This is a genomic window from Sphingomonas sp. P3_C5, from assembly GCF_056402635.1.
In genome coordinates, this window is record NZ_JBFUHA010000012.1 from 1 (window position 1) to 55,797 (window position 55,797).

The 55,797-nt window shown below is 64.4% G+C and carries 50 protein-coding genes and 1 tRNA gene; 17 read left to right on the forward strand and 34 right to left on the reverse strand.

The window, feature by feature from the left end:
- Positions 1 to 46 precede the first annotated feature (46 nt).
- The 5 genes from AC1DVS_RS22805 to recJ form a co-directional block, all read right to left on the reverse strand.
- A complete protein-coding gene (locus AC1DVS_RS22805) occupies positions 47 to 3,061 on the reverse strand; it encodes a beta strand repeat-containing protein (RefSeq protein WP_478026655.1) in 3,015 nt (1,004 codons plus the stop codon).
- A 576-nt stretch (positions 3,062 to 3,637) separates the two neighbouring features.
- Positions 3,638 to 4,516: a hypothetical protein gene (locus AC1DVS_RS22810; RefSeq protein WP_478026657.1), complete on the reverse strand. Its 879-nt coding sequence runs from the start codon at positions 4,514 to 4,516 to the stop codon at positions 3,638 to 3,640.
- Between the two features lie 203 nt (positions 4,517 to 4,719).
- Positions 4,720 to 4,794: transfer RNA gene (locus AC1DVS_RS22815), tRNA-Glu, on the reverse strand.
- Positions 4,795 to 4,849: 55 nt separating this feature from the next.
- Positions 4,850 to 5,245 (reverse strand): VOC family protein, encoded by a 396-nt coding sequence (locus AC1DVS_RS22820; RefSeq protein ID WP_478026658.1) that lies wholly within the window; start codon positions 5,243 to 5,245, stop codon positions 4,850 to 4,852.
- A 146-nt stretch (positions 5,246 to 5,391) separates the two neighbouring features.
- Positions 5,392 to 7,155: a single-stranded-DNA-specific exonuclease RecJ gene (gene recJ / locus AC1DVS_RS22825; RefSeq protein WP_478026660.1), complete on the reverse strand. Its 1,764-nt coding sequence runs from the start codon at positions 7,153 to 7,155 to the stop codon at positions 5,392 to 5,394.
- 305 nt (positions 7,156 to 7,460) lie between these two features.
- Between recJ and AC1DVS_RS22830 the strand changes: the two genes are divergently transcribed.
- On the forward strand, positions 7,461 to 9,767 hold the full coding sequence (locus tag AC1DVS_RS22830; RefSeq protein WP_478026662.1) for a TonB-dependent receptor: 2,307 nt from the start codon (positions 7,461 to 7,463) through the stop codon (positions 9,765 to 9,767).
- Between the two features lie 65 nt (positions 9,768 to 9,832).
- On the opposite strand, the gene AC1DVS_RS22835 is transcribed toward AC1DVS_RS22830, so the two are convergent.
- The 4 genes from AC1DVS_RS22835 to AC1DVS_RS22850 all read right to left on the reverse strand — a co-directional run bounded on the left by AC1DVS_RS22835 (position 9,833) and on the right by AC1DVS_RS22850 (position 13,543).
- Positions 9,833 to 11,119, reverse strand: a complete 1,287-nt coding sequence (locus AC1DVS_RS22835) for a glycosyltransferase (protein WP_478026663.1) — start codon at positions 11,117 to 11,119, stop codon at positions 9,833 to 9,835.
- Between the two features lie 31 nt (positions 11,120 to 11,150).
- On the reverse strand, positions 11,151 to 11,831 hold the full coding sequence (locus tag AC1DVS_RS22840) for a prolyl hydroxylase family protein (RefSeq protein WP_478026664.1): 681 nt from the start codon (positions 11,829 to 11,831) through the stop codon (positions 11,151 to 11,153).
- A gap of 86 nt (positions 11,832 to 11,917) precedes the next feature.
- The gene (locus AC1DVS_RS22845; RefSeq protein ID WP_478026666.1) at positions 11,918 to 12,883 is read right to left on the reverse strand and encodes an RcnB family protein; all 966 of its coding nucleotides are present in this window, start codon (positions 12,881 to 12,883) and stop codon (positions 11,918 to 11,920) included.
- Between the two features lie 108 nt (positions 12,884 to 12,991).
- Positions 12,992 to 13,543: a (2Fe-2S)-binding protein gene (locus tag AC1DVS_RS22850; protein WP_478026667.1), complete on the reverse strand. Its 552-nt coding sequence runs from the start codon at positions 13,541 to 13,543 to the stop codon at positions 12,992 to 12,994.
- A gap of 92 nt (positions 13,544 to 13,635) precedes the next feature.
- On the opposite strand from AC1DVS_RS22850, the gene AC1DVS_RS22855 reads away from it, so the two are divergent.
- Positions 13,636 to 14,436, forward strand: coding sequence for a DODA-type extradiol aromatic ring-opening family dioxygenase (locus tag AC1DVS_RS22855; RefSeq protein ID WP_478026669.1), 801 nt, complete (start codon positions 13,636 to 13,638; stop codon positions 14,434 to 14,436).
- Here AC1DVS_RS22855 and AC1DVS_RS22860 read toward each other — a convergent pair.
- The 4 genes from AC1DVS_RS22860 to AC1DVS_RS22875 form a co-directional block, all read right to left on the reverse strand.
- Positions 14,433 to 15,197, reverse strand: coding sequence for a class II aldolase/adducin family protein (locus tag AC1DVS_RS22860; protein WP_478026671.1), 765 nt, complete (start codon positions 15,195 to 15,197; stop codon positions 14,433 to 14,435). The two genes, AC1DVS_RS22855 and AC1DVS_RS22860, sit on opposite strands and share 4 nt — an antisense overlap.
- Positions 15,198 to 15,265: 68 nt before the next feature.
- On the reverse strand, positions 15,266 to 16,405 hold the full coding sequence (locus tag AC1DVS_RS22865; protein WP_478026672.1) for a CaiB/BaiF CoA transferase family protein: 1,140 nt from the start codon (positions 16,403 to 16,405) through the stop codon (positions 15,266 to 15,268).
- On the reverse strand, positions 16,406 to 17,590 hold the full coding sequence (locus AC1DVS_RS22870) for an acyl-CoA dehydrogenase (protein WP_478026673.1): 1,185 nt from the start codon (positions 17,588 to 17,590) through the stop codon (positions 16,406 to 16,408).
- Between the two features lie 114 nt (positions 17,591 to 17,704).
- Positions 17,705 to 18,952 carry a TetR/AcrR family transcriptional regulator gene (locus AC1DVS_RS22875; RefSeq protein WP_478026674.1) on the reverse strand — a complete coding sequence of 416 codons (1,248 nt, stop codon included), beginning with the start codon at positions 18,950 to 18,952 and terminating at the stop codon, positions 17,705 to 17,707.
- Positions 18,953 to 19,097: 145 nt separating this feature from the next.
- Here AC1DVS_RS22875 and AC1DVS_RS22880 point away from each other — a divergent pair, with 145 nt between their 5' ends.
- From AC1DVS_RS22880 to AC1DVS_RS22900, 5 genes are all read left to right on the forward strand, one after another.
- Positions 19,098 to 20,375, forward strand: coding sequence for an acyl-CoA dehydrogenase family protein (locus AC1DVS_RS22880; protein WP_478026676.1), 1,278 nt, complete (start codon positions 19,098 to 19,100; stop codon positions 20,373 to 20,375).
- A 99-nt stretch (positions 20,376 to 20,474) separates the two neighbouring features.
- Positions 20,475 to 21,557: a Zn-dependent alcohol dehydrogenase gene (locus AC1DVS_RS22885; RefSeq protein ID WP_478026677.1), complete on the forward strand. Its 1,083-nt coding sequence runs from the start codon at positions 20,475 to 20,477 to the stop codon at positions 21,555 to 21,557.
- On the forward strand, positions 21,557 to 22,636 hold the full coding sequence (locus AC1DVS_RS22890; RefSeq protein WP_478026679.1) for a phosphotransferase family protein: 1,080 nt from the start codon (positions 21,557 to 21,559) through the stop codon (positions 22,634 to 22,636). Before AC1DVS_RS22885 ends, AC1DVS_RS22890 begins: the two co-directional genes overlap by 1 nt.
- A 30-nt stretch (positions 22,637 to 22,666) precedes the next feature.
- Positions 22,667 to 23,431, forward strand: a complete 765-nt coding sequence (locus tag AC1DVS_RS22895; protein WP_478026680.1) for an SDR family NAD(P)-dependent oxidoreductase — start codon at positions 22,667 to 22,669, stop codon at positions 23,429 to 23,431.
- Positions 23,432 to 23,553: 122 nt separating this feature from the next.
- Complete coding sequence (locus tag AC1DVS_RS22900) at positions 23,554 to 24,354, forward strand: SDR family NAD(P)-dependent oxidoreductase (protein WP_478026682.1); 801 nt, start codon at positions 23,554 to 23,556, stop codon at positions 24,352 to 24,354.
- A 27-nt stretch (positions 24,355 to 24,381) separates the two neighbouring features.
- Here AC1DVS_RS22900 and AC1DVS_RS22905 read toward each other — a convergent pair whose 3' ends face one another.
- The 7 genes from AC1DVS_RS22905 to AC1DVS_RS22935 form a co-directional block, all read right to left on the reverse strand.
- Complete coding sequence (locus tag AC1DVS_RS22905) at positions 24,382 to 24,684, reverse strand: hypothetical protein (protein WP_478026684.1); 303 nt, start codon at positions 24,682 to 24,684, stop codon at positions 24,382 to 24,384.
- A 423-nt stretch (positions 24,685 to 25,107) separates the two neighbouring features.
- Entirely contained in the window at positions 25,108 to 25,998 is an 891-nt protein-coding gene (locus AC1DVS_RS22910) for an acyl-CoA thioesterase (RefSeq protein ID WP_478026686.1), read from the reverse strand.
- A complete protein-coding gene (locus AC1DVS_RS22915; protein ID WP_478026688.1) occupies positions 25,998 to 27,125 on the reverse strand; it encodes an acyl-CoA dehydrogenase family protein in 1,128 nt (375 codons plus the stop codon). Before AC1DVS_RS22915 ends, AC1DVS_RS22910 begins: the two co-directional genes overlap by 1 nt.
- A gap of 81 nt (positions 27,126 to 27,206) precedes the next feature.
- Positions 27,207 to 28,391, reverse strand: coding sequence for an acyl-CoA dehydrogenase family protein (locus AC1DVS_RS22920; RefSeq protein WP_478026689.1), 1,185 nt, complete (start codon positions 28,389 to 28,391; stop codon positions 27,207 to 27,209).
- A complete protein-coding gene (locus AC1DVS_RS22925; protein ID WP_478026690.1) occupies positions 28,388 to 29,710 on the reverse strand; it encodes an amidase family protein in 1,323 nt (440 codons plus the stop codon). Before AC1DVS_RS22925 ends, AC1DVS_RS22920 begins: the two co-directional genes overlap by 4 nt.
- Positions 29,710 to 31,740, reverse strand: a complete 2,031-nt coding sequence (locus AC1DVS_RS22930; protein WP_478026692.1) for a 3-hydroxyacyl-CoA dehydrogenase NAD-binding domain-containing protein — start codon at positions 31,738 to 31,740, stop codon at positions 29,710 to 29,712. Before AC1DVS_RS22930 ends, AC1DVS_RS22925 begins: the two co-directional genes overlap by 1 nt.
- A gap of 60 nt (positions 31,741 to 31,800) precedes the next feature.
- Positions 31,801 to 33,033, reverse strand: coding sequence for a serine hydrolase domain-containing protein (locus AC1DVS_RS22935; protein WP_478026693.1), 1,233 nt, complete (start codon positions 33,031 to 33,033; stop codon positions 31,801 to 31,803).
- Positions 33,034 to 33,222: 189 nt separating this feature from the next.
- Here AC1DVS_RS22935 and AC1DVS_RS22940 point away from each other — a divergent pair, with 189 nt between their 5' ends.
- Complete coding sequence (locus AC1DVS_RS22940; protein ID WP_478026867.1) at positions 33,223 to 34,929, forward strand: class I adenylate-forming enzyme family protein; 1,707 nt, start codon at positions 33,223 to 33,225, stop codon at positions 34,927 to 34,929.
- 99 nt (positions 34,930 to 35,028) lie between these two features.
- Positions 35,029 to 35,853, forward strand: coding sequence for a class I SAM-dependent methyltransferase (locus tag AC1DVS_RS22945; protein WP_478026695.1), 825 nt, complete (start codon positions 35,029 to 35,031; stop codon positions 35,851 to 35,853).
- Between the two features lie 6 nt (positions 35,854 to 35,859).
- Here AC1DVS_RS22945 and AC1DVS_RS22950 read toward each other — a convergent pair whose 3' ends face one another.
- Complete coding sequence (locus AC1DVS_RS22950) at positions 35,860 to 36,585, reverse strand: SIMPL domain-containing protein (protein ID WP_478026696.1); 726 nt, start codon at positions 36,583 to 36,585, stop codon at positions 35,860 to 35,862.
- Positions 36,586 to 36,609: 24 nt separating this feature from the next.
- Entirely contained in the window at positions 36,610 to 38,076 is a 1,467-nt protein-coding gene (locus AC1DVS_RS22955) for an FGGY family carbohydrate kinase (RefSeq protein ID WP_478026698.1), read from the reverse strand.
- Between the two features lie 182 nt (positions 38,077 to 38,258).
- Between AC1DVS_RS22955 and AC1DVS_RS22960 the strand changes: the two genes are divergently transcribed.
- The 3 genes from AC1DVS_RS22960 (at position 38,259) to AC1DVS_RS22970 (ending at position 41,043) form a co-directional block, all read left to right on the forward strand.
- Entirely contained in the window at positions 38,259 to 39,389 is a 1,131-nt protein-coding gene (locus tag AC1DVS_RS22960) for an AI-2E family transporter (protein WP_478026869.1), read from the forward strand.
- Between the two features lie 434 nt (positions 39,390 to 39,823).
- Positions 39,824 to 40,588: a hypothetical protein gene (locus AC1DVS_RS22965; RefSeq protein WP_478026699.1), complete on the forward strand. Its 765-nt coding sequence runs from the start codon at positions 39,824 to 39,826 to the stop codon at positions 40,586 to 40,588.
- Between the two features lie 122 nt (positions 40,589 to 40,710).
- Positions 40,711 to 41,043 carry a GFA family protein gene (locus AC1DVS_RS22970; RefSeq protein WP_478026701.1) on the forward strand — a complete coding sequence of 111 codons (333 nt, stop codon included), beginning with the start codon at positions 40,711 to 40,713 and terminating at the stop codon, positions 41,041 to 41,043.
- A gap of 13 nt (positions 41,044 to 41,056) precedes the next feature.
- On the opposite strand, the gene AC1DVS_RS22975 is transcribed toward AC1DVS_RS22970, so the two are convergent.
- Positions 41,057 to 41,422 (reverse strand): VOC family protein, encoded by a 366-nt coding sequence (locus AC1DVS_RS22975; RefSeq protein WP_478026702.1) that lies wholly within the window; start codon positions 41,420 to 41,422, stop codon positions 41,057 to 41,059.
- Between the two features lie 72 nt (positions 41,423 to 41,494).
- On the opposite strand from AC1DVS_RS22975, the gene AC1DVS_RS22980 reads away from it, so the two are divergent.
- Positions 41,495 to 41,773, forward strand: a complete 279-nt coding sequence (locus tag AC1DVS_RS22980) for a helix-turn-helix domain-containing protein (RefSeq protein WP_478026704.1) — start codon at positions 41,495 to 41,497, stop codon at positions 41,771 to 41,773.
- On the opposite strand, the gene AC1DVS_RS22985 is transcribed toward AC1DVS_RS22980, so the two are convergent.
- Both AC1DVS_RS22985 and AC1DVS_RS22990 read right to left on the reverse strand, forming a co-directional pair.
- Positions 41,770 to 42,615, reverse strand: coding sequence for an ATP-grasp domain-containing protein (locus AC1DVS_RS22985; protein ID WP_478026705.1), 846 nt, complete (start codon positions 42,613 to 42,615; stop codon positions 41,770 to 41,772). The two genes, AC1DVS_RS22980 and AC1DVS_RS22985, sit on opposite strands and share 4 nt — an antisense overlap.
- A 5-nt stretch (positions 42,616 to 42,620) precedes the next feature.
- Positions 42,621 to 44,045 (reverse strand): aldehyde dehydrogenase family protein, encoded by a 1,425-nt coding sequence (locus tag AC1DVS_RS22990; RefSeq protein WP_478026706.1) that lies wholly within the window; start codon positions 44,043 to 44,045, stop codon positions 42,621 to 42,623.
- A 121-nt stretch (positions 44,046 to 44,166) separates the two neighbouring features.
- On the opposite strand from AC1DVS_RS22990, the gene AC1DVS_RS22995 reads away from it, so the two are divergent.
- Positions 44,167 to 45,141 (forward strand): quinone oxidoreductase family protein, encoded by a 975-nt coding sequence (locus tag AC1DVS_RS22995; RefSeq protein WP_478026708.1) that lies wholly within the window; start codon positions 44,167 to 44,169, stop codon positions 45,139 to 45,141.
- Between the two features lie 238 nt (positions 45,142 to 45,379).
- Positions 45,380 to 45,862, forward strand: a complete 483-nt coding sequence (locus tag AC1DVS_RS23000; RefSeq protein WP_478026709.1) for an N-acetyltransferase family protein — start codon at positions 45,380 to 45,382, stop codon at positions 45,860 to 45,862.
- An 11-nt stretch (positions 45,863 to 45,873) separates the two neighbouring features.
- On the opposite strand, the gene AC1DVS_RS23005 is transcribed toward AC1DVS_RS23000, so the two are convergent.
- The 6 genes from AC1DVS_RS23005 to AC1DVS_RS23030 are packed head-to-tail and all read right to left on the reverse strand — an operon-like array spanning position 45,874 to position 49,040.
- Positions 45,874 to 46,101 (reverse strand): hypothetical protein, encoded by a 228-nt coding sequence (locus AC1DVS_RS23005; protein WP_478026711.1) that lies wholly within the window; start codon positions 46,099 to 46,101, stop codon positions 45,874 to 45,876.
- Complete coding sequence (locus AC1DVS_RS23010) at positions 46,098 to 46,385, reverse strand: hypothetical protein (RefSeq protein WP_478026713.1); 288 nt, start codon at positions 46,383 to 46,385, stop codon at positions 46,098 to 46,100. The genes AC1DVS_RS23005 and AC1DVS_RS23010 overlap by 4 nt, the downstream gene beginning before the upstream one ends.
- Positions 46,382 to 46,615 (reverse strand): hypothetical protein, encoded by a 234-nt coding sequence (locus AC1DVS_RS23015; RefSeq protein WP_478026715.1) that lies wholly within the window; start codon positions 46,613 to 46,615, stop codon positions 46,382 to 46,384. Before AC1DVS_RS23015 ends, AC1DVS_RS23010 begins: the two co-directional genes overlap by 4 nt.
- A gap of 34 nt (positions 46,616 to 46,649) precedes the next feature.
- Entirely contained in the window at positions 46,650 to 46,904 is a 255-nt protein-coding gene (locus tag AC1DVS_RS23020; RefSeq protein ID WP_478026716.1) for a hypothetical protein, read from the reverse strand.
- A complete protein-coding gene (locus tag AC1DVS_RS23025) occupies positions 46,904 to 48,367 on the reverse strand; it encodes a radical SAM protein (RefSeq protein ID WP_478026717.1) in 1,464 nt (487 codons plus the stop codon). Before AC1DVS_RS23025 ends, AC1DVS_RS23020 begins: the two co-directional genes overlap by 1 nt.
- Positions 48,300 to 49,040, reverse strand: coding sequence for a prolipoprotein diacylglyceryl transferase family protein (locus AC1DVS_RS23030; protein ID WP_478026719.1), 741 nt, complete (start codon positions 49,038 to 49,040; stop codon positions 48,300 to 48,302). Before AC1DVS_RS23030 ends, AC1DVS_RS23025 begins: the two co-directional genes overlap by 68 nt.
- Positions 49,041 to 49,152: 112 nt before the next feature.
- Here AC1DVS_RS23030 and AC1DVS_RS23035 point away from each other — a divergent pair, with 112 nt between their 5' ends.
- The gene (locus AC1DVS_RS23035; RefSeq protein ID WP_478026720.1) at positions 49,153 to 49,944 is read left to right on the forward strand and encodes a hypothetical protein; all 792 of its coding nucleotides are present in this window, start codon (positions 49,153 to 49,155) and stop codon (positions 49,942 to 49,944) included.
- 40 nt (positions 49,945 to 49,984) lie between these two features.
- On the opposite strand, the gene AC1DVS_RS23040 is transcribed toward AC1DVS_RS23035, so the two are convergent.
- The 3 genes from AC1DVS_RS23040 to AC1DVS_RS23050 form a co-directional block, all read right to left on the reverse strand.
- Complete coding sequence (locus tag AC1DVS_RS23040) at positions 49,985 to 51,775, reverse strand: vWA domain-containing protein (RefSeq protein ID WP_478026721.1); 1,791 nt, start codon at positions 51,773 to 51,775, stop codon at positions 49,985 to 49,987.
- Positions 51,776 to 51,904: 129 nt separating this feature from the next.
- Positions 51,905 to 52,675 carry an SPFH domain-containing protein gene (locus tag AC1DVS_RS23045; protein WP_478026723.1) on the reverse strand — a complete coding sequence of 257 codons (771 nt, stop codon included), beginning with the start codon at positions 52,673 to 52,675 and terminating at the stop codon, positions 51,905 to 51,907.
- Positions 52,676 to 52,938: 263 nt separating this feature from the next.
- Positions 52,939 to 54,795: an AsmA family protein gene (locus AC1DVS_RS23050; protein ID WP_478026725.1), complete on the reverse strand. Its 1,857-nt coding sequence runs from the start codon at positions 54,793 to 54,795 to the stop codon at positions 52,939 to 52,941.
- A 296-nt stretch (positions 54,796 to 55,091) separates the two neighbouring features.
- Here AC1DVS_RS23050 and AC1DVS_RS23055 point away from each other — a divergent pair, with 296 nt between their 5' ends.
- Entirely contained in the window at positions 55,092 to 55,472 is a 381-nt protein-coding gene (locus AC1DVS_RS23055; RefSeq protein ID WP_478026727.1) for a VOC family protein, read from the forward strand.
- Positions 55,473 to 55,797 lie beyond the last annotated feature (325 nt).

The window sequence follows — 55,797 nt, forward strand, 5'->3', positions numbered from 1 at the left end:
GATGATCACGTCATTGCCGCCGTCGCCGAGCAGGATATTCGCACCCTCATTGCCCTGGATCGATGATCACGTCATTGCCGCCGTCGCCGAGCAGGATGTTCGCACCCTCATTGCCCTGGATCTTCTGACCGAACTCATTGCCGGTAAGGTTGATCGGATCGGTGCCCGGGCCTGCGCGCAAGCGCTCGACTTCCTGTCCTGCGCCCAGCACCCAGCTGACCGTGGCCACCACGGTGTCGTAATCGACGCCGCCGGTATTCGCTTCGAACACCGTGTCGGCGGCATCGTCCACGAAATAGCTGTCGCTGCCCGTGCCGCCCTGCATCTGATCCGCACCGGTACCGCCGTCGAGAATGTCGTTACCACCGGCGCCCGCCAGCTTGTCGTTGCCGCCACCGCCGTTCAGCGTGTTCGCACCGTCATTGCCCGCGAGCTTGTTGGCGAACTCGTTGCCAGTCAGGTTTACCGCATTGGTGCTGGCCATGTTGGCGACCGTGAGCTGTTCGATCTCCTGGCCCGCGGCCATCGCCCAGCTGACGGTGGTGGCAACCCTGTCGGTGCCTTCGCCGCCTGCCTCGAACACGGTGTCGCCGGCATCGTCGACGACATAGCTGTCATCGCCAGTGCCACCGGTCATCGCATCCGCGCCGGTGCCGCCGTCGATCCGGTCCGCGCCGCCGCCGCCGAAGATCGTGTCGTTACCGCCGCCGCCGACCAGACGGTTTGCGCCCTCATTGCCGGTGATGGTGTTGACGAATTCGTTGCCGGTCAGATCGATCGCAGTCGTTCCGCTGGCGAGGTTGGTGCTGAGAATTTCGATTTCCTGGCCCGCGGCGAGCGCCCAGCTCACGCTGGACAAGACAGTATCGGTGCCCTCGCCGACGGCTTCGAACACCGTATCGCCGACATTGTCGATGATATAGCGGTCGTTGCCTTGCCGGCCTTCCATTCGATCCGCGTTGGCCATCCCATTGAGGGTGTTGTTACCGGAATTGCCGATCAGGACATTGGCGGCCGTGTTGCCCACGGCAATGATCGCGGCACTGCCGGTCAGCGTGATATTCTCGAGAAATTCGCTGGCGTTGGCGCCGCTGAAGAAGGAGAAGGAGAGCGAGCTCTCGACTGTGTCGGTCCCCTCGTCCGCGAGCTCAAAGACGCGGTCGCCAACATTGTCGACAACAAAGACGTCGTCTCCCGCGCCGCCGGTCATCTGGTCCGCCAGCACGCCGCCGTCTAGGCGATCATTGCCGTCGCCGCCGTTAAGCACGTCGCTGCCGCCATTGCCGTAGAGCGTGTCATTGCCGCCATTGGCGTAGACATACTCGCCGCCAGCCGATCCGATGACGGTATCATCGCCGATGTCGCCTGCGACAATGACGAAGGCGCCACCGGTGAAGCCGGTCATGTCGAACATATTGCCGGCCGTAGCGAGGTTGAACGTGATCGAGTAAGCCGCGCTGATCCCGTTGAGCGAGACGTTGCCGCCTGCGGTGAAATAGAAGCTTCCGGCCAGCGTCGTCACGCCGGCAAGCTGCGCGCCGGTGAGGCCGATCCTGGCCGAGCCTCGCGCGTCAAGGGACTCGATGCCGTTCAGGGTTGCCGCCGAAATATCGAAAGTGACAAAGGCACCGGGGTTGGGTGCAATGATAGTATCGAACCCTGTTCCACCATCGAGCACTTCGCCCGCCGCGACCTCACCCGCCGCATCGATCCAGAGAAAATCATTGCCGCCGCCCGCGTGAACGGTGTCAGCGCCCATGCCGCCATGAATGTTGTCGGCGTCGTCGGTGCCGTTGATCGTGTCCGCGCCGTCCATGCCATAGACGTGCATGCCGATTGATTGCGCCGTCATCGTGATCGTATCGGCGAAATTGGTGCCCCACAGAAAGGCCAGGCTCTGGAAATTGGTGATCGTTCCGCCACCGATGACATAGGGACCGCCTGTGATCAGGTCGGCGATATCGACCGTCACGCCGGCACTTCCGCCGATCAGCGATAGCGCCAGCGTGTTGGTGCCCGTGCCGCCATCGGCATCGTCGCCATAGCCGATCGAGAGCCGGTCATCGCCGGCCCCGCCGAAGAGCTGGTCGTGCTCGATCCCGCTATCCGCTTCGGTGAGAGATCCGTAACTACCCGAGTAGAAATAGTCGTCGGGCCCGCCCGAGAACAGTTGGTCCTCGCCGTCATTGCCATAGATCAGGTCTGCGCCCGTGCCGCCGAGGATCGTGTTCGAATTCTCGGATCCGTTGATCGTGTCGTCGCCGCTATTGCCGTAGGTCACCGTGTAATAGGAGGAGTCATCCATCATGTTGATGGTGTCGTTGCCCGCGCCACCATAGGCAAAGCCGGCGACGTTAAGCGTATCGTTGCCGTCGCCTCCGAACGAGTGCGACTGAACGCCCGTGACGTTGAGAATGTCGTCGCCGTCTTCACCGTAGAACCAACCGCCGTTGCCCGCGTCGATCGTATCGTTGCCGGTGCCGCCATATATATTTCCGGTATCGTGGCCGGCGATGAGGTGATCGTTGCCGCCTCGCCCGAAGATCGGCGCATAGTCCGACGAGTTCGAGCCTTGGTCGCTGCCGATAATCGTATCGTCGAAATCGCTGCCCTCGATCCACAGCACTGAGCGAATATTGCTGATCAGGCCACCGCCGATGGTAAGTGTTCCGCCATTGTCGAGCGTCCTGAAATCGACCGTCTGTCCCGAAGTCGCGCCCCGCAAGCTGATCAACAGATCGGCGAGGTCCAGCCCGCCATTCACGATGTCGCCATAGCCCGAATAAATCGTGTCGAGCCCCGCGCCGCCGTTCAGCGTGTCGATCTCGCTCCCGGTGTCGAGCACCGGAGAAACAAAATCGAGATTGTTGCCGTAGAAGGGGCTCTGCCAATAGGGCGAGATGGTAAAGGCATAGATGCTGTCATTGCCTTCGCCGCCGTCGATCGTGTCGCCGCCCCCGCCGCCGGCGAGCTTGTCGTTGCCGCCATTGCCGTTGATGGTATCGGCGTCGCTGCCGCCCGAATAGGTATCACCATTTTCGGTACCATTATACGTGGCCATTGGACCCATTCCCCCAATCGAATCACAAAGTTGGCTGGAGTCTATCAGCTTCAGCCGCCAAGTCGCATATGAAAGGGACGGTCGTGCGGCACGTCTTTCAGACGAGGACCATCATGGCATCACCGTTGCTCCGGTCCTCGCACGCGTCGGCGATTGCGCCGCTTTTCTAGGCGATCCAATGGAGGCGCGGACGGGCTCACGCTCGCGGCCGGCAAACGCGGGCCCAAGCCCCAAACAGCTTGGGAATTATCGCACATGTCCTCGCAATTGCCGTAATTCTCGATCTGTACAATGTTCTGTACAACTCTCCTCAATACCCCCGACAGGCATGACAAAATTCGCCAACACGCCGGACGCCATTTCGCGCATTCCCCCTCGTGAAACTCCAACGCAGCTGTCCGAATTCGCCCTGAATTATGTCACACGTCCAACATCGGCATCATTGCACGAGAACACGTGGCGACCTGATTCAACCGCAAGAACGTGCTCTGCGGCGAAGGTCGATAGGCGAGGGCGATCTATGTCGAGCCGCCCGCACGGTCAGCTGAAATTACCGGGACCAGGCATATCCAGGCATCAGCCCAAACCGCGGCGCCCGAACGCGGCTCGCTGGGGAGCGCTGGGTGGCGGCGGCATGTCGGCATCCGGGGCGGCGCGAGAGGCGCCGGATATCTTCCACCGATAGGAGATGTTCTGAGCGTCCCCAAAACCTTTGTCGTCGTGGATCTCTATGGTTTCGCTAGCGTCCTGCTCGTGGCAACCTGGGCATTCCGAATGCCGTATTTCCAACCGCACCACGCCGGCTTCAGGCGTATAGCGTGGGGTGGCCGGCATACTCAGCAGTTGCGCGGCGCGCTCGGCCGAAGGTTTTGGCAGCGACTCGGCAAGCTGTTGCAGTTCGACTGCGTCGGCAAACAAAAGCTCGCGCTTTTCCCGTTGCTCGAAATAGCATTCACACCTCCCGCAATGCGCGACTTTCCGCAAGTTGGTGAGCCACACCATGCTCATCATCATGGCCCAGACGATATGCGAGGCGAACAGGGCATAACCCCATCCCCCGATATCGGAACTGGTGTGGGACGACATCGAAGCGCTGAACTGCGTATGGCCAACCGTGGCATCGAGAAAGTCGCCGAAACCTATGCCCGAGCCGACAAGACCCATGCGCGCGAGCAGGATGATGAAGGTTGCATAATAATAGGCCAGCACCGTGGTACCGGTGGTCAAGGCGACAAGAGCCATGACCGAAAGCGTCGGTGCAAAACCGGCGCGCTTCGCTCCGGGCAGTGAGCCCGCTCCGCCAATCAGGCCAAAAACTATTCCGCCCGCGGAAAGGATGAAGTTCACGTTCAAGCCAAAGGGGTTGAAGTGCAGCACCATCTGGCACAACAGAAACAGAAGAACCGCGGCTGCTTCGGAGAGCAGCAGAAACGCGAAAAATCGAACCATCTTCATGTGATCGCGCCCCCACGCTTGGGGCTGATTTTGTTCGATTTAACTTAAAGAACCATGAAGTGCTTAACGTGGCCCGCCGCGAATCAGCGCAGCATGGCAGGCGACGCAGTGGCGTTTTCCGCCTGGGAGATGCCCAGCCTGGCCAAAAGCCCGGCCATTTCGGCACCGGAAGCTCCTGATAACGGAGCATGAAATGCAAAGGATGGTGACCCCTACGGGAATCGAACCCGTGCTTCAGCCGTGAAAGGGCCGCGTCCTAACCGCTAGACGAAGGGGCCGTGTCCGGGAAACCCCGGGCGTGGGGGTGCCGGTTAGGCAAATGCCGTGTGCTGGTCAACCCACCGCGTCATTTGATCGGCGATGGCATATCACCTGGAGCTTGTTGCCATCGGGGTCGCGGACATAAGCGCCGTAATAATTGGCGTGGTACTGCGGGCGGAGACCCGGCGCGCCTTCGTCGGTGCCGCCATTTGCCAGCGCGGCCGCGTGGAAGGCATCCACTGCAGCCCGGTCGGGCGCGAGAAAGGCGGTGTGCTGGCCCTTGCCCGGTTTCGCCTCGCCACCGTCAGCGGGGCTGACGACGAACAGCTTGAGCCCCGCCAGTTCGCCGAACATGAGCGTCGCCGGCAACTTGAATGGCTGGTCGATACCGAGCGTGGCCATCACCGGCTCGTAAAACCGCCGGGCGCGATCGAGATTGTTGGTGCCGAGGGTGATATGGCTGAACATCCTCAATCTCCAAAAAGGGTGATTATCGCCTTCTGTCAGCGTCCGTCTGACTTCGCCAACAGCCTCACGCGATTCAACCTCACTCGCCGCCGCACTATTCAGCGCCAATGGCTGTCCAGGTCGAACGCAAGAATGGCTGCGATTTCTTACTCCGCCCAGGCGGCATCGTCGAGGTGAAGCTCGGCCGCCGGCCTCGCGCCCCAATCGTCGATCCGCGCGCGCCCGGCGAGCCACAACCGGCGGTGCGGCGGCGCGCCGAGCAGCGCGGCACCGAGCGCGGTTTCGGCCTGGCGGAAGGCGACTGTCTTCAGGGTGCGGCCATCATCGCCGGTCACGATCGCGCGGACATGGCCGTTGCCGACGATATCCGCCTTCACGATCCGTACCGGCCCCGCGACCACGCGCGGCTGCGGCCAGCCCATGCCGTAGGGCCCGCCAACGTCCATCGCCTCGACCAGGGCAGGCGTGATGCCGCCCGCAGTAAGCAACGCATCGAGCAGCAGGGCGCGGTCGCCGATCGAGCGCGTCACCGCCGCATCGAGCCGCTCCTCGAGGAAATCGGTGAATGCCTCCAGCTGGCCCTCCGCAATGGTGAGCCCCGCCGCCATCGCATGGCCGCCGCCCGCGGCGAGCAGCCCGCTATCCTTCGCCGCCAGCACCGCCGCGCCGAGATCCACGCCTGCAATCGACCGGCCCGACCCCTTGCCGATTCCCGCATCGTCGAGCGCGATCACGATCGCGGGGCGGCCATATTTCTCCTTGAGCCGCCCGGCGACGATGCCGATCACGCCCGGGTGCCAGCCGCGCCCGGCGACTACCACCACAGCGCGATTCCCTTTGGTCGCGGCCATGCCCTCTGCGGACTCCTGCACGATCCCCTCGATCGCGCGGCGCTCCTCGTTGAGCCGGTCGAGCTCGGCGGCGATGCTCGCCGCTTCAGCTGGATCGCGTGTGGTGAGCAGCCGGACGCCGAGGTCGGACTTGCCGACCCGCCCACCGGCGTTGATCCGCGGGCCGAGCGCGAAACCGAGATCGGTCGCGGTCGGCGCCCGTGTCAGCCGCGACGCGGAGATCAGGGCGTTGAGGCCGATATTGCGGCGCTGCGCCATCACCTTCAGCCCCTGGCTCACAAAGGCGCGGTTGAGGCCTCTCAGCTGAGCCACATCGGCCACGGTGCCGAGCGCGACGATATCGAGCAGGTCGAGCAGGCGCGGTTCTGCGCGAGTCTCGAACCAGCCGCGCGTCCGCAACAGCCGGACCAGAGCCGCGCCGAGCAGAAAGGCGACGCCGACCGCGGCGAGATGGCCATGCGCGGCGCCCTCGGTCTCGTCGAGCCGGTTCGGATTCACCAGGGCAAAGGCATGGGGCAGGGTGGCCGCGCATTTATGGTGATCGACCACGATCACATCGACACCGGCCACGCGCGCCATCTCCAGCGCTTCGAAAGCCTGCGCGCCGCAATCGACGGTGACGATCAGGCTCGCGCCTTCCTCCTTCAGCCGGACCAGCGCTTCGCCCGATGGGCCATAGCCCTCCATCAGCCGGTCGGGGATATAGGCGCGCGCCTCGAGCCCAAGATCGCGCAGCAGCAATATCATCAACGCAGCGGACGTCGCCCCGTCCACATCATAATCGCCGAACACCGTTACCTGCTCGCCGGACTGGACCGCATCGGCGAGGCGTTCAGCGGCGCGGTCCATGTCCTGAAAGATCGACGGGTCGGGCATGAAACCGCGGATGCTCGGCAGCTTGTGTGCGTCGAGCGCCTCGCGCGGACATCCCCGGGCGAGCAGGAGCTGAGTGACCAGATCGTCGGGCGCGAAGCCGGGGTCGCGCGCGTCCGCTTCGAGCATCCGCCAGCGCCAGGGCTGGCCGAGGATCGAATGCGAGATGTTGAGGACGGCACTCATGATTGCTGCCGGGCCTTCAGGAGTTCGGATATGCGCATCGCGCTGCTGTGGCACAGATCGATGCCCAAGGAACAGCGTCGCCGCGCAGGCGAGCCGGGGCATGGCGGGCCTCTCTCGCCGCTTATCAACATGAGTTTCCAGACAATGTCATAATTAATCCATATTCGGCTCCTAGCCCCGCGCCTGCGGGGGCATCCGGCACCATCAGACAAATATGTCGATCACCGGCGGATTTAGGCCATTTCCGGCCATCGCTCTGCTCCCGTCACACTACCGCAAACCCGTAACCATTTGGGGGATCACCCGTGTCCAATTCCACTATCGCGCGTTCAATCTCGATGCTGACCTGCGCGTTCGGCGCTCTGGCCTTCGCCAATATCGCGTCGGCCCAGGAAGCAAAGCCGGCGACGGCGGCGGCGTCCGATGGAGATCAGGGCGACATCGTGGTGACGGCACAGCGCCGGTCGGAGCCCCTGCAGAAGGTGCCGCTCTCGGTCGCGGCGGTGGCGGGTGACGATCTGCGCGCGTTCCAGGCGGGTGGTGACGATATCATGGCGCTCTCCGGCCGCGTCCCAGGCCTTTATGCCGAGACGACGACCGGCCGCATCTTCCCGCGTTTCTATATTCGCGGCCTCGGCAATATCGATTTCTATCTCGGCGCCTCGCAGCCGGTCTCGATCATCCAGGACGATGTCGTGCTCGAGCATGTCGTGCTGAAGTCGAACCCGGTATTCGACGTTCGCCAGGTCGAGGTGCTGCGCGGGCCTCAGGGCTCGCTGTTCGGCCGCAATACCACCGCCGGCATCATCAAGTTCGACACGATCCAGCCATCGGAGACCTTCCAGGGTCGTGGCCAGGCGAGCTATGGCAGCTACAACACCGTTACCGCGGACGCCGGCATCGGCGGCCCGATCGCGCCCGGCCTGCTCGCTTTCCGCCTGTCGGCGATGATCCAGCACCGCGATAACTGGGTTGACAACACCTATGCCGGCACCAGCGCGGACGGCACTGTCTCGCCGAAGAAGGACGCAATGGGTGGCTTCGACGAGCGCGACGTCCGCCTGCAATTGCTGTTCACGCCGAGCGATTCGCTTTCGTTCAACCTCTCCGCGCATGCTCGCGATTACAGCGGCACCTCGACTCTGTTCCACCGCGCCGGGCTGATCAAGGGATCGAACGATGTCAGCGCCACGCCGCGCGACAAGGTTGCCCTCGATGAGGCGATGAACAACCCGCAGGCCTACAAGACCTATGGCGAGTCGCTGCGCGCTTCATGGGATATGGGCCCGGTCACCCTGACCTCGATCAGCGCGATCGAGACGACCTCGGGTTACAGCCGCGGCGACACTGATGGCGGCGCCGCCGCCAATTTCGGTGGCACCGGCTTCGGCCAGTCGCAGGGCGCTGTCCGCAGCCTCGATCAGTTGACGCAGGAAGTCCGCCTCGCCAGCAACGGCGACGGCCCGTTCAAGTGGCAGATCGGCGGCATGTATTTCGATCAGCGCGACATCACGGAGTTCTACCAGCGCGCCTATTTCCTGACGACCGCCGCGCACAACCCGAACAACTGGGTGCGGCTTCATGACGTCAACACTTCCTGGGCCGCCTTTGGCCAGGTCAGCTATGAGATCGTCCCCAATCTGACGATCACTGCCGGCGGCCGCGTGACCGAAGACACCAAGACGACTCAGCTGCTCAAGACCGCCGACACGATTGCCGGTGTTTCGACCTATGGCGGGCGCCGCCTGGTGCGGATGAAGGATACGCAGCCGAGCTGGGACGTGAGCGCGCTCTACCAGGTCGATCCCAATGTCAGCCTCTATGCCCGCGTCGCACGTGGCTTCCGTGGCCCGACGATCCAGGGCCGCTCGGCTGTGTTCAACTCGGATTTCACCACCGCGAATTCCGAGACGATCCTGTCCTGGGAGGCGGGCTTCAAGAGCAGCCTGTTCAACCATCACCTGCGCCTGAACGCATCGGCCTTCACCTACACCGTCGACAACATCCAGCTGAACGGCAATGATTCCAACGGCAACGGCGTGCTGTTCAATGCCGACAAGGCCAAGGCATACGGCATGGAAGCCGAGGCCGAGTGGAAGCCGAATTCGAACCTGACGCTCGGTGTCGGGCTCAGCCTGTTGCACAGCGAGATCAAGGACAAGCGGGTCTATGCCCAGGTCTGCGCGCTGAACGGCGCGGTTGTCTGCACCGTGCAGGATCCGACCATCACGGTGCCGGTGTTCGGCAACCCCACCGTCTTCGCCCAGATCGACGGCAGCCCGCTCCCCAACGCGCCGCAATACACCGTCGACTTCAACGGCCGCTACGACGTGCCGCTCGGCAATGGCGGCAAGGTCTTCGTCGCGACGGACTGGAACCTGCAGGGCTTCACCAGCTTCGTGCTCTACAAGACGAAGGAGTTCACCTCGAACGGCACCTTCGAGGGCGGCCTGAAGCTCGGCTACTCAGCACCGGGCGGCAAATACGAGATCGCGGTGTTCGGCCGCAACATCACCAATGAGAAGAACCTCAAGGGCGTGATCGAGAACTACATGGCGGCGGTGTTCAACGAGCCCCGCATCATCGGCGTCTCGCTCAGCGGCAAATTCTGACCTGAGTGCCGGCCTGAGCCCTGTCGTCGGCGACGGCAGGGCTCAGGCGTTATCTGGATGCTGGCTCAGGAGCCGCATCCAATAATCTTCTCGATCGCGATTGCGGCCGCCTCGGCAGCGTCCTCTTGGACGATCACCGCGCCGGCGCGTTCGGCCTCCGCGCGGTAGCTGCTGTCGCCGACCAGCGAGGCGATCACGGGCGCTGCCCGGCCTGCGCTGAACCGCCGCGCGGCCAGGATCCGGCCGACGCCCATCTTCTTGATGCGGTGGGCATTGTCCGACTGGTCGCCCATATGCGGCACCACAAGCTGCGGCTTTCCCGCGCGCAGCGCCTGACCGGTCGTGCCGATCCCGCCATGATGGATGATCGCCGCGGCCCTCGGGAACAGCATCGAATGCGGCGCATAGGGCCGGACCAATATGTCGCCTTCGGAGCTCAGGCTGGTCTTTTCGCCGGTCAGCAGCACCGCACGCATCCCCAGCCGCCGCGCCGCCGCCGCTGCTTCCTTGTAGAAATCCCCCGGCGCATAGACCGCGAACGAGCCCAGCGTGAAGACGAGCGGCGGCGGGCCTTTGGCGAGGAAAGCCTCGAGTTCGGCGTCCGGCGCCACGCTGTCGCCGTTCTGGCTGTCATAGACCGGGAAGCCGACAATATCCGCGTTGGCCGGCGCATCCTTTTGCGCAGGGCCGAACAGCGGCGAATAGCAGCACAGAGTCAGCGCCGTTTCCTTGCTGACATCGAATATCGAAGGGTCGCGGGTCGGGCCGAGGCCGTGGCTGGCGCGCACGGCGTCGATCTTGCCCCCGTAGCGCCGTCGCATGATCCTGCGCATCACGCCGTACGCCATCCGGTTCCAGCGCACGCCGATCTCGCTGCCGGGGCTGTGCTTCAGCATCCAGAAATCGGGTGTCTTGGGTGTCGTATAGGCGGACAGGATCGCCATCGGCTGCAGGATCACCGAGATCAGCGGCACGCGCCGCTTTTCGGCGATGATCGGCGCGCCGAACACGAACAGCGATGCGACCAGCGCGTCCGCATCGGCGACCACCTCGTCCAGCGCGCCAGTGCTCGAGGCGAGCCAGGGCAGCAACACCTGCTCAAGCAAATAGGTCTGGTCGGCCATCACCCGTTTGACGGCATCGTCCTCGTCGAGCCCCATCCGTTGCCGGACGACATCGAAGCTGGGCAGCACCGCAACCGCATCCAGCCCGGCGGCACGCGATTTGGCGACATGATCCTCAGCCACCGCCAGCACAGGATGGTGCCCGCGCCGCTTGAGCGCGAGGCCGATCGCGATGAACGGGTGGAGATCGCCGAGAGTGCCGACCGACGTGAGAACGATTTTTCGCATGGAATGTCGAAGACGCTCGGCTCGCGCCGCCTTATTGCTTGAGCCAGCTATCCTCGCGGAACCACTTCGTCACGATGTATTTGGTGCCTTTCACCACCGGCATCCCTTCGTGGAGCGTGCGCTGGTTCGGGCTGCCGTCCGGATTCATGTTGTTCCAGGCAAGCAGAAGCCCGCGTTTGGGCGCGACCCGGATGCCAGCCTGGGGAAACCAGGTCGCGCCGCCTTCCTCGACCTCGTTGAGATAGATCATCGCGGTCCAGGTGCGCTGGCCGCCATTCGCCTTCATGGCGGCCCAATATTCCTCGCCCTCGTGGAAAAAATCATGATGCGCGCGGAAATGCTGGCCGGGGGCGTAGCGCTGGCCCTGCATCGTCTCCCCCATCGCCGGATCGATGCCCAGCAGATTGGCTATCGATTCGTCGATCGGCTGTACGTTCGGAGACCAGCGATCCATATCGCAGCTTTCGCTTGTGCGAAAACTGGGGCCGGCCTTGTTGGCGAGCAGGGAGGAGGGGCGGCGGTTCGCGTCGATCATCTTGATCAGCGCGTTGCACGTCGCCGGGCTGAGGAAATCGACGTGATAATAGACCTGAGCCGCGTCGGTCTTGGCGCGCTTGATCGACGGGTTGGCTTCGAGTCTTTGCGAGACGCTTTCGCCGATATGTTTGCGAACAGCGGAGAGGCCGCCGGATTTCTTCGGGAACAAGGACATGGGCGCGCAATGTGCCGCCCCGCCCGCAAAAAACAAGGGGCCCGGCGACGATGCCGCCGGGCCCCCGTTTTTCCGTTTCGTTACGCTTACCAGAAGATGTCGTAGACCGTGTCGACGACCTGGCCGGAATAGATATCGACGAGCAGCGCATCATTGTAATAGCGCACCCAGCGATACGGCCCATAAGCCTCGGGCAGGCCGTAATAGCTCGGATCGTCGATCCAGTAGTTCTGCTCGTACAGGATCGAGCTCAGCTCGAAGCCGATCCCGAAGCGGCGATAGCCATAGCCCCAGCCATAGGGCGCGTAATAGCGCGGCAGGTGAAACGCGTCGCGGTTCCGGTTGCGGCGATCGCTCCAGTTATAGCGATTGTCCTGGCGCCAGCTGCGGTTCCAGTTGCCGCCCCGGTTGCGGTCGCCACGCCAATCGCCCCGCTGGCCGTTATTGCGCCAGTCGCCGCCATTGTTCCGATGGTCGTTGTTCCGCCAGTCGCCACCGTTGTCCCGGTGATCGTTGTTGCGCCAATCGCCACCGTTGCTGTGCTGGCCGCGGTCGCGCCAGTCGCCGCCATTATTCGGCCGACCCTGCGGCTGGCCCTGCACTTGACCCTGGCCCTGGCCCTGTCCCTGCCAATTGCCGCCGCCACGGTGCTCGCCGCCACGCCGCTGCCAGTCCTGCGCAGGCTGACCGGCATTGTTGCCGCCGCGCCAGCCCTGCGTGTTGGGATTGGGCTGGAAGCGTTGCGGTGCCTGCTGCTGAACCTGGGGCTGCTGGACCTGCGGCTGCTGAGCCTGGATCTGTGCGCGTCCCTGCCAATTGCTGCGGCCACCCTGCCAGTTGCCACGGTCGAACGTGCGGGCGGGAGCCGGAGCCGGCTGGGACTGCGGAGCCTGGGCTTGCGGTGCGGACGCCTGCTGACGTTCCTGCCGCTGACCACCACCGCCGCCGCGTTCGCCACGGCCACCATCGCCGCGGTGCCAGTCTTGGGCATACACTGCTGTCGGAACGATCGCCGTCGCCGCCAGAAGCGCCATGATAAAAGAAGTACGCATCTTAGTCCTTCCGGTTCGCGGGCACGGAGTCGGCCCGATCGATGGACGTGTTGTGCCAGATTGGCGATGACATGTTTCTGAATTGCCCTGACAGCATTGCGAAAGGATTCATTTCACTTGCCGCCCGCCCGGAGTCAGCGCCGGCACCAGTCTGGCGGCCGAGGCCGGATCTATTCCGGGCGACGGGCCCGGATCGATCGTTTCGTCGCCGCGCTGAAGTCGGGCTGCGTGCATGACTGCTTCGATCACGCGTGGATACACGCCGCACCGGCACAAATTGGTGATTGCCGCCTTGATGTCATCCTCGGAAGGGTTGCGATTTTTCTTCAATAATACCGCCGCCGCCATGATCATGCCGGGGATGCAGAAGCCGCATTGCGGCACATTGTTGGCGATCCAGGCCAGCTGAACCGGGTGAGTCCTTTCGCGCGACAATCCTTCGATCGTCGTCACGAAGCTTCCCTCGATCGCAGCGATGGTCGTCTGGCAGGATCGCACGGCCTCATCGTCGATGATCACGGTGCAGGCCCCGCACTCGCCATTGCCGCAGCCATATTTCGCGCCGGTCAGGTTCGACGCATCACGGAGCGCCCAGAGCAGAGGCGTGTTCGGGTCCATCTTGTAATGGACCGGCTGGTTGTTGACGGTGAAGCTGGTCATGGCCGGAGCATATGCCAAAGCGTCGTGTTGCGAAACGACGCGTTTCCGGCCGCGCGATTGCGGGGCGGCAGCGCGCCCCCGATATGGGGAACATGACCCTCCCAGCTCTTTTCGTGCCCCATGGCGGCGGCCCCTGCTTCTTCATGGATCCGGCCGGCGGCCCGCCCGATCCGATGTGGCGCCCGATGCAGGCCTATCTCGCCGGCCTGATCGATTCGCTGCCAGAGCGGCCAAAGGCGATCCTGCTCGTCTCCGGCCATTGGGAGGAGCGGGACGTAACGGTGCATGTCGGCAACGGCCAGCCCCTGCTCTATGATTATTACGGCTTCCCCGAGCACACCTATCACCTGCATTGGGATGCGCCGGGCGCGCCCGAAGTCGCGCGCCGCGCCGCCGGCTTGATGCGGGAAGCGGGCTTTGCCGTGGCTGAGGAATCGCAGCGCGGCTGGGACCACGGCGTGTTCGTTCCGATGAAGGTCGCGGTGCCGGATGCCGATATTCCGCTCGTGCAGATGTCGCTGCGCAAGGATCTCGATCCGGCTGCGCATATCGCGATCGGCCGCGCCCTCGCGCCACTCCGCGACGAGGGCGTGCTGATCGTCGGATCGGGCATGAGCTTCCACAATCTGCGCGCCCGTGGCCCCCAGGTCACGCCGGTCGCCGATGAATGGGATGCAGCCTTGACCGCGGCCGTCACCGATCCCGATCCGGCCTCGCGAGCGAAGCGTGTCGCCGGTTGGGAGCAACTGCCCCATGCCCGCTTCGCCCATCCCGAAGCCGAGCATCTGTTGCCGCTGATGGTGGCGCTTGGCGCTGGCGGCGACGACGCGGCCGTGCGCGACTACAGCGATCATGTGATCGGCTGGGCCGTTTCCGGATATCGGTTCGGTTAATTCCGCCAGCTCGTGTCGATCTTGTCGACCAGCCGCACCATCGCCTCGAAATCGGCCTTGCCGGGGCCACCGGGAACCTGCGCCATATGAAGGTCGCGCTGGTGCACCGCGATCACTTCGGGCGATATCTCGATGATCGGCATGCCCATCGAGGCGGTTGCAATCTGGATCTCGCAGGCGCGCTGCAGCGCCCAATGCTTGACGAAAGCCTCGGGCAAGGTGCGGCCCATCACCAGTATGCCGTGGTTCTTGAGCATCATCATCCGCTTGTCGCCGAGATGCTCCATCAGCCGAGCGCCTTCCTCGTCGCGGACGGTGACGCCCTCGAAATCATGATAGGCGATCTGCCCGATGAAATTACACGCGTAGAAATTGATCGGGCGCAACCCGCCCTCGACTGAGCTGACCGCCATGCCCGCTGTGGTATGCGTGTGCATGATGCAGTGCGCGTCAGGCAGATGGCGGTGGAACAGCGCATGCTGCACAAAGCCCGCGCGGTTCACCGGATAGGGGCTGTCGTCGAGCTTGTTGCCGTCGATATCGATCTTCACCAGGCTCGAGGCGGTCACTTCGCTGAAGTGCAGCCCGAACGGGTTGATCAGGAACGCGCCTTCCTCGCCCGGTATCTTCAGCGTGATGTGATTGTAGATCATCTCGGACCAGCCGAGCATGTGGAACACGCGGTAACAGGCGGCGAGCTGCTGGCGCGCCTCCCATTCGGCTTCGGACATCTGGCTGTTGTGAAGGACGGCGGTGGCCATGGCGCTCTCCTGAGTTTTGCTTTGCAACCGATATCGCACGCAGCGGCCGGACAGGCAACATGAGAGCGTTAATCGGTACCCGTCGCTCCGGCAGCCTGGAGCGCCGCGATCTCCTCTTCGGAAAACCCGTTTTCAGCAAGGATCGTTCCGGTTTCCGCGCCGCGTGCCATGCGCGGCGGCACGGTTTCGCTCACGGAATAGCGCGGGGCCGGGGCAGGCTGAATCACCCCGCCGGCCTCGATAAAAGCACCGCGCGCCTGATTGTGGGGATGCGCCACCGCCTCGTCGAAACTGAGCACCGGCGCAAAGCACACCTCATGACCTTCGAATGCGAACACCCAGTCATCGCGAGTCCGCGTCCTGAATCGCCGCGCCAGTTCAGCCTTGAGCTCCGGCCAGCCGGTGGTTGCGAACTGCGCGTCCCATTCGGCACCCTCGAGCCCCATCACTCTGCGAAGCCCGGCATAGAATTGCGGCTCGATCGCCCCGATCGACACCCATTTGCCGTCCGATGTCTCATAGGTGTCGTAGAAATGGGCCCCGCCATCGAGCAGATTGGCCCCGCGCGGGTTCCCCCACATTCCCATCGCGCGGAAACCCCAGACCATGCTGGCCAGCACCGCCGAGCCCTCGGTCATCGCGCAATCGACGATCTGGCCCTGGCCGGTTGCCTGTGCCTGGAGGATCCCCGCCAGCATGCCGAAGGCCAGCATCATCCCGCCACCGCCGAAATCGCCGACCAGGTTGATCGGCGCCACCGGCTTTCCGCCAGCGTCGCCAATCGCATGGAGCACGCCCGAGATCGCGATGTAATTGATGTCGTGCCCGGGCTCGCGCGCCATCGGCCCGGTCTGGCCCCAGCCGGTCATGCGGCCATAGACGAGCGCGGGATTGTCGGCGAGCAGCACGTCCGGGCCGAGACCGAGCCGCTCCATCACGCCCGGGCGGAAACCCTCGATCAACCCGTCACAGTCTTTTGCCAACTTGCGCACGGCGAGCACGGCTTCTGGCTTTTTCAGATCGAGCACGATCGATCGGCGAGACCGCACCAGCGGATCCTTCGCCGCATTCGACAGGCCGGTGTCGCCGGGGCGCTCGATCCGGATCACCTCGGCACCGTGATCGGCCAGCATCATCCCGCAAAACGGCCCCGGCCCGATCCCGGCGATTTCGAGGATGCGGAGGCCCGCCAGCGGTGCGGCGGCCATCTAGAAGGCCGCAATCCCGGTGATGGCGCGGCCGAGGATCAACGCATGGACATCATGCGCGCCCTCATAGGTGTTGACGGTCTCGAGGTTCATCATGTGCCGCATCACCTGATATTCACCGCTGATGCCGTTGCCGCCATGCATGTCGCGGGCCTGGCGCGCGATATCGAGCGCCTTGCCGACATTGTTGCGCTTCACGATCGAGATCATCTCGGGCGCGAACTTGCCCGCATCCATCAGCCGCCCGACCCTGAGACTCGCCTGCAGCCCAAGCGCAATCTCGGTCTGCATATCGGCAAGCTTCTTCTGGTAGAGCTGGTTGGCGGCGAGCGGCCGGCCGAACTGGGCACGGTCGAGGCCATATTGGCGCGCTGCATGGAAGCAGAATTCGGCCGCGCCCATCGATCCCCAGCTGATCCCGTAGCGCGCGCGGTTGAGGCAGCCGAACGGCCCCTTCAGCCCCTGCACCTCAGGCAGCAGCGCATCCTCGCTGAGCTCGATCCCGTCCATCATCACCATCCCGGTGATCGATGCGCGGAGCGAAAGCTTGCCCTCGATCTTAGGCGTCGAGAGCCCCTTCATGCCCTTTTCGAGGATGAAGCCGCGAATGCCGCCGCCATGCGCATCGGACTTTGCCCAGATCACGAAAACATCGGCGATCGGCGCGTTGGAAATCCAGGTCTTGCTGCCCGACAGGCGATAACCGCCATCGATCTTCTCGGCGCGCGTGCGCATGCCGCCGGGGTCGGAACCCGCGTCGGGCTCGGTCAGCCCAAAGCAGCCGATCCATTCGCCGCTCGCGAGCTTGGGCAGATATTTGCGCTTCTGTTCCTCGGAACCGTACGCGTAGATCGGGTACATCACGAGGCTCGACTGAACGCTCATCATCGAGCGATAGCCCGAATCGACTCGCTCGACCTCGCGCGCGACGAGGCCATAGGACACATAGGACGCACCCACCCCGCCATATTCCTCGGGAATGGTCGGCCCAAGCAGGCCGAGCTCGCCCATTTCGCGGAAGATCGCGACATCGGTCACCTCATTGGCGAACGCGTCGATGATCMGCGGCGCGAGCTTTTCCTGGGCATAGGCCCGCGCTGTGTCGCGGATCATCCGCTCGTCATCCTCGAGCTGGTCGTCGAGGAAGAAAGGATCGGCCCAATCGAACGCGGCCATGCTGCTCATTACAAATCTCCTTGAGCCGTCCGCTGCCAGCGAAGCGCGGCTCTTGTCCAGCCCCGGTAATCAGTCCCGTGATTAATCCGGGTCTTGATGATTAATCCCGGCCCTGTTCACTCTTCAAAGCGACAGGACGCGGTCGTCGAACAGTCCGAACGCCAAGGTCGATGCGTAAAACGCCACTGCCTTTTCGCGCGGCATGGTGCTCGCCCATTTGCGCATGTCGAACGCTGCATTTTGCAGCGCCATCAGTGCCTGGCTGGCCACCAGCGCATCGACCGGCCGGATCGATCCTTCGGCAATGCCGTCCATCATCGTGCCGGCATAGCGCCGCGCGATCCGGTTCGAACGGTCGACCATCGCCCGGCGCACGCTTCCCGGCAGGCCGTGGAGCGCGGTGGTGCGGAGCAACGGCCCGCGCTCGGAGAATTGCACATCCAGAAGCGTCGCGATCGTGCTCGTCAGCCGCTGCCAATGGCTCCCACCACGCTCGTCCGACAGATGCTGCGCGTCAGCGATCGTGTCGAAGCTGCGCTTGTAACAGGCGATGACGAGGTCATCCTTCGCGTCGAGATGATGGTAGAAGCTGCCCTTTGTAACGTTCAGCTCGGAGGCGATCTTCTGCACTGAGGCGCCGCGATAGCCGAGCTCGTTGATCAGCCGAGTCGCCGCCAGCAGGAACGCCTCGCGCCCCGGCTCGGGCTCGTCATGCTCGAGATTGATCAGTTCGGGCGCCCAATTCTGGCCCGGGCCGGCGATGCCATGCTCGAACACGTCCATCATCCTGGCCTCGATCCGGTCGAACTGATCCGGTTCGTACCGGACCAGCCAGATCGGTATCCAGAAGGTGTTCTCGAGAAGCACATGCGCGCGCGCGCCATGCAGATCGGTCTGGGCGCGGTTGGCGGCGGGACCCCACAGGCTGCGGGTCTTGCGGAAGACATCGCGCCAGCTCGCCATCAGCCGGCTGCGCACCGGCTCTTCCATGGCGCGGAGATCGGACAGAACGGCAACGGCCTGCTCTTCGCCACGCTCGATGCGCGCAAACCGCTCCATGTTGAGCGCGAGATAGCGGGCGACGCGCTTTTGCGGCGTCGGCTCGGCCGAGGCCTGGTCGAGCATCGCCTGGAGCCGGTCGAGCGTATGCTCGAAACAGGCGGCGGCGAGATCCTCCTTGCGCTTGAAATAATAGGTCACGCTGGTGGTGTTGAGGCCGACACGGCGCGCGACATCGGCGAAGGTCATGCCCTTCGCGCTTTGTTCGTTGATTGCTTCGGCGGCGGCAGCGAGGATGGCATCGCGCTTCGCACGGAAGCGCTTGGTACCTGCCTCCTCGTCCTCCCCCCGCACTTCATCCCCAGCCTGCATGCGGCAAACTGTAACATCTTCTTTTCGAAGAGACAGTGTTTTTTCTGGCGGCTCGAAAGACTGCGATATCGTGGCCAAAGGCGCTTTACCGAAAACGCGGTACGGTCTAACCACCCGATCAACGGGTCGATGAGAGGATAGCCAGATGGATTTCACGCTGAGCGAGCGCGAGACATATTTCCGGGATCGCGTGAAGACCTTCATCGATCAGAATATCCGCCCCCGGCAGGACGATTATAACCAGCAGTCGCACGAGGGCGATCGCTGGAAAGTGATCCCCGTCATCGAGGAGATGAAGGTCAAGGCGAAGGCGGCGGGGCTGTGGAATTTCTTCATGCCGCCGCATTCCGGCCAGAGCCATGTCGATGACAGTTTCGTGTTCGAAGGCACGCAACTCAGCAACCTCGAATATGCGCTATGCGCCGAGGAGATGGGCAAGGTCGGCTGGGCGTCGGAATGCTTCAATTGCTCGGCGCCGGACACCGGCAATATGGAGGTGCTTCATCGTTACGGTACGCTCGAGCAGAAGGAGCAATGGCTCCGTCCGCTGATGAACGGCGAGATCCGTTCCGCCTTCCTGATGACCGAGCCCGCAGTCGCTTCCTCGGACGCCACAAATATCGAAACCCAGATGGTCCGCGACGGCGACCATTATGTGATCAACGGCCGGAAATGGTGGTCCTCGGGCGTCGGCGATCCGCGCTGCAAGATCGCGATTGTGATGGGCAAGACCAATCCGGAAAGCTCGCGCCACAGCCAGCAGAGCCAGATCCTCGTCCCGCTCGACGCGCCCGGCGTGACGATCGAGCATATGCTGACGGTCTATGGCTATGATCATGCGCCGCACGGGCATGGCCAGGTGCTGCTCGAGAATGTGCGGGTGCCGATCGACAATCTGCTGCTCGGCGAGGGACGCGGGTTCGAGATCGCGCAGGGCCGGCTCGGGCCGGGCCGCATCCATCACTGCATGCGCACGATCGGCGTCGCCGAGGTCGCGATCGAAGCGATGGCGAAGCGCCTGCTGACGCGCGTGGCGTTCGGCAAGCGTATCGCCGATCATTCGGTGTGGGAGGAGCGGATCGCCCGCGCCCGGATCGATATCGAGATGACCCGGCTGCTCTGCCTCAAGGCGGCTGACATGATGGACCGTGCCGGCAACAAATCCGCCCAGCAGGAAATCGCGATGATCAAGGTCCAGGCGCCGCTGATGGCGCTGAAGATCCTCGACGACGCGATCCAGGCGCATGGCGGCGGCGGCGTGAGCCAGCATTTCGAGCTCGCCCATGCCTGGGCCGCGATGCGGACCCTGCGCTTCGCCGACGGCCCGGATGAGGTCCACAACCGCGCGATCGCCCGCAACGAGTTCGGCAAATATGCCGATCTGCCGGCCGCCGTCGCGGCGAAAGAAGCAGTGCGCCGCTAAGCTAACCGTCACCCCGGACGTGTTCCGGGGTCCACTCATCCACTTGCGCTTGCGGCGCGGTGGACCCCGGAACAAGTCCGGGGTGACGAAAGGAAAAATGTGAAAGCCGCCGTCCTTTTCGAAGCCAAGACACCCCTCAGCATCGAGGACGTGACCGTCTCGAAGCCAGGCCTGCACGAGGTCCTGATCCGCACCGTCGCGGTCGGGGTGTGCCGGTCCGACCTCCATTTCGTCGACGGCGCCTATCCGCACGCGCTGCCGACGATCCCCGGCCATGAGGCGGCCGGTGTGGTCGAAGCGATTGGCGACGAGGTCTCGACCGTGAAGGTCGGCGATCATGTCGTCACCTGCCTCAGCGCCTTTTGCGGCCACTGCGAGCATTGCGTCACCGGCCATATGAGCCTGTGTGTCGATGCCAGCGTGCGGCGCCCCAAAACCGGTCCGCAACGGCTGATGATGGGCGATCAGATCGTCCACCAGATGCTGAACCTGTCGGCCTATGCCGAACAGATGCTGGTCCATGAACATGCCTGTGTCGCGATCGACCGCGACATGCCGCTCGATCGTGCCGCATTGCTCGGCTGCGCGGTGACGACCGGCGCCGGCGCAATCTTCAACCTCGCCCACCTCACGCCGGGCGAGACGGTGTGCGTGGTCGGCTGCGGCGGCATCGGCCTTGCCGCCGTCAACGCGGCGAAGATCGCGGGCGCGGGCAAGATCATCGCGCTCGATCCCGTGGCCGAGAAGCGCGCGCTGGCGACGAAGCTCGGCGCGACGCATGTGATCGACGCACTCTCCGAAACCGCTGCCGATGAAGTGGTCGCTGAGACCAAGGGCGGCGTCCACCATGCGATCGAGGCGGTCGGCCGTCCGCAATCGGCCGCGACCGCGGTCAAGGTGCTGCGCCGTGGCGGCACTGCGACGATCCTGGGCATGATGCCGCTGGCCGAGAAGGTCGGCCTGTCGGCGATGGATCTGCTCGGCGGCAAGAAGCTGCAGGGCGGACTGATGGGCGGCAATCGCTTCCCGGTCGATATCCCCCGCCTCGTCGATTTCTACCTCAGCGGCGCGCTCGATCTCGACTCCATCATCGGCGACCGCATGCCGCTCGATCGTATCAACTATGCTTTTGACGAATTGCGGCGCGGCGACAGCGTGCGATCAGTGATCGAATTCAGCTGATGACCGAAACCCCTTCCCAGAACGCCGACCAGACCATGGTCGGCACGATCCCGGTTCCGGGTGACGATCCGATCGACGCGGAGGCGGTCGCGCGCTGGATGAAGGGGCATATGCCGGGGCTTGAAGGTCCCGTGACCCTGTCCAAGTTCAAAGGCGGCCAGTCCAACCCGACCTACCGTGTCGATACGCCCGGCAAGAGCTATGTCCTGCGCCGCCAGCCCTTCGGGAAGCTGCTGCCGTCGGCGCACGCGGTCGACCGCGAATATCGGGTGATTGCCGGGCTCCATCCCACCGGCTTTCCGGTGCCGGCGCCGTTCGGCCTGTGCGAAGATCCCGCGGTGATTGGCTCGATGTTCTACATCATGGAGCTGGTCGAGGGGCGGAGCCTGTGGGACGGCTCCTTGCCCGACATGGCGCCCGATGGCCGGCGCGCGGTCTATGAAGCGATGGTCGACACGCTGGCGGCGCTCCACAACACCGATCATGTCGCTGCTGGCCTCGGAGAATATGGCAGGCCCGGCAATTATTTCGAACGCCAGGTCGGGCGTTGGACCAAGCAGTATCGCGCCTCCGAAACCGAGCATATGCCCGAGGTCGAGGCCCTGATCGAATGGCTGCCGCGCACCCTGCCCGAGCAGACTCGCACCTCGATCGTGCACGGCGACTTCCGCATCGACAACATGATCTTCGCCGCCGATGAGGCGCGCGTGATAGCGGTGCTCGACTGGGAGCTGTCGACGCTCGGCGATCCGCTCGCTGACTTCTCCTATTTCCTGATGAACTGGGTGACTCAGCCCGAGGGGCGTTCGGGCGTGATGGGCCTCGCAGGCCCCGAGACCGGCATCCCGACGATCGAAGAGATTGTGGCGCGTTATTGCTCGCTGACCGGGCGCGACGGCTTGCCCGATCTCGACTGGTATTTCGCCTACAACCTCTTCCGGCTCACCGGCATTGTCCAGGGCATCAAGAAGCGGATCGTCGACGGCACCGCGTCGAGCGCACAGGCTGCGAAGACCGCGGAACGCGTCGGCGGGCTGGCGGCGGCGGCCTGGGAGTTTGCGGTAAAAGCGGGCGCGTAATCCGCGCCGGGCTGACAGAGAGGATACAGGATGAGCCAGTTCGACCTGACCGGAAAAATCGCGATTATAACCGGCTCATCGAAAGGCATCGGCAAGGCAAGCGCTTTCGAGCTCGCCGAACACGGTGCGAAGGTGGTGATCTCAAGCCGCAAGCAGGATGCCTGCGATGCCGTCGCGGCCGAGATCAACGCCAGATATGGCGATGGCACCGCAATCGCCGTCGCAGCTAACATCTCGGACAAGGCCGGCCTCCAGAACCTCGTCGATGAGACCCGCGCTGCCTTCGGCCAGATCGACGTGCTGGTCTGCAACGCCGCCTCGAACCCCTATTACGGCCCGCAGGAGGGGATTGCCGATGATCAGTTCCGCAAGATCCTCGATAATAATATCGTCTCGAACCACTGGCTGATCACTATGGTCGCGCCCGAAATGCGGGCACGCCGATCGGGCTCGATCATCATCGTCTCCTCGATAGGAGGCTTGCGCGGATCCACCATGATCGGGGCCTATTGCATCTCCAAAGCGGCCGACATGCAACTCGCGCGCAACCTCGCGCATGAATTCGGGCCGGACAATGTGCGGGTGAACTGCATCGCGCCCGGCCTGATCAAAACCGATTTCGCCCGCGCTTTGTGGGAAGATCCCGAGCGGCAAAAGGCGGCGAACATATCGGTACCGCTTCGCCGCATCGGCGAGCCGCACGAGATCGCCGGTGCGGTCGTCTATCTCGCGGCACGGGCAAGCAGTTTCATGACCGGGCAGACGATCGTCGTCGACGGTGGCGTGACGATTTAGGCAAGCCGTCACCCCGGACTTGTTCCGGGGTCCATGGTGCCGCGAGCGCGAGGATGAGTTTCAAAGGTCAGGCCAAGCGGCCTGATGGATGCCGGAACAAGTCCGGCATGACGGAGGAAAAGATGGCACGATTCACGGGCAAATCGATCATCGTCACCGGCGCCGGCTCGGGCATCGGCCGCGCCGCGTCGCTTCTGTTCGCGAGCGAGGGCGGCAGGGTCATCGCCGCCGATATCACTGACGCCGTCGAGGAAACCTGCGCACTGATCGACAAGGCGGGCGGCACCGCCCATCCGATCCTGATCGACGCCGGCAATGAAGAGGACGTTATCCGCGCCGTCGCCATGGCCTCCGAATATTATGACGGCCTCGACATCATGTTCGCCAATGCCGGCATCTCGGGCGGGATGGCGAACATCTTCGACACGGATGTCGCGCTGATCACCGAGGTGCTGCGGGTCAATCTGATCGGACCCTATCTTGCGATCAAGCACGCGGCGCCGAAGATCGCCGAACGCGGCGGCGGCGCGATCGTGCTGACCGCCAGCGTCGCCGGCATCCGCTCAGGGGCGGGCAGCCCGGCTTATTCAGCGTCCAAGGCGGGGGTGATCAATCTCGCGATGGTGTCGGCGCAGCAGCTTTCGGGATCGAATGTCCGCGTCAACGCGATCTGCCCCGGCCTGACCGAAACCGGCATGACCAAGCCGACCTTCGATTATGCCCGCGAGGCCGGCAAGATGGACCGGGTCGGCCGCCTCAACCCCTTGCGCCGCGGTGCGCAGCCCGAGGAGCTGGCCAAAGTGGCCGCCTTCCTCGCCTCGGACGATGCGAGCTATGTCAACGGCCAGGCAATCGCCGTCGATGGCGGCCTGTCGTCGAGCCACCCGGTCATCAAGCAGGAATATGGAAAGACGGCGGTATAGGCCTACACCGCCGCCGTCCGAGTCTGATCAGTCAAATCGCGGACTGAAGACGGAGCCGCTGATCGTATATTCGACCGGCTCGTCCGCGGGGCCGTAGGTGAAGTTGCGGCCGGAATCATGGTTCGGGCCAAGCACGATAAAGGCACGCGCGTAGCAGGATGTGCCGCGGTGGATCTGCTTGTGATAGGGCTGGAGGTCGACGAAGACGCTTTGTCCGGCGCTGAGCTCGTCGGTCCGATCGGTTTCTCCGCCATCCCATTGGATGTTGAAGCGGCATACGAACTCGCCGTGATTGGTGAATTGCACCCCATATGCGATTTGATCAGCCATGATGTTCCTCTCCGACGGCGCGAATTGGCCGCCCCAATGGTCAGTCTGGCCGACTCTTTGCCGGAGAGCCACATCATTTCGGCCCCGAATTGATTCAACTTTATCGCGCGTCGGCGCAGCACGTGTCCGGACGCGCCGGCAACAAAGGCTCGATCCGCTCTTTGACATGACTGACAGTGAAGCCGTTCTGAACGCCTCTGCTCCGGCGGAACAGGCCCCTGTTAGCCCCTGTTATCGGGCCGCGCCTCCCCTGTTCCGGAAGAACAGGAAATGACGAGCAAGTCATTCATAACACGTAATAAATACCAGCACGGGTCGCAGGTAACAGGGGAGAGAAATTAAATATCGTAGATAACAGGGGATAACAGGGGAGTAACAGAGGGCGGCAATGGCTGAGGGCGGAATCGGCGGTTTGCCAGGCTGCTATTCGCGCAGCCGCATCAGCCCTTCCTGCGCGACGCTCGCCACCAGCCGCCCGTCCTGCGTATAGATCTTGCCGCGGTTGAAGCCGCGGGCATGCCCGGCCCAGGGGCTGTCACAGGCGTAGAGCAGCCATTCGTCGGCGCGGAAATCCTCATGGAGCCAGAGCGAATGGTCGAGGCTCGCCGACTGGAATTTCGGGGTCATCCAGTTAACGCCATGGGCGAGCGTGGCGGTGCCGAGCAGCGACATGTCGGAGGCATAAGCGAGGATAGCCCGGTGCATCGCCGCATCGTCGCCGATCGGCGCTACAAGGCGAAACCAGCTATCCTGTTTCGGCTCGCGACGCGTCGGGTTGAACCAGCTGCGCGGATGCACGGGCCGGGTCTCGATCGGCCGGCCACGCAGCATATGGCGGCGGAAATGCTCGGGGATCTCGTCCGCAATCTCGCTCCTCAACTCGGCTTCCGATCGCAGCTCGTCCGGGCCGGGCACATCGGGCATCGCATCCTGATGGTGGAACCCGTCCTCGGGCGTCTGGAAGCTGGCCGCCATGTTGAGGATCGGCTGGCCCTGCTGCATCGCGATCACGCGCCGGGTTGCGAAGCTGCGCCCCTCGAAATCGCGGACGACGCGGAAGATGATCGGGAAATTCTCGTTCCCCGGCCGCATGAAATAGGCGTGCAGCGAGTGCGCGGTCTTGGGCGCATCAGTCGATCGCTGCGCTGCCTGAAGCGCCTGCGCGATCACCTGTCCGCCGAACACGCGGCCTTCGCCCCCGGGCTGGCGCTTGCCGCGATACAGGTCGCGATCGATCTCCTCGACGTCGAGCAGATCGACCAGGCCCTGGGCGAGCGCCTCGGGTGTCGTATCTAAGGGGGTGCCGACGTCCATCAATACCCCGCCGCGCGCGCCAGCCGGTCGGCATGGAAGTTCGCATCGCCGAACATCTCGGCAAGCACCCGCGCGCGCTTCATGTAGAAGCCGATATCATATTCGTCGGTCATGCCGATGCCACCATGCATCTGGACGCCTTCCTGCACGCTGAGCGTGGTGGCAAGTGCAGTCATCGCCTTCGCGACTGACACCGCTGCATCCGCGCCCGCATCCCCCGCATCGAGCAGCTGCTGCGCCTTGAGCACGGCGGCGCGCGCGACTTCCATCTCCGAATAGAGATGCGCGGCGCGGTGCTGAAGCGCCTGGAAACTGCCGATCGCGACGCCGAACTGCTTGCGCTCCCTGAGATAGGAGACCGTCATGTCCATCGCCCCGCCGCCAACGCCGAGCAGCTCAGCCGAAGCGCCGGTGCGGCCCGCGCGGAGCAGCCGGTCGAGCGGGTCACGCCCCGCATCGACTTCGCCGATCACCGCGTCGGCATCGACCTCGACGCCGTCGAACTCGAGGCGCGCGGCGATGCTCGAATCGGTCAGGCGTTCAGCTTCGGCTGTGAGACCAGCGGCCCCCTTGTCGACCGCGAACAGGGTGATGCCGTTCGCGTCATCAGCCGAACCGGCCGTGCGGGCGGCGACGATGATCAGGTCGGCGACATGGCCATGGGTGACGAACTGTTTCTTGCCCGAAAGCCTGAAGCCATTGCCCGAACGCTCGGCCTTCATCGCGACCGAATCGCGGTGCTTGGCGCTCTCGTCGATCGCGAGTGCGGCGATGGTGTCGCCTGCAAGGATGCCGGGAAACCAGCGCGCCGCCTGCGCCGATCCCTTCAGTGCCTCGACCGCGGCAACGGCGGTCGCGAGAAAGGGCGAAGGGGAAAGATTGCGGCCAATCTCCTCCAGAACGATGCCCGCATCGACATGGCCGAGCCCAAGCCCGCCATCCGCCTCGCCGATCAGGATGCCGGTAAAGCCCATCTCGGCGAAGCTCTTCCACAGGTCGCGCGAGAAGCCGGCGGCATCGTTCGCATCGCGCAGCTTGCGCATATGCGAGACAGGGGCCTGCTCGGCCACAAAGTCACGCGCGGTATCGCGAAGCATCGTCTGTTCGTCATTGAGGTAGAGAGGCATCTGGTCTTCTCTTTCGTCACCCCGGCGAAGGCCGGGGCCGCTAGGTTGCTAAGGGGTGTGCTTCGTCACGCCGCGGTGACGCTACGCAGACGGCAAATCCAGGATCCGCTTGGCGATGATGTTGAGCTGGACCTCGGTCGTCCCGCCCTCGATCGAGTTCCCCTTGGTCCTGAGCCATCCCCGCGCACCGGCGCCACCCGAGGACCGCTCGCTCTCCCATTCGAGCGCGTCGGAGCCACCCGCCGCCATCATCAGCTCGTGTCGCGCCTTGTTCAGCTCAGTGCGGTAATATTTCATCATGCTCGGCTGCGCGGGATGCGCACGCCCGGCCTTGAGCTCGTCGATGAAGCGCTCGGACATCATTCCGAACGCCTTGGACCGCACCTCGAACACTGCGATCGATGCGCGCAGCAACGGATCGGCAAGCCGCCCCTCATGATCGAGCCCGATGGTCGCGATCGCGCCGTCGATCAGCGGATTGCCGCCGACCTGGCCGAGGCCCATGCCCGAGATCATCTCGCGCTCATGCCCGAGCAAATATTTGGCGACGTCCCAGCCCTTGTTCTCAGCGTGCACGCGCTGCGATTTGGGCACCTTCACATTGTCGAAGAATGTCTCGCAGAAGGGCGAATAGCCCGAGATCAGCAGGATCGGCTTGGTCGAGACGCCTTCGCTCGCCATGTCGAACAACAGGAAGCTGATGCCGCCCTGCTTGGTCGTCTTGTCGGTGCGGACGAGGCAAAAGATCCAGTCGGCCTTGTCGGCATAGCTGGTCCACACCTTCTGGCCGTTGATCAGGTAATGGTCGCCCTTGTCTTCCGCAGAGGTGGCGAGCGCTGCCAGATCGGAGCCCGCATTGGGTTCCGAATAGCCCTGGCACCAGCGGATCTCGCCGCGCACGATCTTCGGCAGATAGTCGAGCTTCTGCTCCTCGGTGCCATATTTGAGCAAAGCCGGCCCGAGCATCGAAATGCCGAAGCTGTTGAGCGGATTGCGCGCCTTGATCCGCGCCATTTCCTCGCGAAGGATCTTGGTCTCGGCCGCGCTGAGGCCGCCGCCGCCATAGGCTTTGGGCCAGTCGGGCACGGTCCAGCCCCGCGCGCCCATCCGGTCCATCCAGAGTTTCTGCGCCGGCGTCAGCATGCTCTGGTCGCGGCCGCCCCAAACTGCGTCCTTCTCCGACCGCACCGGCTCGCGCATCTCGGGCGGGCAGTTCGCCTCCAGCCAGGCGCGGGTTTCGGCGCGGAAGGTATCGAGGTCGGTCATGGCTTGCTCCAGACAAGGTCGTGCGCGGCGCGGGCAACCGCGATGGCGGTGTGGTCCTGATAGGTGTCGGCGATCACCTGCACGCCGATCGGCATGCCATCGGGATCAGTGCCGACCGGCACCGATGTCGCCGGCAGCATCGGGAAGGTGGCGAGGCCGGGAAAGGCGAACTGCACGCCGAAAGGGGTGACATCGCCGTCGATCATCAGCTGGCGCTGGGCCAGCGGTGTATCGTCATGCGGGAACGCAGTGCTGCCGAGCGTGGGCGCGATAACCGCGTCATAGCTGGCGAACAGCCGGTTCCAGGCGCGCTTGCACCTGGCCTGATCGTCGAGCAGGCCGAACCACTCGGCCAGCGTCGGGGCAGGGCGATCCGCTGTCGCTGCGCCACGTGTCATCGCGATGTTGAGCAGATGCATATAGCTGCGGTGCTGCGCTTCCAGATCGAGGAGCAGATCCGTTGCGTGATCGACCCGCGCACCTGCCTCGACAAAGGCGCGTGCAACGCCTTCGAGAGCGCCGGCGATGGAGGCCGATGTCCGGGCGAGCGGATGGCCGGTTATCAGCAATATGCGCCACTCTCCCACGGCACGGTGGGGTGCGCGGGGCAGGGGGATATCCGAAAGGACGTCCAGTTCCACGGCGAGATCGTCGGCATTGCGGGCCATCGGGCCGATCACCCCCATCGCCACCGTCGCGCCGTCCGTGCCGGGGAAGTTGTGACCCTTGCTCGACAGCATGCCATAGGTCGTCTTGTGCCCCCAGACGCCGCAAAACGCAGCCGGCACGCGGATCGATCCGCCGATATCGGAGCCCAGCTCGATCGGCACCATGCCCGCCGCGAGCGCCGCCGCTGCGCCACCCGAGGACCCACCCGAAACCCGGTCGAGGTTCAGCGGATTGCGGGTGCGGCCGTAATTCGGGTTGTTCGCCTGCAAATCGGCAAGGCCAACAGGAATATTGGTCTTGCCCAGGATCACCGCGCCCGCCGCCTTCAGCCGCTTCACCGCGACCGCATCCTCGGTCGGGACATTGTCGCGGTGCTCGGCAAAGCCCCAGCTCGTCGGCAGGCCGGCGACGTTGAAGGACTCCTTCACCGTCATCGGCACGCCGAGCAGCGGGGCTGTATCGCCTGCGGCAAAGCGCCGATCCATCTCGCGCGCCTGCTCCCGCGCACGATCGAAATCGCGGACCACGACTGCGTTGATCGGCCCGTCGCGCTCCTCGATCCGGGCAATCGCCGCCTCGCATTCGAGCACGGCGGTCGTCTCGCCCGACCGGATCGCAGCGACGGTTTCGAGGGCTGAGCGGCTCCCCATTAGTTAAACCGCCCGCCGCTTTCAGCCTTGTCCTTCAACAGCGCCGCAACCGTGAAACCATGCTTCTCCAGCCCGGCGACGATCTTCTTGAGCCCCTCGGTGTCAGCCCAGAACATCGGCCCGCCGCGATAGACCGGCCAGCCATAGCCATAGATCCACACCACATCGATGTCGGAAGCCCGCTGCGCCATCTTCTCCTCGAGGATCAGCGCGCCTTCATTGACCATCGTGTAGAGCGTCTTCTCGATGATCTCCTGATCGGTGATCTCGCGCTTCGCCATGTTGGATTTGCCGCGGAAATCCTCGATGATCTCGGCCACCCGCGGCGAGGGCGTAGGGTTCCGCTTCTCGTCATAATCATAGAAGCCCTTGCCGGTCTTCTGGCCCCAGCGTCCCTCGGCGGCGAGCGCGTCGCGGATATTCTCGATCCGCGTCGGGTCGCGGTGCCAGCCGATATCGACGCCGGCGAGGTCGCTCATCTGGAACGGTCCCATCGGCATGCCGAACTCGACATGGACGCGGTCGATCTGCTCGGGCGTAGCACCTTCCATCAGCAGCTTCATCGCCTCGATCTGGCGCGGCTTCAGCATGCGGTTGCCGATAAAGCCGTCACAGACGCCTGCGACCACAGCGACCTTCTTGATCGTCTTGGCGATCCCCATCACCGTCGCAAGCACGTCAGGCGCCGTCTTCGCGCCGCGCACGACTTCGAGCAGCTTCATCACATTGGCTGGCGAGAAGAAGTGCATGCCCAGCACGTCCCCGGGCCGCGAGGTGCTGGCGGCGATCTCGTCGATATCGAGATAGGAGGTGTTGGAGGCAAGGATCGCGCCCGGCTCGGCGATCGTGTCGAGCCGGCCGAAAATCTCCTTCTTCACGTCCATATTCTCATAGACCGCCTCGATGATGAGGTCGCAGTCCTTCAGCGCCTCGAAATCGAGCGTAGGGCTGAGCGCGCCCATCGCCGCCTCGACCTGCTCGGGCTTCATCCGGCCCTTGGCGGCGCTCGCCTCGTAATTCTTGCGGATCACGCCGGCGCCGCGATCGAGCGCTTCCTGGTTCATCTCGACGATCGTGACCGGGATGCCGACGCTCAGGAAGTTCATCGAGATGCCGCCACCCATCGTGCCGGCGCCGATCACGCCGACGCGCTTGATCGGGCGGAGCTGGATATCGGCGGGGATGCCGTCGATCTTGGCTGCCTGACGCTCGGCGAAGAAGATATGGCGCTGGGCTGCCGACTGCACGCCCATCATCAGTTTCATGAACTCCTGCCGCTCGAAGGCAATACCCTCCTCGAAGCTCGATCCGTCCGACGCCTTCTCGACGCAGGCGATATTGGCGGCTGGCGCCTCGAAGCCACGGAAGCGCTTGGCGTTCTCCTTCTTGAACGCGGCAACCGCTTCGGGATTGGGCGCCGCGACCTTCTGGCTGGCGCGGGGCAGGGGGGTCTTGCCAGCGACCTCGCGCGCAAAGGCGATCGCATCCGCCTCAAGGCTGTCCTCGCCGGCGAGCCGGTCGATCAGCCCTGCTTCAAGCGCCTTCTTCGCGGAAATCGGATCGCCCTTCGCGGTCATCTCAAGGGCAAGCGGCACGCCGGCAATACGCGGGATCCGCTGGGTACCGCCCGCACCCGGGAGCAGGCCGAGCTTCACCTCAGGCGTGCCGATCTTGGCTGAGGGCACCGCAATCCGGTAATGGCAGCCAAGCGTAACCTCGCAGCCGCCGCCAAGCGCGGTACCGTGGATCGCAGCGACCACCGGCTTGTCCGAAGCCTCGATCATGTCGACCACGGTGGGAAGACCCGGCTCGACGAACGGCTTGCCGAACTCGGTGATGTCGGCACCCGCGAAAAAGGTCCGGCCGTCGCAGCGGATCACCATCGCCTTGATGCTCGCATCAGCCAGGCCTTCCTTGAGGCCGGCGTCGAGCCCCTGCCGCACCGCCGCGCCGAGCGCGTTCACCGGCGGGTTGTTCGAGATGATGACGAGCACATCATCATGGCGTTCGGTGCGGATGGGGGACGTCATTTTACTCTCCTGCAATCTTGAATCATGGTGTGGCGCCCTGCTGGGGCGAGAAGATCGGGTTCAGGTCAACGCCGAATATATTAGTGTCTTCAGCTCACGGCGGATGGGATAGATGTTGGACGGGCTCATCTGGGTCATGAACACCATGGTCAGCCGCTCGACCGGATCGATGAAGAACGCGGTCGAGAACATCCCGCCCCAATAATATTCCCCGACCGAGCCCGGAATCATCGAGCGCGCCACATCGATATTGACCGCGAAGCCAAGCCCAAAGCCGGTGCCGGCGTTCGCCGCCTCGCTGAAGAGCGATTTCGACATGGTCGATAGGTCAGATCCGCCAGGCAGGTGATTCTGGGTCATCAGGTCGAGCGTCTTGCGCCCGACGATCCGCGCGCCGTCCAGCTCGCCACCGTTCAGGCACATGCGGCAGAAGCGATGATAATCGAGGCTCGTAGAGACCAGCCCGCCACCGCCCGAAACCAGCTTCGGCATCCGACTCCAGGCGCTCTCTGCACCGCGATCATACATCACCCGGCCCTTGCCGGGGACGAAGGTGTAGCAATCGGTCAGCCGGTCGATCTTCTCCTCCGGCACGGCGAAGAAAGTGTCGTCCATCTTCAGCGGTGCGAAGATGCGGGTGCGGAAGAACTCGGCGAGCTTCATCCCCGACACGCGCTCGACCACCGCCCCGAGCACATCGGTCGAAACCGAGTAATTCCATGCCTCGCCCGGCGAGAATTCCAGCGGGATCTGGCCCAGCGCCGCGACAAACCCGTCGAGATCGAGATTGCCGTGCCAGTTCTCGATCTTCCCGTCGCGGTAAGCGGCATCGATGTTCGACCGATTCTGGAAGCTGTAGGTCAGCCCCGAGGTATGGCGCAGCAGATCGACCATGCGCATCGGCTCGGCGGTCGCTTTGGTCTGAAACGGCACGCTCCCGCCGCCGCCATTATAGACGCCGATCGATTTGAACTCGGGCAGCACGTGGTGGACCGGCGTATCGACTGCGACCTTCCCTTCCTCGACCAGCACCATGAAGGCGATCGAGGTGATCGGCTTGGTCATCGAGGCGATTCGGAAGAGCGATGTCTCATCGACCGGCTTGCCGCCCTCGCGTGCGAGGCCGAGGCTCGAGAAATGAACGATCTCATCGTCGCGCCCGACCAGGATCTGTGCATTGGCCAGCTTGCCCGAATCGACATAGCGCTCCCGCAGAAAAGCATCGATTCGCGCGAGTCGGGCAGCGTCGAATCCATGCGATGCGGGCTTTGCAATCTTCGCGACTATGTTCATGCGCCGTCCATACCCCCGGTTCGAAACAGTGGCCCCCCTATTGCCTTGAGCCGCGCACGAATCAACACTAACCTTGGTTGAAGGGGCGGATAAGCCAAACCCGATGTTCAGTTTTGAACCTCGGCACCTGTGGAGAGAAGCGTCTTGGATACAGAACCCCTCATCGCTCTGGACCCGTCATGGCCCAAAATGTCACTGGCTGAGGTCGAGGCGAAACTGACGGCACCGGGCGAGCGATTCGAAATGGAAACGCTCACCATCAACGGCGTGCCGACACGGGTGTGGAAGAACGCGCCGCCATCGCTCGCCTGGCTGATCCAGGCGTCGCGCGCGCATGGCGAACGGCTCTTCACCATCTATGAGGACGAACGCGTCAGCTATGAGGCGAATTTCCGGGCGGTGGCGGCGCTGGCCGGCAAGCTCCGCGAGATGGGCATCCAAAAAGGTGACCGCGTAGCGCTGGCGATGCGCAACCTGCCCGAATGGCCGGTCATCTTCTTCGCCGTCACCAGCATCGGCGCGATCATGGTGCCGCTCAACGCCTGGTGGACTGCGGGCGAGCTCGAATATGGCATCGATGATTCGGGCGCACGGCTGCTGATCGTCGACGACGAGCGTTACCAGCGGCTCCGCGCGCACGACCTCGCGCTTCCCGCGGTCGAACGCATGATCGTGGCACGGTCCTCGGTTCCGCTCGATGGCAGGGCCTCGCGGCTCGAGGATCTGATCGGCACGCCCCATGACTATGCGGCGCTCCCCGACGCGCCCTTGCCTCAGGTCGAGATCGCCCCGGACGACGATGCGACGATTTTCTACACCAGCGGCACCACCGGCCATCCGAAGGGTGCGCTCGGCACGCACCGCAATTTGATGACCAACATCATGACGAGCGGATACAGCGCCGCCCGCTCGCTGCTCCGCCGCGGCGAGGCAATGCCCGCCCCCATGCCGCGAACGACGCTGACGGTGATTCCGCTCTTCCACGTCACTGCGTGCAGCGCAGGGATGATGGGCTCGATCGCAGCGGGCAGCTCGCTGATCTTCATGCGCAAATGGGACACGGTCCGCGCGATGGAGATCATCGAGCGCGAAAAGGTCCACATCACCGGCGGCGTGCCGACCATCGCGTGGCAGCTGCTCGAACACCCCGATCGCGGCAAATACGACCTCTCCTCGCTTGAGGCGATTGCCTATGGCGGCGCGCCGTCAGCGCCTGAGCTGGTGCGGCGCATCCATAGCGAGTTCGGTGCGCTCCCCGGCAATGGCTGGGGCATGACCGAAACCATGGCCACCGTGACGAGCCATTCGAGCGAGGATTATCTCAATCGCCCGACCAGCGCCGGCCCGCCCGTCGCGGTGGCCGATCTGAAGATCATGGACGAGGCCGGCGAAAAGGAGTTGCCGACAGGCGAAGTCGGCGAGCTCTGGGCGCGCGGGCCGATGATTGTGAAGGGCTATTGGAACAAGCCCGAGGCAACGGCCGCGACCTTTATTGATGGCTGGGTGCGGACGGGCGATCTCGCCAGGCTGGACGAGGAGGGCTTCCTCTATGTCGTCGATCGCGCCAAGGACATGATCATCCGCGGCGGCGAGAATATCTATTCAAGCGAAGTCGAGAATGTCCTCTACGCGCACCCGGCGGTGACGGATTGCGCGCTGATCGGCATCCCGCACCGCACCCTCGGCGAGGAGCCGGCAGCGGTCGTCCACCTCGCGCCCGGCATGACCGCGACCGAGGCCGAGCTTCAGGCCTGGGTCCGTGAGCGGCTCGCTGCCTTCAAGACGCCGGTCGCGATCCGCTTCGTCCACGAGACGCTGCCGCGCAACGCCAATGGCAAGATCCTGAAGAAGGATCTGAAAATCCTGTTCGAGGACCGGATCGGGGTCGCCGCCTGAGGGCAAGCGCGATTGCAGGGACCGCCTTCCGGCTTATAGTCGCGGCGGATTCGCAATCATGTGTCCCGGTGCATCGCGCCGTTTAGGAGAAGCAATGCCATGCGCCGGCCGGTCATCGCCCTTTCGTTTGCCACCCTGTTTCTCGCCGGTGCCGCAGCCATATCGAATCCAGCCCCGCAAGCCCGGCCGACACTAGCGGCGGCGGTCGCGGCATCCACTCGAACCCCCGCCAATGTCGCTCGCGACCGGTACCGCCACCCGGCCGAGACGCTTGCGTTCTTCGGGGTCAAGTCGACTGACTCGGTGGTCGAGATCTGGCCAGGCGGTGGCTGGTACACTGAGATCCTCGCGCCCTATCTTGCGGCGCGCGGCAGGCTGACCGTCGCGGCGCCGCCCGGGCGTGCGATCGAGAGCATCGCAGCGAAGTTCGACAAGAATGCCGCGACCTATGGCAAGGTCGCCCGCGCGAACTTCCCGAGCGCGCTTGGTGGCACCGGCGTCGCGCCGGGTAGCGCCGATAAGGTGCTGACCTTCCGCAACGTCCATAACTGGCGGATGGGGGAAATGCGGGAGGACAAGCTGGATTACAGCGCTGCCGCCTTCCGGGAAATCTTCGCGATGCTGAAGCCTGGCGGCGTGCTCGGCATCGAGGATCATCGTTTGCCCGAGAATGCCGATAGCGGGCGCGAGCGGAGCAGCGGTTATATGAAGGTCTCCACCGTCCGTGCGCTGGCGGAGGCCGCCGGCTTCCGCTTCGCCGGCGAGAGTCAGATCAACGCCAACCCCCAGGACACGCATGATTGGCCGGAAGGGGTTTGGACCCTGCCGCCGAGCCTGCAACTCGGCGACAAGGATCGCGAGAAATATGTCGCGATCGGCGAGAGCGACCGAATGACCCTCAAATTCGTGAAGCCGACAAAATAGCCTGGGCTAGGATTTGGGACCGAGCGCGAAATCGACATTGACGGTCGCGCGCGTCGTGTTGGTTCCCGCCATCACCGGCGGAGGTGCGACCACGCCGGCCATCCTGTCCTCCACCTGAAAGTTCCCGGCCATCAGCTGGGGTGGCCCTGAGCCGTTTGCGTCACGGATCGTAAGGATGCGGGCGACCTTCAGGCCCGCGGCGTCGGCCAGCGTGTCCGCCCGGGCCCGGGCTGCCTTGAAGGCGGCGGCATAAGCGGTGCGGCTGCCGGCTTCGGCGTCCGAGACACGCAGATCCGGCCCGGACAGGACATTGGCGCCGGCCTGGGTGGTCGCGGCAATCGCGGCGCCCGCCTTGTCGACCGCGCGCATGCGGACCGAAACGACATTGTTCGCCTCGAACTTGTTCTTGTTGGCGCCCCAGTCGATCCGCGAGACCGTCAGCTGCTGGGTCTGGATATCCGCCTTGGCGACGCCAAGCTTGCCGAGCGCCGCGACGACCGCGTTCATATGCGCGTTGTTCGCCTCGGTCGCGGCAACCGCAGTCGCGCCGATCGACGATACACCGGCGGAGAAACGGGCCTCGTCGGGATGCGCATCGGCCGTGCCGCTCGCCTGGACCTGCAGCAGCACCTCGTCATGGTCGACGCCGCGCGGGTCTCGTGGCGGATGCCCGCATCCCGCGAGGAGCGTGACGGCGCCAAACGCCAGGATCGCACGGCTTTTCTGCAGCATCGCTCAGCTCCTCTCAGTTTGTTTTCAGGCCGCCTTGATCACATTGGCCACCGCCTTCTGCCAGCCGGCGAGTCGGGCATCGCGGATATCGGCGGCGATTGCCGGCTCGAAGATATCCACCGCGCCACGCATCACCGCCGCGTCTTCAAGCCCCTTGAACAAGCCGCTCCCCACGCCCGCCAGCATCGCTGCGCCAAGCGCCGTCGTCTCTGCGAATTTCGGCCGCTCGACGCTGACCGCGAGCATGTCGGCGAGGTCCTGCGCCATCCAGTCATTCGCGACCATTCCGCCATCGATCCGCAGGCATTTCCAGTCGATGCCGTCAGCGGCAAAGGCTGTCTTCAGGTCGTGCGCCTGATGCGCCATCGCTTCGAGTGCCGCGCGGACGATATGCGCCCGCCCGGTCGAGAAGCTGAGCCCGCTGATCGCCCCGCGCGCATCCGCCTCCCACCAAGGGGCACCGAGGCCGGAAAGCGCCGGCACGCAATAGACACCGCCATTGTCGGAAACGCTGCGGGCCAGCGCTTCGGTCTCCTGCGCGGTGCCGATCAGCGCCAGTGCATCACGCAGCCATTTGATCAGGCTGCCCGCCACGAACACTGATCCCTCGAGCGCATAAGCGCGCCGCCCGCCGAGCTGCCAGACGATCGTCGAGAGCAGACGGTTGCGTGAGGTCGGCGGGGTGGCGCCGGCCTGGGTGAGGACGAAGGCGCCGGTGCCAAAAGTCGCCTTGGTGTCGCCGGGCGCCAGGCAGGATTGGCCGATCGTCGCCGCCTGCTGGTCCCCGGCAATGCCGCAGATCGGGATCGGCGCGCCGAACAGCGTGGTTTCGCCAAAACGCCCCGCACAATCGACAATCTCGGGCAGCGCGGCGCGGGGTGCGCCGAACAGCTCGATCAGGCCGTCGTCCCAATGCCCGCTGCCGATCGCCATCAGCGCGGTGCGGCTCGCATTGGTGGCGTCCGTGATATGCAGGCCGCCGGTCAGCTTCCAGATCAGCCAGCTCTCGATCGTGCCGACCGCGAGCCGATCGCCCGCCTCTTTCAGCTGCGGCCAGTTCGCCATCGCCCAGCCGATCTTGCTCCCCGAGAAATAGGGGTCGAGCAGCAGCCCGGTCTTGGCCTGGACCATCGGCTCATGGCCGGCGTCCTTCAGATCGCGGCAGATCGCTGCGGTGCGCCTGTCCTGCCAGACGATTGCCGGGCCGAGCGGCTCCCCAGTCTCGCGATCCCAGAACACGATCGTCTCGCGCTGGTTGGTGATGCCGATCGCGGCTATCTTTTCGGCACCGCCCGCGCGCTCGATGACCGCCCGCGAGACAGCGAGCGTCTTGTCCCAGATTTCGCCGGCGTCATGCTCGACTCGGCCGGCCTCGGGATAATGCTGGGTGAGTTCAGCGGCTTCGGTCGCGAGGCACTTGCCATCGGGCGCGAACAGCATCGCGCGCGTGGAGGTGGTGCCTTCGTCGATGACAAGGATCAGTTCGGACATGAAAGAAAGCTAGCGGGGATTACAGGCTAGGGGAATGCCGCTAGGATAGGGCGAACTTGGTTGTAACGAGGGGCAAAGACTTGGCCGACGATCCGGGCCCAGGCGAGGGGCGCACCCCCGGCGAAGGCGCGTTCGGCCTGCCGCTGGCGCATGGCGAGGCGTCCGAGGAGTCGACCGTCACCATGCGCCGTGACCGGCTGCTGGCCGCGCTGACCCTCATCGCCGGCATCGGGCTGATGCTCGGCCTGCCCTTTGCGCTGAAGGAAGGCGCCGAATTCTTCCTGCCGACCACTGCCGCACTGGTCATCGCGATCGCGCTGGTGCCGGTGCTCGAATGGCTCGAGCGGCACCGTGTGCCCTCGGCGCTGGCGGCGCTGACCTGCGTGACTCTGTTCCTGGTCGCCGCGAACATCGCCCTTGCCGCGATCGTCGTCCCGGCGACCGAGTTCTTTCGCAACCTGCCACAGCGCATCGACCGGGTGCAGATGAACCTCGCGCCGTTGCTCGAACTCTATTCGAGCCTCGAAAAATATGTGAACCGCACGGTGCGCCACCTCGCATCGCCCGGCCCGGTGCATGCCCCGCAAACCACAGCCGTAGCCCCGCCGAATTCGATCCTCGAGCTGCTGGCGACCTCGGCGCCGGGCGCGATCATCCAGGTGTTTTTCGGCATCCTTGTTATCTATTTCTTCCTCTCGGGTTGGACCCGCCTGCGCAAGCGCACCATCACCAGCCGGTCGAGCTTCGGCGGCGCGATGGCGACGGCGCGGGTGATCCAGGATGTGGTCGACGACACTTCGGCCTATCTCGGCACGATCACGATCATCAACCTGTCGCTCGGGCTGGTCATCGCCTTCCTGCTCTGGCTGATCGGCATGCCCTATCCGCTGATGTGGGGCGGCATCGTCGCCTTGTTCAACTATGTCCCCTATTTCGGCCCGATCGCCGCTGCGGCGCTACTCGCGCTGGCGGGGCTGATGACCTTCCAGGACATCTGGGTCGCGCTACTGCCGGCCGCGATCATGATCGGCTGCCATCTGCTCGAGGCGAATGCGGTGACGCCCTTCATCGTCGGCCACCGGCTGACGATCAACCCGATCATGATCCTCATTTCTTTGAGCTTCTGGGGATGGGTGTGGGGCACGCCGGGCGCACTGCTCGCGGTGCCGCTGCTCATCATCATCCAGACGGTGATCGGGGCTGCGGGCAAGCCAGATATCGCCGGGTTCCTGTTCGAGCATGGCACACTGACTCAGCAGCAGCGCGGGCGCGCGTGGCGCGGTGTCGCGCCGGGCGAAGACGGGTCCGGGTGAATTGTCCCTGCGCTGACGGCCTTCGTCCAGTCACGTGAATATGTAAGGCGAGGCTAGGCTCTGCGACGCAGCGCCATGACGCTTTGCGCCCTGTTCAGATCAGCCCTTCAGCTCTCGTCGCCTCGTATTGATCTTCATCGACGCCATTGACTCGATAACTCACGTATGTGACGATGTATCATATCAATAAGCGGGAGAGATCGATGATGCGTACCGTGCTACTGGCAACGACTTGCCTCTGCCTCGCGGCGTGCAACCAAGTTCCCGATCGAAACGACCGGTCCTTCTCCTCCAACAACCCCGACGCCTCCCCTGCACCCCCTCAGGCTTTCCGAGCTCCCGAAGCGAGCGAGCGGCCACTAGCTGCCATGGACGTTGCGCCACCGAGTGGCCCCCCGGCCGTCAGCCCGCCCGCAATGACCGCTCCGTCCGCCATGGCCGCACCTGGTGGGATCGGGGTAACCGCCGCGCCGGGCGTCGCCTTCTCCTATCATTATGGCTTTCGCCTGCCATCAGCGAGCATTGCGGCCGTGCAGGAGGCGCATGCCCAGGCCTGCGAGAAGCTCGGCGTCCTGCGCTGCCGGATCACCGGGATGCGTTACCGGCTGCTCGGCGAGAACAACGTCGAGGCGATGCTTGCGTTCAAGCTTGATCCGGCGCTTGCCCGTGCTTTCGGCAAGGCCGGCATCGCCGTGGTCGAGAAAGCCGAGGGTACTTTGGTCGATGCCGAGATCACCGGTAACGACGCTGGCGCCGAGATCGATCGCCTGAAGATCCAGCACGCCCGCGCAGAGGACGAGCTGAAACGGCTCGATGCCGAACTGGCCAAGCCGAAACTCTCGCAGGAAGAGCGCGCCGAACTGCAGCGTCAGCGTGCAGCAGCCGCCCAGACCATCAGTGCAGCCAATGACAGCACAGCCCAGCACCGCGAGAGCCTGGCAGATACGCCGATGGTGTTCGACTATGGGTCCGGCAAAGCGGTCCGCGGCTTCGATACCAGCGCTCCGCTGACCAGCGCGGCTGATACCGCGATCGGCTCGGCCCAGGTGACGATCGCCATCTTGCTCGGCCTGCTTGCCTATTGCGGCCCGCCCGGCATCCTCCTGCTGCTCGCATGGCTTGCCTGGCGCCGCTTCCGGCCACGCCGGTTCGCCGCGCCCGCCACGCCGATCACGAGCGAAGAAGTGGTCGGCGACTGAGGGTTGAGTGCGGTGGATTAACTCGCGCGGTGAAAGCCGCGCGAGACATCCTGCCCGGCATCTGAACGGGATCGGCTAACGCAGCCCTTGCAGCCACTCAAAACCCGCGCTTAAAAGTCGCTATGAGCGTTCAGGGAAGCTGCCACTGCGGCAATGTGCGAATCGAAATACCGAGCGAACCCGCTTGGGTGGCAGACTGTAACTGCTCGCTCTGTCGCCGGACCGCATGGCGTGTGGCGTATTTCCCGCCGGACCAGGTGCGCATTTCAGGCGAAACCAAAGCCTATATCTGGGGCGACAAGATGATCGGCATTCACCACTGCCCGATCTGCGGCTGCGGGACTCACTGGGAGACCCTTGGACAAGATTTCGGCAAGATGGGTATCAATGCACGCTTGCTCGATGGTTTCGACGAAAGCGCCATCGAGGTCAGAAAATTCGACAACGCTGATTAAGGGGTTGAGCGCCCTACCGACTCGATAGAACGAACTGATTCCCATCGGGATCGCGGAACTTCGCGTAAGTGCCCCATGGCTCTTTCTCGGGCGGTCCGTCGAAGACAACTCCACGCTCGCTCAGCTGGCGATAACTATAGTCCACATCGTCGCAGGCGAAGGAGCCGTTGAAAAAACTGCCGATCCGGTCCTCATGGCCTTCGGGCGTGAACAGCACCACGCCGGTCTCGGCGCCGGGAATACCGAGCTCGATCCAGCGCTGGGTTGCGCCCATCGGCTGATCGGTCACCACGCGGAATCCCATCTTCGTCGTCCAGAAATCCAGCGCACGCTCCTGGTCCCTGGTCGGGATGCTCACGAACTTCAGCATCTTGATCATCATCGCCTCCTGATGGCGAGGTTTTACCGTTCGGGCTTGCGGCGGGGGAGGGGTGCAGGCATTGCCATAGCAATGAATACCATGCCGCTTGATCGCTATGTGATCGAAACCCTGATGGGCGATCTGGTCGGCCATGATCGCCGGCCCTCGGCGTTCCTCGTCTATCTGCTGATTGAGGCGAGCGATGGCGAGGCGCTCAGCTATGCGACGATCGCGGAGCGGACCGGGCTGTCGCGGCGCTCCTGCCAGGCGGCTGTCGCGCATCTTGAGCGGCGGCGGCTGATCGAAGTGCTGCGACGGACAGAGAATGAGGCCGCGATCTATCGCCCACTTCGGCCGTGGCGGCGCTAGAGCAGGTCTCCCACCGCATCCGCGAGGCGCGCAGGAACCTCGGGCGCCATATCCGGGTAGAGATCGGGCTCGATCGCCTCCAGCTCCATCAGGGCAAGACTGCCATCGGCGATCCGCAACAGGTCCACGCGGGCATAAAGCGACGGCTCCGGAAGCGCCGCGATCACCCTTTCAGCCAGCGCAAGCTGCGGAGGCTCAGGCTCGAAGCGGGTGAAGATGCCGCCGAATTGCGGCTGGATGCGAAAGTCGCCCGGCTTCGCCACCTTGCGCACTGCATGGCTGAAGACCCCGCCGATGAAGAGGAAGGAGAGCTCGCCCTCATCCGATACCGCAGGGATGAAGGGCTGGATGATGGCATCGTCGAGCGGCTGCACGGGCTCGCCACGACGCAGCCTGACGGTGCGGTAGCTGCCGCCGGAGACTTGCGGCTTCACGACCAGCTCATCGGTACCGAACGCCGCGAACGCAGCCGAAACTGCCGCTGCATCGGCGTCCCCAAACCGGCTCGGCACGATCGGGATACCCTTCGCCTCCAATTCGAGCAGATAGGTCTTCCGCGTATTCCAGGCGAGCAGGCGCGGCGAGTTGAACAAGGGCCGCTCCCCCGGCCACGCCGCCAGCATCGCCTCCCAGCGCGCCACGTCGAGATGATAGCCCCAGGCGAACAGCGCCAGCGTCGCCCCACCATCCTCGCTGTCGCCCGGCCCCAGATCCCAGGGCCGGGCGTCGAGCATCATATCGCGCGCGGCAAAGGCGTCGCGATACTGGTCGAGGATCGTCGCCGCCGCAGCGCCATATTCACTGTCGGCGGCGGGCATCAGGACAGCGATGCGGCGCGTCATGCCCGTCAGGCAGGTTCGCCGACGATCGTCTTCACTTCCATGAAGTCGGTCAGCCCATATTTCCCGCCCTCGCGGCCATTGCCCGATTGCTTGTAGCCGCCGAACGGCCCGGCGCCATCGGGCGCCCAGGAATTGATCGTGACCAGCCCGGCGCGCAGCCGCGGCGCCACTTTGGCGGCAGCGGCTGGATCGCCCGAGATGGTGGCGGAGAGGCCATAGGGTGTGTCGTTGGCGATCCGCACCGCCTCGTCCTGGCTCTCATAGGCGGTGATCGTCGCGACCGGCCCGAACGTCTCCTCCTGAGCGATCCGCATGCCCGCGGTCACGTCGGTGAACAGCGTCGGCTTGATGAAGAAGCCGGCGTTCCGCCCATCGGGCCGCCCCGTGCCGCCGGTGACGAGCGTCGCGCCCTCGTCGATCGCCGACTGGATCAGGCCCTGGATCTTCTCATATTGCGCCTTGTTCACGACCGGCCCGATATGCGCGCCCATCACTGCAGGATCGCCGACCTGGGTCGCCTCCATCATCGTCTTCACGATCTGAGTCGCCTCGCCGACCTGCGAGCTGTGCACCAGCAGGCGCGTCGGGGCGATGCAGCTCTGGCCGGAATTGGCGAGCACGCCCGCCACCGTCGGCGGCAGCACGGCGGCAAGATCGGCGCCCTCCAGCACCAGGTTCGGCGCCTTGCCGCCCAGCTCCTGATGGACGCGCTTGACCGTCGCAGCGGCTGCCTGCGCCACCGCAATTCCTGCGCGTGTCGATCCGGTGAAGCTCACCATGTCGACATCCTTATGGCTCGACAACGCCGCACCGACGCCCGGCCCGTCGCCATTAATCAGGTTGAACACGCCGGCAGGCACGCCCGCTTTCTCAAGCACCTCAGCCAGGATCATCGCGCAGGCCGGCGATTCCTCGCTCGGTTTCAGCACCATCGTGTCGCCGGCGGCCAGCGCCGGGGCGACCTTCGCGCAGATCTGGTTGAGCGGCCAGTTCCACGGCGTAATCATCGCGACGACACCGAGCGGTTCATGCACCACGCGGGCACGGCCGAGCCGCTCCTCGAACTGGAAGTCGTTCAGCGCCTTCAGAGTGGAGAGGAAGTGGCCAAGCCCAGTCGGTGCCTGCGCGGCGGTCGCGAAGCCGATCGGCGCGCCCATTTCCTGGCTGATCGCGGCGGCAAGGTCGGGAATGCGCGCCTTATACTCCTCGATCACCCGGCCGAGCAGCGCCGCGCGCTCAGCGACTGTGGTCTGTGAATATGTCTCGAACGCCCGCCGGGCCGCGGCGACTGCCTTGTCGACATCGGCGGCGGAGCCAAGGGTGATCTCGGTGCAGGGCTGCTCGGTGGCGGGATCGATCACCTCATGGCGCTTGCCGCCCTCGCTCTCGACCCATGCGCCGTCGATATAATGCTTGAGGTAGCTCTTCATCCTCGCCTCCAATTTTTTGAACCTGCGGTACGGTAGAGCAGCCTAGATGGCGGGCAACGTGAAGCGTTGCAACCTGAAACGTAATGACTATCTGCAACCCACCCCAGCAGGAGACCGACATATGGCGCGCGTTGCACGGATCGAGCAGACCGGCGGACCCGAGGTGATTTTATGGGGCGATGTCGATCTCCCCGATCCCGGCCCCGGCGAGGTCCGCGTCCGTACGACGGCGGTCGGGCTCAACTATATCGACGTCTATTTCCGAACCGGCCTCTACCCGTCGCCGCTGCCGAGCGGCCTGGGCAGCGAATCGATCGGCGTGGTCGAGGCGCTCGGCGAAGGCGTGACCGAACTCGCGGTGGGTGACCGCGTCGGCACCTTCGGCCCGGTCCGCGGCGCCTATGCGACCGAGCGGAACCTGCCGGCCGCGCAGATGCTGAAGATCCCCGACTCAGTCGACGATCGCACCGCGGCCGCGCTGCTGCTCAAGGGCTGCACCGCCGAGTTCCTGGTCGAACGCTGCGCAAAGGTTCAGCCCGGCCAGACGGTACTCGTCCATGCCGCGGCCGGCGGCGTCGGCCATATCCTGGTCGGCTGGCTCAAGCATATCGGCGCAACCGTGATCGGCACCGTTGGCACGGAGGACAAAGCAGCCCAGGCAAAAGCCGCGGGTGCTGACCATGTCCTGATCCACAAACAGGTCGATGTCGCGAAGGAAGTCCGCGCCCTCACTGGCGGCAAGGGCGTGCCCGTGATCCTCGATGGTGTCGGCAAGGCGACATGGCCAGTCTCGCTCGATTCAGCAGCGCCACGCGGGCTGATCGTCAGCTATGGCAACGCCAGCGGCCCGGTCGACGGCGTCGCGCTCGGTATCCTGTCGACCAAGGGCTCGCTCTTCGTCAGCCGACCAACCCTGTTCGATTATTACGTCACCTCCGAGGAACGCCAGGCCGGAGTCGACCGCCTGTTCGAGATGCTCGCCAACGGCGCGATCCTCCCCGAAATCGGCCAGACCTTCGAGCTCGAAGATGCGGCAGATGCGCACCGCGCGCTCGAGGCCGGGCAGACCAGGGGCTCGACGGTGCTTCTTCCCTAACTTGTTCCTCCCCGGAACGGGGAGGGGGACCGCCCGCCTTCTTAGGCGGGTGGTGGAGGGGCTTGGAGCGCGGCGACGTGGCCTCGCTCCAAGCCCCTCCACCATTCGCCAGAAGTGGCAAATGGTCCCCCTCCCCGTTCCGGGGAGGAACAGTCCGGACAGGCTGGGCGGCGGCTTCCTGACTGCCAGCTATCCTCGCGAAAAGGACCTGCATCGTGCATAAAACCGGAGTGAGAATATGCTGATCCGCCCCGCCCGCCCCGATGACAGCGCCGCCATCTGGTCAGTGATCGCACCAACGATCGCTGCCGGCGAAACCAACGCGATCGATCGCAATGCGACTGAAGCCGAGGGCCTCGATTATTGGTTTAGCCCCGGCAACGAGGTGTTCGTCGCTGAAGACGAAGGCAAGATCCTAGGCACCTATTATCTCCGCCCGAACCAGGCAGGCGGTGGGCGCCACGTATGCAATGGCGGCTATATCACCAGCGCTGGGGCGCGCGGCCGCGGCATTGCTCGGGCGATGTGCGAGCACTCGCTGAACCACGCCCGCGAGCAGGGCTACCACGCGATCCAGTTCAACTTCGTGGTGAGCACGAACGAACGGGCGGTGAAGCTCTGGCAGTCGCTTGGCTTCGACATTGTCGGGCGCTTGCCCGGCGCCTTCGACCATCCCGCTTACGGCTATGTCGATGCGCTGGTGATGTTCAAGACGCTCTGAACCGTACCGCGCTATTTCCCGCGCGCTCGCGCCGTGCGGACCAGCCAGCGTCCCCAGAGGAACAGCCCGACACCGCCGGCACACGGGAATAAGCTCACGACCCCGATCAGGGCGAGCAGGAGCTCGCCTTTGAAACCGGTGCTCAGGAAAAGAATGAGCCAATATGCGCTGCACAGGCCAGTCAGCGTGGCGACTATGATGCCGATCGCCATCAACAGCCCGCCGAAGAATTTGGTCATGGCCGCTCGCCGTCGTTCCTGCCCCCGTCCCTGCCTGCACCCTCCTCGGCCTCGCACTCCGGCGCGAGGCGCAACAGCCATCGACCCCAAACGAACAGCCCGACTCCGCTCATGAACGGCAGGCCGCCGATAATCGCGATCATCAGAAGCATGGGGGCGTTGCCGAACTGGGCGCCGTTGGTGTCGCCCAGTGTGATCACCAGAAAAAAGGCGCTGCACAGGCCGCTCAGCGTCGCGATCAGGATGCCGATCGCCATCAACAGCCCGCCGAAGAATTTGGTCAAAGCCTCTCTCCCCCACGAGCCCGCGCCAGCACGCCAGCCCCTTCGGCACCCGGACGATAATAGCTGTTGTACGTGTCGAACAGAATGATCTGGCCCTCGGGCGTCGCGAAATGAACGCAGCTTCGTTTCACCGTGGCGAGCCCGAAATTATAGCGATCGAGGAATTGCAGAAACCCGACGCAGTGGCTTGGTTTCGACATTGTCGGGCGATTGCCGGCGCCTTCGACCATCTCGCTTTGCGGATATGCCGGCGCGCTGGTGATATCAGGGCTCTTTGTGCGACGAGTCTTCCTCCCGCTCCCGCGCGCGGCGCAGCAGCCATCGGCCCCAGAAGAACAGCCCGATCCCGCTCAGGAACGGGAGTCCGCCGATAACCGCGACAAACGGCAAAATCATTGTTCCGCTGAACTCGCCGCCGGAGTCGGTAAACGACGTCACCAGAAAAAAAGCGCTGCACAGGCCGCTCAGCGTCGCGATCAGGATGCCGACACCCAACAGCAACCCGCCGAAGAATTTCATCACAGCCTCTCTCCCCCACGTGCCCGCGCCAGCACGCCAGCCCCTTCGGCGCCCGGTCGGTAATAGCTGTTGTACGTGTCGAATGGGATGATCTGCCCCTCGGGCGTCACGAAATGGACGCAGCTGCGTTTCACCGTGGCGAGATCGAAATTATAGCGGTCGAGGAATTGCAGGATCACCACGCGAAAGCTGTTCGCATAGCTCAGATCCTGCGGCACCATCGCCTGGGGCAGGCAGCAGAGCAGCCCTGCCAGCTTCTCTTCGGTATTGGCCTGCGCCGTCGCAAGGCTCAGCAGATCGAGAATGCTTTCGCGCAGCTTCGGATAGGCCTCGTAACTGACCGTGTTCGGTCCACTCAGGATGATGTCGCGCGGCAGCAGCGAGGTGATCGGCGTGACGCTCTTCCCCTGCCGCAATCCATAGCCGATGCAGATCTGATCGGGGTTGCAGGGCAGGGGGATCATGTCCTCGATCCCGAACACATCGGCCTTTGCGACTTCGCGGCGGATCTGGGTCAGCAGGATCCGGTTGGCCTTGCCGTCGAACCCCTCATTGCGGCCGGCGTCCTGTACCGGCTGAAACGTCACCCCGCGCACGCACGACCATTCCAGCGCGTGCCGGATGATGTCAGCCACCTCATGATCGTTCACGCCGCGCTTCACCACCGCGACCAAGGTGGTCGACAGGCCGACCCGCTCGAGCGCCTCCAGCGCCTGCTGCCGGATGCGCGACAGCCGGGCGCCGCGCAAATTCATCAGCGCATCATCATTGAGGCTGTCGAACTGGAGATAGATTTCAAGCCGCGGCGCATAGCTCGCCAGCCGCTCGACGAATGCCGGGTCCTGCGCGATCCGCACGCCGTTGGTGTTGATCATCACATGCCGGATCGGCCGCGCCTTCACCGCATCGAGGATCTCGAAGAACTGCGGATGAATGGTCGGCTCGCCGCCCGAAAGCTGGACGAGGTCAGGCTCGCCCTCGCTCGCCACCAGCGCATCCAGCATCCGCTCGACCGTCGCGACCGGCAGATGCGCGCCGTGCACATCCTCAGCATCGGCGAAGCACACCGGGCAGGCGAGGTTGCAGGCGGAATTGATCTCGACGATCGCAAGGCAGCTATGCTGTTCATGGTCGGGGCAAAGACCGCAGTCGAACGGGCAGCCCGCCTCGGTGCGGGTCTGGGGCGCGAGCGGCCGGTCGCCTGGCTTGAGCCACAGCTTCTGCGCCCGCCAGTACTCGAGATCGTCACTGATCAGCGTCTTCTGCACGCCATGCTCGCGGCAGCGCTTCTGGTAGAAAACCAGATCATCCTCGATGATCACCTTGGCCGGGACCGGCACCAGGCAGGTCTCGCACAGGCTCGTCGTCTGTCCGTGGAAGATATAGGGCGCGGCCTTACGCTCGGGTGGCGGCGACGCCAGGCTCGGGTCGGGACTTTCCGCGAGCGATCCAGACAAGGGCATAAGCGGCTAGTCCAATCATCGCGAAATGGAACAGGTTGAATGGTCCGATCAGCGCTGGATAGGGCTTGAGGAACTCCCACGCAAATCGCTGCACGGCATAGGCCAGGACAAGGGCATGGAAGCCCCGCTCGACCGCCCAGCTTCTGCCCCGGACGAGCGCCGGCCAATAGGCGGCCAGGAACAGCGCCATTGCCAGCGATTCATAGATTTCGACTGGATGCCGGGCCACGCCGTCACCAAGATCCACCCCCCAGGGCAGCGATGTCGGCACCCCATAAGTCTGGTCCGCCAGCCCCGCGAACAGGCACCCCCAGCGCCCGACAATGATGCCGAGCGAGAGCGGGATAACGAACGGCCCGCCGGTCGATCCGCGGACGCCATGGCGCCATTTCCAAAGCTCCACGCCGACGATCGCCCCCGCCAGCGCGCCGGCGATGCTGTGCGAAAGCGTCGGCGCCGCCAGCCGCCAGGTATTGAGCGACCCCGTCCCCCAGGCGCCGATCACCGCGCCGATCGCAAGCGCAATGAAATAGCCCGGCTCAGTCTGCCGGGCGAGCCCGACGACTGAAGCGTGCCGGTGCCGATACACCCAGCGACCGCCCAGAAACGCCGCGATCCATGCAGCCAGATCGCCGACATAATGGAACCACGGCGCGGTCGGGATGTGGATCATGAAAGCGGAGTGCCAGAACCGGCCGTAACGGGGAAGGGCGCATCGTCTCAGCCGGTTGCTGTCTGCTTGTCGCCTGTCGTAAGCTTCGCGCTGATCGTGCGGGGGGAAGTTCATGCTGGGTCTGTTCAAAGCCAGGCCGCCGGTCGATCCGGACGAATATGAGTGGCTGCTCGCCTGCTTCGCCTGGATGATGCAGGAATTCGGCGGCGTGGAGCGGGTGCGGGCAACGCCATTGGTGCTGCCCGTCACCGCCTTCTTTCCGGCGAGCAGGCTCGAAGGGCATGAGCGGGCGCTTGAGCTGTTCGGTCAGGTCAAGGCGCTGTGCAATATGACTGAATGGCAGTGCGACCTGATACCCGGCGCGCCAAGCCGGGAGACCAAGATAGCGACGGCGCATCTGCTACGCCACGAGACCCGCCCGCCGCCGCTGGGGACGTTCGGCCATGAAAACGGCCGCTATTATGTCACCTACAACCCCTCGGCGCTCGCCGATCCGCACAGCCTGGTGGCGACCTTCGCGCATGAATTGTCGCATTATCTGCTTCATACCGCGGAGACGAGGTCGCCCGGCGGCCGCGAGTTGAACGAACACGCCACCGATCTCGGCGCGGTGTTCCTCGGCTTCGGCACCTTTCTCGCAAACTCGGCCAAGAACTTCAGCCAGTTTCAGAGCGAATCGGAACAGGGCTGGCAAATGCGCAGCCAGGGTTATCTGTCCGAAAACGCGCTGGTTACCGCCCTCGCGCTCTTCGTCCTGCTCTCGGGCGCCGACGAGAAAGCCGCCGAGCGCGACCTGAAGGATTATCTGCGCGGGCCGTTCTGCAAGGCAATCGCCGCGACCCGGCGGGCGCATCCCGATCTTGCCGCGTCGATTGCATCGATCGATCTGGGCGACTGGCGTTAGGGATGCGGGCCGGTCCTGCTGGAGCCGGCCCGCCGTCCTTCTAGTCGAGCCGCCGCAACGCCAGCGCCGATCGGCCATCGGCGTCGTTCACTGACATCGTCAGCCGGTCGGATGCCGCATCATAACGCATTACCAGTCGTGACTGGACGAGATGGATGGCATGCTCGTTGATCTCGTAGAACTCGGTCTCGTCAGCCTGCTCGAAGCCAGCCTTTTTGTGATAGGTCAGCATCTGGCTGTTGCCGGTGAACTGGAGCCGGTCGCCGCGGTGAAGATCCTCAAAGCCTTCGGCCCGGATGATCTCCCATTTGCCGACCACCGCCAGATGCCGCATCGATTTCGGCAATTCGCCGCCATAGCCGGCATAGAGCGCGGCCTGGCCCCGCATGTCGCCGGCGAGCTTTTCCTCCTTGGCCATATCGGGCAGGCCCGATCCGCGCAGCCGAGTGGTAAGCCCGTCGAGCAGAGCAAAGGCGGTCTTGGGATCATTCTTCTCGTGGAAGGCGATCGTCGCGCCGCGCAGCGCCAGATATTCGTCCACCAGCAAATGCGCGGTGCGGAGCGGCGCGCTTGGCCTCTCGGTTGCGGCGGTCACCGCCAGACGATCGCCACCCGTCCCGCCATCGCCCGCCATGCGATAGTCGAGCGAAACCTCCATCAGCGGCGCACCCGCCGCGATCGGCGCATTGGGTAGATCGGCCCGGCTTTCGGCCTTTGCGACGGTCGCGAAGATGCCGCCGCCATTGGTGCTGAGAAAAACGGTCGGCACGACAATGTCGATCGCCCCCTCGGGCGTCTGGGTCATCACGCCATCCGGCACGCCGTACACGCCCGAGATACGATAGCCGGGCGCCGGCCGCATCGTCATCTTCAGGTCATGGGCAAGCTCGCTCACCATCGTGTCGAGCTGCTTCTCGAAGGTCGTCTTCACATCCTCGTCATTGGCGATGAAGAACAGATTGCCGCCGCGCACGCTCGAAACACGATTGGCGAGCGCGCCGTCGAACTGAACGCCGACGCCGATCGTGGTCAGCCCGATGCCCCGGCGCGAGGCTTCGTCCGCCATCGTCATGAAGCTCTCGGCGTCGGTGCGCCCGACATTGGGCTGCTCGTCGGTGAACAGCATCATCCGCGTATTGCCCTTGAAGTGCGGCGCGTCGGCAAGGGCGGTTTCGTAGCCGACCTTGAGGCCCGCCTCCATGAAGGTCGAGCCGGCGCTCTCGATTCCGTCGATCGCCTTCAGCAACGTCTCCTTGTTGCCGGCATAGTCGGTCGGCTGGAGATACACAGCAGCAGTGTCGCCATAGAGGACGATGCCGAGCCGGTCTCCTTCGCGCATCTGGCTGACGATCTGGCGCAGGCTGGCCCGGACCAGTGCGAGCGGCTGCCCGCTCATCGAGCCCGATTTGTCGATCACCGCGATCAGGTCGAGCGGCGCGCGGCGCCATTTGGCGGCGTCGATGTTGGAGGCGAAGCCGAACCCGACGAAGAGCTGGTCGTCACGGCCCGGCAGGGCAGCGGGCATTGCCTCGCTGACCAGGCAGAATAATTTGGCGCACGCCGCCGAGGCGGGCAGGGTCAGGTCATGCTCGCCCATCAGTCCCTCGATGCTGAGCGAGCCTGGTTGGGGAAAGCCAACCTCAGTAGCGATCGCGCGGAAATGCTTGATGTCCTGTGCGCCGCCCTGCCGGACTTTGAGCGCACCGGTCACGACGATGTCGGCGTTGTTCTGGTCCTGGTCCTTGTCCGGAAGGACCTGAGCGGAGGCGCCTATGGGCAGCAGCAGCGCCGCCAGAGTCAAAGCAAGGTTGTGAACCGACGCTGTTTTCATGACGCTCTCCCGTTGCAAGTCGGGACAATATATCATCAATCCACATCGTTCGGGAGGCGAAATAAACGTGGCGATTCGAAACGCTGCATGCGCGAAGAGTCCGGGATTTCTCCCGGACTCCCGGCGGCTTTACGCAGCGGCTTTCGGCAGTTTCTTGAACGCCTCGAGGATCTCGGTCGGAAACATCGCGATGATCGTCGAATTATGCTCGACGCCGATCTCCGCCAGGGTCTGCAACCGGCGCAGCTCGAGCGCGCCCGGGGCTTCGGCGATGATCGCCGCCGCATCCGAGAGCTTGCGCGCTGCCTCCTGCTCGCCCTCGGCCTTGATGATGCGGGCGCGTTTCTCGCGCACAGCCTCGGCCTCGCGCGCGATCGCGCGCTGCATCTGCGGCGGGATGTCGAGATCCTTGATCTCGACGGCGTCGAACTCGACGCCCCAGCGGTTGCAGGTCGCGGTCAGCAGCTCGTTCAACCGCGTGTTGATCGTGGTGCGGTCCTTCAGCATCTGGTCGAGATCGCTCTGGCCGATCGCGTCGCGCAGAGCCGTCTCGGCCGCCTGGATAATCGCCGACTTCCAGTTGGCGACGGTGGTGACGACACCGGCCGCATCAAAGGCGCGGAACCAGAGCACTGCGTTGACGCGCACCGCGACGCCGTCCCGCGTCACGGTTTCCTGGGTGTCGAGCGCGTAGGTGATGGTGCGGATATCGACCTTCACGACCCGCTCGACGATCGGGATCAGCCAGAACCAGCCAGGTCCCTTGGTGGCCTGGAGCCGGCCAAGCCGGAAGACGACGCCGCGCTCATATTCCTGGTTGATGCCGAAGGATTTGAGCGCGAGCACGAGCAGTATGATGCCGACCGGCACCAGGGTGAACAGCAATGTGGAGAAAAGCATCGAAATGCCCCGAAGATGCCGCGAGCAAGCGGCGTGGCGCGGCGAATGCCGCGAGCCTCTATTTACGCCTGCGCAATGCACCGTGGAAGATGCTGGACAGCAATCATGCATGCAAAAACTGCATGAGTCAGCTGTCGCCCCCAACACCCACCGCCGTCACCCCGGACTTGTTCCGGGGTCCACTGTGCCGCAAACCAAGGCTTCTCGACTCTCGCGGAGGAGTGGATGCCGGAACGAGTCCGGCATGACGATTGTCGAGGGGCTCACCCACCCAAAGCCCGCTTCGCCAACCCCTCACAATCCGCATCGGTTGCCCGCGGCCCATTATCCCCGCTGATCGCCCGCCCGATCGCCTTGAAGATATTGCCGACTGACTTCACCCCCGGCGTTGTGCCGACATGCGGCTCACGGATGGTGCCGCTGACGATGATCGCACCCGGCAGCTTGATAATCACATTGCCTTTCGGCGTGCCGCTCAGGCTCAGCCCCATCGCCTCGGAGGGAAAGCTGATCGTGCCATGGCCGATCGCCTGGCTGGCGGTGGTGTCGATCAGGAACGGGTCAGCGGTCCCGACGCCGTTCCTCACCCCGAGCCGCAACACGACGCAGCGCAGCCCCGCCGGCTCATCCCCGCTGCCGAACAGCCCGTGCACCACGTCGAACCCAAGCTGCGACGCGATGTCGGCGGGCAGCGTGCCATCCCGCGCGACCAGGCCGACCAGGCCGTTCGAGGCGCCCACCACCTCGCGGATCGTGCTGCCGGTGCCGGTAAGCTTCACCCGCCCGTCGACCCGCCCATCGACGTCGCCGCCGCCGCCGGCCAGCGCCGGAATGCTGCTGTCACGCATGGCGAGGTCGATCGTCACCAGCGGCACCTGCCGGCCGCCCCGCTGATCGACTCGCATCGATCCCGTGATCGCGCCGCGCGTGAGCTGAAGCGTGAAGGGAGAAATAGTCAGCAGCTGGTGATCGATCGTCAGCACCCCCTTCATCGCCGCCAGCGCCCCTTGTCCGACGATACGCCGCGCAGTGAAGGCGATGGTGCCGTCCGTATGGGTGATCTTGCGGATGTTGATCCGCGTATCGGGCACGATCCGCAGGCCGATCTCCTGCCGCTTCACGGCCGCGGCGGCAGAACCCGCTCGCGAGGCGAAGTCGTCGAAGTTGAGCGCGTTGGAGGAGACCTCGCCCTTCAGCTTGGTCCGCCCATCGACCTTGTCGACATCGACATGCCCTGCAATGTCCGAGCTGCCGATCCGCCCGGTCACGCCATTGACCTTCCACGCGGTGCCGTCGCGCCGGACATGCGCTGCGAGCTGCACCGGCTTGGTGCCGAACAGCCCAGCCTCGATAATCGCATCGACGAATTTCAGATCATCGGCCCGCGCCGTCACATCGAGAGTCATATGGCTGAGGTCGAGCGGCCCATCCGCCATGCCCTTGATCGCCATCGTCAGCGCGGCGCCATCGATGCCGGCCTGAAACGGCCACGGCTTGCCCGCACCCTGCTCGATCGCGGGGCCATGGGCATAGAGCGTAACCGGCTCGCCCCGCACCTTGCCGCTGCCCTTGATCGTCACGCCGGTCGCCGGGTCGGCGCTGATCTTCGCGGCAAAGCTCCGGTCCTGAAACGCGTCGCGGTACAGGATCATCGAATTGGCGATCCGCAGGCCCTTCAGCGCCAGCGGACTGCCGCCGCCGCCGGTCTCGCCGGGCTTCACCCAGTTGTTGCGTCGATCACGATCGCGAACCAGCACGAGATGCGCGCCGTCCACGTCGATCGCACCCGGGCTGAAACGCCCGAACAACAGCTGGAAAGCCGAGAACCGCACCCGAACCCGCTCGATCCGGGCAAGGTCGCCGCTGCCTGCCCATGCCGCCTGCGGCACGCGTAGAGCTTGAATCTCCACCGTCGGCGTGAAGGAAAAGCTGTCGACCCGCTTGACCGCGCCAATCGTCACCGCCCGCCCGAACCGCTCGCTCAGCCCGCGCTCGATGCTCGGCTTGAACGCCCCCCAGGGCATCATCGCGAGGACGATCAGCGCCACCGCGATCAACGCAACCACGCCGCCGGCGATCAGATGGAGTCGCCGATCGGCGAAGACGGTGCGGATATTCATTGCGGGAAAGGACGAACCGGCCGCGCGTTCGTTCCGGATAGAGGCTCGGGCAGCGAGCGCAAGCGTTGGCCGGATTGAACGCCGACGTGGCGCCTGCTATGCGTCCGAGGTCGAAAAAGACCCGGCCGGATAGGTAAGCCCGGCTGCTTCCGCTCCCGGAAGTTCTGCTCCTCGAGCTCCGGCTCGTGAGAACCCACGGCGCGAAACACGAGCATGCCGCTCGTGGGACCGCGTGGGTGTGTCTGGACGAACAGGGTCTTTTCGCCTCCGCGCGGTTCATCTGGAAGGACTGAACCATGCGACTCAATCATCTCGATCTTCATGTTCCGGACGTAGCCGCCACCCGCGATTTCTTCGTCCGCTTCTTCGGCCTCCGCCACGAGGAAACGCGCGGGGATAATGCGCTGGCGATCCTGCGCGACGATGCCGGAATGGTCCTCATCATCAGCCGGCCCTTCGCCAGATATGGCGGAACCGACCAGGTCGCGATCGCCGCGCAAACCTATCATATCGGCTTTCTGCTGCCCGAGCGCGCCGAGGTCGACGCTGTCTACGCCACGCTCAAAGCGGCTGACACGCCGTTCTGGCACGAGCCGCGCGATATTCACGGCGGCTATGTCTTCTACTGCACCGCGCCCGGCAACATCCTGGTCGAGGTCGGCTGCCGACCGCTCTAGAGTTGAATGCGACCAAGCGGGGAGGAAGGTTTCAGCCCCTTCCAGCTGAAGGGCTACGCATTCACGCGTCGCGCGACGCTTCTTTCTCCCTCTCCCCCTGTGGGAGAGGGAAGGGGCCCGTGCGAAGCACGGGAAGGGTGAGGGGGACTCTCGATTGATGTCCCAAACCTCATTCCCCCTCATCCTTCCGTCGCTTCGCTCCTCCCTCCTTCTCCCACAGGGGGAGAAGGATTTCTGCGCAGCCTGCATCCAGCAGCCTTCAAGGAGGAGCAGACCCGCCAAAACGAAAAAGGGGCGCCCGGTCACCCGGACGCCCCTTCAAATC

What these genes read in the sequence shown, in the direction of transcription:
- AC1DVS_RS22910 (WP_478026686.1), bottom strand. Translation starts at nt 25,998, where the DNA reads ATGGACGTCGGCACCCCCTTAGATACGACACCCGAGGCGCTCGCCCAG.
- AC1DVS_RS22805 (WP_478026655.1), bottom strand. Translation starts at nt 3,061, where the DNA reads ATGGCCACGTATAATGGTACCGAAAATGGTGATACCTATTCGGGCGGC.
- AC1DVS_RS22865 (WP_478026672.1), bottom strand. Translation starts at nt 16,405, where the DNA reads ATGGCCGCCGCACCGCTGGCGGGCCTCCGCATCCTCGAAATCGCCGGG.
- AC1DVS_RS22995 (WP_478026708.1), top strand. Translation starts at nt 44,167, where the DNA reads ATGGCGCGCGTTGCACGGATCGAGCAGACCGGCGGACCCGAGGTGATT.
- AC1DVS_RS22875 (WP_478026674.1), bottom strand. Translation starts at nt 18,952, where the DNA reads ATGCAGGCTGGGGATGAAGTGCGGGGGGAGGACGAGGAGGCAGGTACC.
- AC1DVS_RS23040 (WP_478026721.1), bottom strand. Translation starts at nt 51,775, where the DNA reads ATGAAAACAGCGTCGGTTCACAACCTTGCTTTGACTCTGGCGGCGCTG.
- AC1DVS_RS22920 (WP_478026689.1), bottom strand. Translation starts at nt 28,391, where the DNA reads ATGACCGACCTCGATACCTTCCGCGCCGAAACCCGCGCCTGGCTGGAG.
- AC1DVS_RS22960 (WP_478026869.1), top strand. Translation starts at nt 38,259, where the DNA reads ATGCGCCGTGACCGGCTGCTGGCCGCGCTGACCCTCATCGCCGGCATC.
- AC1DVS_RS22835 (WP_478026663.1), bottom strand. Translation starts at nt 11,119, where the DNA reads ATGCGAAAAATCGTTCTCACGTCGGTCGGCACTCTCGGCGATCTCCAC.
- AC1DVS_RS22955 (WP_478026698.1), bottom strand. Translation starts at nt 38,076, where the DNA reads ATGTCCGAACTGATCCTTGTCATCGACGAAGGCACCACCTCCACGCGC.
- AC1DVS_RS22850 (WP_478026667.1), bottom strand. Translation starts at nt 13,543, where the DNA reads ATGACCAGCTTCACCGTCAACAACCAGCCGGTCCATTACAAGATGGAC.
- AC1DVS_RS22925 (WP_478026690.1), bottom strand. Translation starts at nt 29,710, where the DNA reads ATGGGGAGCCGCTCAGCCCTCGAAACCGTCGCTGCGATCCGGTCGGGC.
- AC1DVS_RS22980 (WP_478026704.1), top strand. Translation starts at nt 41,495, where the DNA reads ATGAATACCATGCCGCTTGATCGCTATGTGATCGAAACCCTGATGGGC.
- AC1DVS_RS23035 (WP_478026720.1), top strand. Translation starts at nt 49,153, where the DNA reads ATGCTGGGTCTGTTCAAAGCCAGGCCGCCGGTCGATCCGGACGAATAT.
- AC1DVS_RS22890 (WP_478026679.1), top strand. Translation starts at nt 21,557, where the DNA reads ATGACCGAAACCCCTTCCCAGAACGCCGACCAGACCATGGTCGGCACG.
- AC1DVS_RS22810 (WP_478026657.1), bottom strand. Translation starts at nt 4,516, where the DNA reads ATGAAGATGGTTCGATTTTTCGCGTTTCTGCTGCTCTCCGAAGCAGCC.
- AC1DVS_RS22930 (WP_478026692.1), bottom strand. Translation starts at nt 31,740, where the DNA reads ATGACGTCCCCCATCCGCACCGAACGCCATGATGATGTGCTCGTCATC.
- AC1DVS_RS22840 (WP_478026664.1), bottom strand. Translation starts at nt 11,831, where the DNA reads ATGTCCTTGTTCCCGAAGAAATCCGGCGGCCTCTCCGCTGTTCGCAAA.
- AC1DVS_RS22895 (WP_478026680.1), top strand. Translation starts at nt 22,667, where the DNA reads ATGAGCCAGTTCGACCTGACCGGAAAAATCGCGATTATAACCGGCTCA.
- AC1DVS_RS22985 (WP_478026705.1), bottom strand. Translation starts at nt 42,615, where the DNA reads ATGACGCGCCGCATCGCTGTCCTGATGCCCGCCGCCGACAGTGAATAT.
- AC1DVS_RS22845 (WP_478026666.1), bottom strand. Translation starts at nt 12,883, where the DNA reads ATGCGTACTTCTTTTATCATGGCGCTTCTGGCGGCGACGGCGATCGTT.
- AC1DVS_RS22855 (WP_478026669.1), top strand. Translation starts at nt 13,636, where the DNA reads ATGACCCTCCCAGCTCTTTTCGTGCCCCATGGCGGCGGCCCCTGCTTC.
- AC1DVS_RS22950 (WP_478026696.1), bottom strand. Translation starts at nt 36,585, where the DNA reads ATGCTGCAGAAAAGCCGTGCGATCCTGGCGTTTGGCGCCGTCACGCTC.
- AC1DVS_RS22970 (WP_478026701.1), top strand. Translation starts at nt 40,711, where the DNA reads ATGAGCGTTCAGGGAAGCTGCCACTGCGGCAATGTGCGAATCGAAATA.
- AC1DVS_RS22900 (WP_478026682.1), top strand. Translation starts at nt 23,554, where the DNA reads ATGGCACGATTCACGGGCAAATCGATCATCGTCACCGGCGCCGGCTCG.
- AC1DVS_RS22820 (WP_478026658.1), bottom strand. Translation starts at nt 5,245, where the DNA reads ATGTTCAGCCATATCACCCTCGGCACCAACAATCTCGATCGCGCCCGG.
- recJ (WP_478026660.1), bottom strand. Translation starts at nt 7,155, where the DNA reads ATGAGTGCCGTCCTCAACATCTCGCATTCGATCCTCGGCCAGCCCTGG.
- AC1DVS_RS22975 (WP_478026702.1), bottom strand. Translation starts at nt 41,422, where the DNA reads ATGATCAAGATGCTGAAGTTCGTGAGCATCCCGACCAGGGACCAGGAG.
- AC1DVS_RS23000 (WP_478026709.1), top strand. Translation starts at nt 45,380, where the DNA reads ATGCTGATCCGCCCCGCCCGCCCCGATGACAGCGCCGCCATCTGGTCA.
- AC1DVS_RS23015 (WP_478026715.1), bottom strand. Translation starts at nt 46,615, where the DNA reads ATGGTCGAAGGCGCCGGCAATCGCCCGACAATGTCGAAACCAAGCCAC.
- AC1DVS_RS22965 (WP_478026699.1), top strand. Translation starts at nt 39,824, where the DNA reads ATGGCCGCACCTGGTGGGATCGGGGTAACCGCCGCGCCGGGCGTCGCC.
- AC1DVS_RS22935 (WP_478026693.1), bottom strand. Translation starts at nt 33,033, where the DNA reads ATGAACATAGTCGCGAAGATTGCAAAGCCCGCATCGCATGGATTCGAC.
- AC1DVS_RS22860 (WP_478026671.1), bottom strand. Translation starts at nt 15,197, where the DNA reads ATGGCCACCGCCGTCCTTCACAACAGCCAGATGTCCGAAGCCGAATGG.
- AC1DVS_RS22905 (WP_478026684.1), bottom strand. Translation starts at nt 24,684, where the DNA reads ATGGCTGATCAAATCGCATATGGGGTGCAATTCACCAATCACGGCGAG.
- AC1DVS_RS23020 (WP_478026716.1), bottom strand. Translation starts at nt 46,904, where the DNA reads ATGAAATTCTTCGGCGGGTTGCTGTTGGGTGTCGGCATCCTGATCGCG.
- AC1DVS_RS22915 (WP_478026688.1), bottom strand. Translation starts at nt 27,125, where the DNA reads ATGCCTCTCTACCTCAATGACGAACAGACGATGCTTCGCGATACCGCG.
- AC1DVS_RS23050 (WP_478026725.1), bottom strand. Translation starts at nt 54,795, where the DNA reads ATGAATATCCGCACCGTCTTCGCCGATCGGCGACTCCATCTGATCGCC.
- AC1DVS_RS22945 (WP_478026695.1), top strand. Translation starts at nt 35,029, where the DNA reads ATGCGCCGGCCGGTCATCGCCCTTTCGTTTGCCACCCTGTTTCTCGCC.
- AC1DVS_RS23030 (WP_478026719.1), bottom strand. Translation starts at nt 49,040, where the DNA reads ATGATCCACATCCCGACCGCGCCGTGGTTCCATTATGTCGGCGATCTG.
- AC1DVS_RS22880 (WP_478026676.1), top strand. Translation starts at nt 19,098, where the DNA reads ATGGATTTCACGCTGAGCGAGCGCGAGACATATTTCCGGGATCGCGTG.
- AC1DVS_RS23045 (WP_478026723.1), bottom strand. Translation starts at nt 52,675, where the DNA reads ATGCTTTTCTCCACATTGCTGTTCACCCTGGTGCCGGTCGGCATCATA.
- AC1DVS_RS23025 (WP_478026717.1), bottom strand. Translation starts at nt 48,367, where the DNA reads ATGCCCTTGTCTGGATCGCTCGCGGAAAGTCCCGACCCGAGCCTGGCG.
- AC1DVS_RS23005 (WP_478026711.1), bottom strand. Translation starts at nt 46,101, where the DNA reads ATGACCAAATTCTTCGGCGGGCTGTTGATGGCGATCGGCATCATAGTC.
- AC1DVS_RS22990 (WP_478026706.1), bottom strand. Translation starts at nt 44,045, where the DNA reads ATGAAGAGCTACCTCAAGCATTATATCGACGGCGCATGGGTCGAGAGC.
- AC1DVS_RS22940 (WP_478026867.1), top strand. Translation starts at nt 33,223, where the DNA reads ATGTCACTGGCTGAGGTCGAGGCGAAACTGACGGCACCGGGCGAGCGA.
- AC1DVS_RS23055 (WP_478026727.1), top strand. Translation starts at nt 55,092, where the DNA reads ATGCGACTCAATCATCTCGATCTTCATGTTCCGGACGTAGCCGCCACC.